We start from the raw sequence: 57,671 nt of genomic DNA, 5'->3' as shown, positions 1-57,671 counted from the left end.
ACTCGGCGTCGCTGTGCGAGACCCCGCTCCGGCGCGAGCCGCGTTCGACGCGGAGGCCGTCCGTCAGTCCCGACACCTGCCAGCCCGACGTGTCGACGGAGACCTCGAGCAGGTCCCTGCCGACGTGCAGCTGTGCGACCGACAGCGGGAGCAGCTCCTCAGGCACCTCGGGATCGAACTGCACATAGCCCTCCGGGAGGTCGACCTCGAGCCCGCAGAGGGAACGTACGAGAAGGAGCGGGGAGGCTGCCGCCCAGGCTTGCGGCGAGCAGGAGGTCGGGTAGGGGACGGGCTGCGCGAACTCGGCCCGGTCGAAGCCGCAGAAGAGCTCGGGGAGGTGGTGCTCGAACCCGGCCGCAGCGTCGAGCAGACCGAGGATCACGCGGTTGGCCTCGGCCACGAAGCCGTAGCGGCGCAGTCCAGCCGCGATGATGGCGTTGTCGTGCGGCCACACCGAGCCGTTGTGGTAGCTCATCGGGTTGTAGGCGCCCGCCGCAGACGACAGCGTGCGGATGCCGAACCCGGTGAACATCTCGGGTGACATCAGCGCCTCGACCACCTGCAGCGCGCGCTCCTCGTCGACGATGCCGGTCCACAGGCAGTGGCCCATGTTGGAGGCGAGTGCGTCGACCGGCTTCTTGTCGGCGTCGAGCGCCATCGCGTAGTAGCCACGGTCGTCCAGCCAGAACTGCTCGTTGAACCGACGTTTCAGCGTCGCGGCCTGCTCCTCGAGCTGCCCTGCGCGCTCCTCGTCGTGGCTTGCCCGGGCCAGTCGCGCCCCGGCAAGCTGGGCGGCATAGACGTACCCCTGGACCTCGGCCAGCGCCAGAGGCGGGGTCGCCACGTCACCGGAGTCATAGGTGATGCCGTCGAAGGAGTCCTTCCAGCCCTGGTTGACCAACCCGCGGTCGGTGGTCCGTTCGTACTCGACGAAACCGTCCCCGTCCGCGTCGCCGTAGCGCTCGATCCAGGACAGGGCCCGCTTGACGTGCGGCACCAAGGAGGCCGTCTCCGACTTCGAGGCGCCCCAGCGGTGGAGCTCACCGGCGAGCATGACGAACAGGGGAGTGGCGTCGACCGTGCCGTAGTAGACGGTCTCCTCGCCCTCGCGCTCCTCGTCCGGCAGCCCGGAGCGGATCTCGTGCAGGATGCGCCCGGGCTCCTCCTCGGTGCGGGGGTCGACCACCCGCCCCTGGGTCTCTGCCAGGGTCTCCAGCGTGCCCCGTGCCACTCTCGCGTCCAGTGGCAGGAGCATCCAGGCGGTCAGCAGGGAGTCCCTGCCGAAGAGCGTCATGAACCAGGGTGCCCCCGCGGCGAGGACGATGCGCTTGGGATGGTGAGGGTCGGAGATCCGGAGCCCCGCCAGGTCGTCGGTGCAGGTGCGGACGAGCTTGTTCAGCCGGGCGTCGGCGGACGAGACGACAGGACTGCGCTCGCGCCAACGGCGGTGCTCCTTCGCGGGGTGGCTCTCCCGGCGCGACACGCCGGTGCGGTACGGCGACGGCAGCGGGACGTCCCGAAAGAGTGGCACGACGCGCACCGTGAACTCCGTCGTCGCCCGAGCCGGGACCGACAGGTGCCACACGAGGCCGTGGGTGAACACGTGACAGCCGCCCGTCGCGCTCAGCTCGACGGCCCGGGAGTCGGCCCGCGCGACGCGGCGACGAAGGGTCGTCTCGTCCATCGTGACCTCGATGGTGTCCTTCCGATCGTCCAGACGCCCTTCCTTGACGTCGAACAGGCCGGCGAAGTCGGTGGTCGCGGTGAGCGTCAGGATGACGTCCGCGTCTCTGCCACTCAGGTTCTCGAGGGTGACGTCCTCGACCATACCGTTGCCGACGTAGCGACGTCGCACCACGAGCAGGGTGCTGTCGGCAAGCCCCGGTCGCGGTCGAGGACGCGTGACGAACGTCGCGGCGTGCGGCCCGATCTGCTCCACGGTCAGCGCCTCCAGCGGCTCGCCGTCGACGCGCAGCTCGAGATGGTCGAGGAAGCGGGTGTCCCTGACGACGAGCCCGTGCCCGCCGGCCGTCCCGATGTCACCGGAGGGGCCCGAGACACAGAAGCACCGGCCCTCGACGAGCGAGACCGTCGCGATGCTGTTCGAGGCGGGGGGGCCACCCGTGAACGCCCAACCCTCTGTCATGGCACCTCAGCCCACGCCGAAACCGTCGCGCTGTCAACCGTCCCCGTCGTCCCGACCACTCCTGTCACGCACCCGCCCGCCTGACCATCTCCGCACCGTGCCCTCACTGTGCCCTCGCCGTGCTCTCACCGTGGCCGCACCGTGACGACGAAGACCGAGTCCGTGCGCCAGTCGGCGACGGCGGCGACGTCAGGTCTCGGTCCCAGGCGACGGGTGCGGGTGCCGCCGAGGACACGCTCGAGGTTGGACCGTGGTGCAGCCGACGCGTCGGCGCTCCTGGTGGTGCCGGCGGGTGGCGCGCTGACGTCGAGCTCCTCCTGCTGGAGCGACCGTGGGTCGAACTCCACCGTGCTCGTGACGACCATGAGCTGGTCGCGGAGCGAGACCGTCCCCGCAGCCCACATCGAGTCCGACACCTGCCCGAGCAGCTCCACGCTCGTCGACTCGCCGACCCCGAGTGCGACCGAGCCGGCGGGAAAGGCGTCGGTGAAGATGCCGTACGTCTCCGTGAGGTCGAGCAGGGCTGCCCACAGGGGGGTGGAGGTGGTGTTCGCGAGACGAACGGCGAACCGGGGGGCGTCGCTCCCGGCATACGTGATCGTCAGGGTGCCCCCGGATCCTACGGCACCACTGCCCGCGTCGACGTCCACCCGCACGGAGTCGGCGGCCAGGCGCGTGGATGGGTTGGTCAGGGCGGAGAGACGCAGCCAGCGCGCGACGCGCTCGAGCGCGAGGACGGTCCGCTCCTCCCGGCCCTCGCCCTCGACGACCGGCACGAGGGGGCGCGTGACGCCCGGCCGGGTGATGACGAAACCGCCCGGGGTCGCCTGCACGAGCAGGTCCGTCGCGGGCGCGCTGTCGCCGTCTGCGAGGTCCACGAGGTCGACCAGCGTCTCGTCGGCGCGACCGGCCGCGTCACGCAGGGCTGCGGTGCCTGCCGCGTCACCGACCACCCCCACCCGTAGCGGCGCGAGCGGGATCGCGGTGACGACGGCCCGGTAGACGTAGGCCGCGTCGAGGTCCGGGGTCAGGTCCACCAGGCTGCGGTCCGGCAGGACCTTCGTGACGAGGGCGGTCGCGAGCGGCGATCCCGACGTCTCACCCGTCAACGGGTAGACGGCCAGCTCGGTCGTGTCGTCGCCGATCGGCTCGGGGACCCCGTGCACGGCGCCAGAGTCGATGGACCACCCCTCCGGCAGCCGGCTCAGGGTGAGCGGCCGTGGCGTGGCCGCGATGGCACCTCCGAGGAAGGGCCGGTCGAGCTCGGTCGCGTCGGCGGTCTCGACCTGCGGGTGCTGGTCGGTGACCCGGCTCGTCACGTCGGCAGTGACGAGCCGCAGCACGTCGCGGTACGTGGGCCGCCCGTCGGTGTCGAGGAGCGCGGCGTCGAGCGCCGCCGACAGCGCACCGTGGCGCCGGCCCCCGACGGTGACCTCCTTGGCCTGCTCCGAGGACCGGCAGGCCGCGAGCAGCACGTGACGACCTGCCGGGGTCCACCGCCCCACCCCGCGGACCCGCCCGTCCGCGACGTCCAGCCCGGCGAAGGAGGACGACGGGCGCGGTCGGGGATCCGGTGGCGCGAGCCGTACCACCTCGTCGGCGTCGCGCGTCCCGTCACCGGAGTGGCAGCAGTCGAGCACGACGAGCGTGTGGCAGCCGGACCGCGTGACGCCGTCCAGCAGGCCCGCGAGCTCCTTGTCGGCCAGGTCCCAGCTGCCGGGCGAGCGGCTGTCGACGCACACGAGCGTCTCGTTGCGGTGGTCCGGCTCGAGGGACCAGAGGTCCTCGGGTGTCTCCTGCTGCGACCCGTGGCCGCTGAAGTAGAAGAGCGCGACGTCCTGCGCCGTGGCTCGACCCAGGTGCTCCGTCAGGTGCGTCGTCACCGCCGTCCGGGTCGCCTCCACGTTGCGCAGCACGACGAGGTCGACGACGTCCGCGCCGACGCGGTCGCGCAGCACGTCGGCGAAGCGGGTGACGTCGTTGACGCAGCCCGAGAGCGACGGGACCGGCGCCGGGTAGGTGTCGATCCCGACGAGGAGGCCGTAGACGCGCCCGGTCATGTCAGGAGGCCGTGTCGGCCAGGGTGATCGTCTGCCAGCCGCGCGGGAAGGCCTGCGTGTCGGCGGTGCGAGCGGCATTGGTGCTCTTCATCGTTCGCAGCGTCCAGGGGGCCGGTGCGCTCGTCGCGTCGCTGATGTTGACGTTCATCGAGAAGACCGAGCCGCGGACCGGTGCCTGCTCCAGCTGCAGGGCCGACCAGGGCACCCGCGCCTCGAGGTCGTAGCCGCTCACGGCGTCAGCCCTCCCGACCGTGATCTCGGGGTGGCGGGTGCCCGCGACGAAGGTGCCGCGTCCCGCCGGGTTGATCGACGCCACGCCGGACGTGGGTGCCTCGCCCGAGAGGCCCACCATGACGTGGACGTCCTGCCCTCGCCGGGTCGTGGCCCTGGGGTCGAGACGGCGGGCGTCCGGACCGAACTCGAACGAGAAACCGTCCCCGTTGAAGTAGGCGCCGGGGTTCGCGACGTCGACGCTCCGCAGGTCCGCGTCGTCGACGTGCACGCGCAGGTAGAGCGCACTGCTGTCCCAGACGGCCTGCCAGTCGCCGCCGAACGCCCGCTGCGGCGTGCCGCGCTGGGCGACGACGCGGGAGATGTGGACCGCCGGCACACCGTCCCAGTCCGCGAAGTCCCCGTCGATGGCGGGGGCCGTCGTGGCGCACCCGGCGACGAACGTCGTCTGCGCGCTGGCTCCGGACGGTGCGACAGACCCGCAGGCCGAGGCGACATCGCCGGTCGCCTTCCTGAACCACGAGGGCACCTGGGTGGTGCCGAACCAGAAGAGCCCGAACAGGACGACGAGCCCGACCACGCTGCGGACGAAGCCGTTGCCGCGGCGACGTTGCCTCCGGTCCGGCTCGGCGTCGTGGAGTGACAGAGGCCGGGTCTGGGGTCGGGACTCCGGCTGGGGCTGGGTCTCGGGCTGGGTCTCGGGCTGGATCTCGGTGTGGGTCTCGGGCTGCGACGGCGTCGGAGGCAGTCGGTCCGGCCGTGGTGGCGGGACGCTGTCGTCCGGGCCGGCCAAGGGACGGATCCGGTCGAGCAGCTGCGTGACGTCCTGGTAGTCGGGGTGCTCGGCCGCGATCTGCTCGAGCAACGGCAGGGCCGTCTCCGGGGCGCTCGCCTGCAGCGCCCCCTGGGCGCCGTCATAGAGGGACTCGAGCCGGCTCTCGGGTCGCTCGGCACCCGCCGTGGCGCCCGCGGTGAACGAGAACGGCTGTTCGGCCCCCGACCGGAGCAGCACCGCGGTGCCCCACTCGGACGCCTCGTCGGAGACCGCCATCGCCTTGCGCACCTCGCAGATCGCGGCGTCGATGCCGAGCCCGCGGGTCAGGAAGTAGTAGAACTCGTGGCTGAACACGAGCGCGGCGCGGTCGGAGATCTCGGTCTGCATCGCGACGACCGCCGGCAGGCCTTGGCGCACCAGGGCCTGGGCGACGCCGGAGAACGCGTCACGCCCCGATGTCCGCGCTCCCTCGCAGGCGTTGAGCACGGCCAGCTGCATGGAGCGGGCGTCGTGGAGCAGCGTCCCGAGGCGGGCGCCCGAGACGCGGTGGGCGGTGGCGTCGTCGCGCTCGAGGACGAGCACGCCCTCCTGCGCCTGCTGGTCGAAGCCGCCGTGGCCGATGAAGTGGAAGACGTGGAAGTCGTCGAGCAGGGCTCGTTGCAGCGCCGTCAGCGTGGCCTCCTCGAGGACCGTGACGGTGAGCCGTCCGCTCGCCACGAGGTCGCCCGTCGTCGCCATGAGCAGCTGGCGCTCGCGCTCGACGGCCAGCTCGGGCATGTCGCTCGGGCTGGAGATCATGACGAGCACGCGCAGCGGCGCCTCGACCTGGACGACGGGAGGTCGTTCGAGCGAGTCGAGCAGTCGCACGACCGGCGTCTCCTGCGAGAGGGTGAGGAAGCGGCCGAGCGTGGCGTCGTAGAGGTACTCCCAGGGGACGGAGTCGAGGTCGGGGACCGCGTCGAGCCGCAGCCTCAGCCGCAGGTCACGACCGTCGGACCGGGCGGTGGCGAGGCTCGACCGGAACGCCGTGCCCACGTCGCCGGAGAGGAGCGCGTCCCCGAGCCGGCGACCGTACTCCTTGACGTCGACGACCCTGGCCTCGGCCGGGACGAGGCGCCGCGAGGAGACCCGGGGCGGGCCCACGGCGATCATGAACTGGGCGAGGTCCGTCGCCGCGAACGGAAGCGTGAAGGGCGCCGACGCCTGCCCGGCGGGGGAGGCGACGACGTGAGCGGCATACCCCTGTCCCTCGGGGGTGACGGCGACGTCGAAGTCGAGATACTCACGGCTCATGGCGATCCTCTGTCCGCAGGAGCGCGCCTGCACCTGACAGTACGCCGGGGGTGGCGGACTGATACGTCGTTCAGACCGAGAGGTGACGCTTGGGTAGACTTGGTCCCGAGCGCGCGAGCCGCGTTCGCGGACGAGGGAGCCGTACCCGCACAGCGACAAGACGGCCAGATCGGATCGCCGTGCACTGGTTCGTCCTTATCCTCTCCGGCGCGCTGGAGGCCGTCTGGGCCACCGCGCTCGCCGCGTCCGGCGGCTTCCGCCGTCCACGACCGACCGCCCTCTTCGGCGTCGCCCTCGTGCTCAGCATGGTCGGCCTCGCCTGGGCGATGACCGCGCTGCCCACTGGGACGGCGTATGCCGTGTGGGTCGGGATCGGCGCCGTCGGCACGGTCCTGCTCGCCGTCGTGCGTCGCGAGGAGCGCCTCGGTGCGGCCCGCGCGGTGCTGCTGCTCGTGCTCGTCGGCTGCGTCGCCGGCCTCAAGGCGGTGGCGTGATGCCGTGGGTGGTCCTGCTCGCCAGCGCCGTCCTCGAGGCGGTCTGGGCATCAGCGCTCGCCGCCTCCGAGGGTCTCTCGCGCCCGGTGCCCGCCGTGGTCTTCCTCGTGGCCGGCGCGCTCAGCATGGTCGGCCTCGCCCACGCGGTGCGCACGATCCCCATCGGGAGCGCGTATGCCGTGTGGACCGGGCTCGGTGCCGCGCTGACCGTGACGTGGGCCATGGTCACCGGCAACGAGGCGTTCTCCGTGGTCAAGGTGCTGCTCCTCGCCGGCATCGTGGGCGCGGTCGTCGGCCTCAAGGTCCTCGGGCACGAGGCTCCCGCGGACTGAGACACGGCGCGCGGTTCGGGTCGGATATGCCGCGTTTGCGGCTCGATGTCACTGGGGCGGTGATGATGGGGCGTCGCCCACGGCATCGGGTCGGGGCAGGACACGAAGGAGCACTCACGTGCGCAGGACCACGACCTGGACGATTGCTCTCGTCACGTCGCTGGCCGTCTCGGGGGCCACCGGAACCGCCGTCGCCGCGGCGGCCACATCACCGCAACTGCAGACCCAGACCCAGGACCGTTCGGCGTTCGTCGCCGCCGACGGCCACACCTACGACTACGCCTCAGGCACGACGTCCGACCCTCGGGCAGCCGGCCAGGTCGCGAAGATCCGCACCCTCCTGCCGGCCGACTGGCGATCCCGGCAGGCGGCTGCGCTCGCCCGGTTCGGTGTCGAGCCGTCGGCGGCACAGGACGCCCTGGGCCGCGCCATCGACCCGACCCACTACCAGTGCGCCCCGACCCGGCTCGACGCCTTCGTCGACGGGGTCCTCGCCGACATCGACCCGTCCAGCCTCTTCGTGCTCTCGATGCTCGGGGGCTTCGACTTCCCGACCTACGACGCGCTCCTGTTCGGGTCCACGGACGACCCCGCCTACGCGCTGACCAAGGACTCGCGCAACGAGCTGACGAGCTCGTTCCGGGCCGCTCAGAAGTTCTGGGACACCGACGGAACCGACATCCAGCTCATGGCCATGCACGGTGACGTGATGCGTGACCCGGCCCGGCTCGCCCGGCTCATCGGGGTGCTCTACGGCGTCGACGACACCCGGGCCGCGCAGCTGGCAGCCCTGGTCGTCGACGTGGTGACCACCGATCCCGGTCTGGCCCGCGGTGACAGCCCGATCTTCACCCTCAACGCGTTCGCGTTCAGCGGCCAGGGTGACCCCGACCCGGTCATCTCCTCGCTGCCCGACAAGCTCGTCTTCGGTGACGGGATGCTCGACGCGCTGGGCGCCATCGGGGTGGGCGATGTCGGTCCGCGTGCCGTTCTCGGCCACGAGTACGGCCACCACGTGCAGTACGACAAGAACCTGTTCGCCTCGCCGCTCACCGGTCCCGAGGCGACGCGCCGCACCGAGCTGATGGCCGACGCCTTCGGCACCTACTTCGTCACGCACAAGCGGGGGCTCGCCCTCAACACGAAGCGGGTCCTCGAGGCCGAGCAGTCGTTCTACCAGGTCGGTGACTGCGCCTTCACCAATGCGGGCCACCACGGCACGCCCAACCAGCGGCTGCGGGCCTCGACGTGGGGAGCCTCGGTCGCGGCCGACGCGCAGAAGCAGGGCCAGGTCATGCCCTCGCTCACCCTCGACTCGCGCTTCGAGTCGGCGCTGCCGCAGTTCGTGGCCCCCGACGCCTGAGCGGTCGTCGACCGCGTGAGGGGCCCCTGCCGATTCCGATCGGCAGGGGCCCCCTCAGCACTAGGGTCGGCCCATGGGTTCGTGGTGGCTCGAGGCGGTCGGCTGGATCGGCTCGGCCGTGCTCGTCTGGTCGCTGCTGCAGACGCAGCTGCGCAGGCTCCGGGTCATCAACCTCGTGGGCTGCGTCGTGCTCATCGTCTACAACGCCCTCAACCACGTCTGGCCGATGGTGGGCCTCAACGTCGTGCTCGCCGGCATCAACATCGTCTACCTGACGCGGATGTCGCGGGAGAAGCACGACGCCGAGGTCTACGAGGTGCTCGAGGTCGCCGGCGACGACACCTACCTTCGCCACGTGCTGCGGGTCCACGAGGGCGACATCCGGCGCTACAACCCCGAGTTCGTGCACGATCCCTTCGCGGGCGACCCGTCCTACCTCGTGCTCTGGGGCGACGAGACGGTCGGTGTCGTCCTCATGCGCGACGCGGGGGAGGGCACGGCCCAGCTGCTGCTCGACTGGGTGACGCCGAGACACCGTGACCTCACCCCCGGTGAGTTCGTCTTCGGGCCGGAGGGCCCGTTCCGCCGGCGCGGGTTCCGGCGGGTGCTGACGCCTCCCGACATGGTCGAGCCCTATTACGAGAGCCTGGGCTTCCGTCGGGACGGCGATGCCTACGTCCTCTAGCTCGACCGGGCGCCCGCACGTGCGGGGCCAGCCGCCTTGTGCGAGAGAGTGATTCGTCGCACGTCTCCCCGTCGCCTCAGGGCGGTCGACCTACACTGGAGGTAGGGAGCCGTGTGGGCCCGCCGCACGGCGGCCCGCGAAGGAGCGGTGAGCACCATGACCGCGAACCAGATCCCGGTCGTACCCCAACCTGATGCGCCCGACCCGACTGTCGACCGCACCGTCCCGGAGGACGAGCTGCGCGGCAGAGCGCTCCGGCGGCTGAAGAAGAAGGCCGACTTCCGCACCCACCTGCTCCTCTACACGCTCATCAACGCCATGTTCGTCCTCATCTGGGCCATGACGGGGTCGGGCTTCTTCTGGCCCGTCTTCATCATCGCCGGCTGGGGCATCGGGCTCGTGGCGAACGCCGTGGACGCCTACGTCGTCGACGAGCCGACCGATGAGCAGATCGAGGAAGAGATCGAGCGCCTGCGGCGTCGGTGAGCCGGCATCACGGTCGCGGGAAGCGTCCTGCCGAGCCGGTGAGGCACCTGGGCCGTCTTCGGCCGGGCCTGCGCCCGGAGGGGTGTGGGCGGGGTGGATGTCGGTCGGTTCGGAGCGGCCGGCCAAGGCGATGCACCCGGCCAGCGTGGCGACGAAGGCGACGGCGGCCAGAGGCGCTCGGCCGGCTGCGACCCGGTCGCCGAGCGCCACCAGCCCGACGGCCGCGGGCACGACCGTCTCGGTGGCGAAGGTGAGCGCAGCGACCGTCGTGACCCGGCCTCGGGCCAGCGCCAGGCCGTAGGCGACGGTGGCGAGCGCCGCGTGCCCGACGAGTGCCCAGGCGAGCCCGCTCGCGGCGAGCTTCCAGACGGGCGAGGGGACCTCGAGCAGACGGGCCGCCACCCCGACGCCACCGAATCCGAGACCGGCGGCGACGCTCAGCAGGACGGCGCCGCGACGACGGTCGGCGTCGACGATCCCGAGGCCGAGGAGCACTGCCACGAGGACAGCGGCTGCGAGCAGCCACCACGACGTGGCCGCCCCCGGCTGGACCGCCGGCCCCTCGGCGGCCGCGAGGGCGAGACCGGTCAGGCCTGCGCCGACTGCGATGAGGGCCACGACCTCGCCGGCTCCGAGCCGGACGTGGAGCACGACGACGGACAGCACCGCGGTCACCGCGACCGATGAAGCGACGGCCGACTCGACGAGGAAGAGGGGCAGGGTGCGCAGCGCAGCGACCGACGCGAGGAAGCCGACTGCGTCGAGCGCGAGCCCCACGGCATACGGCCACCCGGCCCGCACGCGCCCGGACACCGGGGTCCCGGCGGGCAGCGCACCGGCCCGCCGGACGCCGACGGCCTGGAGCACCGTGCCCGCGCCGTAGGCGAGTGCGGCCAGGAGGGCGCCGAGCAGTCCGAGCGTCACGCAGTCATCGTGGCAACCGCGGCTGGGAGGTGGCTCCGAAGGTGGCTCAGAGCACTCGCTGGCACTTGCTCATGAAGCGGTCGGGGTCGACGACCGCACGATGGATCTCGCCCTTGGCGATCTCCTCGCCCTCGGAGTCCTTGACGGTCACGTGGCACACGAGGCGACGTCCGTCGTTGATCGGCTCGGCGCACAGGACGGTGATCTCGGAGCCGACCGCGCTGCCCTTCACGTGCTCGAGCTTCACGGTCGTGCCGACCGTCGTGTGGTCCGCGTCGATCGTCTGCTTGCAGACCTGGAAGGCGGCGTTCTCGCACCACGTGATCAGACGGGGTGTCGCGAGGACGTCGAGGTCGCCGCTGCCGAGACGTGAGGAGGTGTCGTCGGCGGTGACCGTGTGCTGGAACTTGCGCATGGGCATTGGACGAGTCTGGCAGACAACTGGACGTTCGCCGATTCGTCTCGACAGGTGGTGGGCCCGCGCTGCGTGTCTGTGCCGCCGAACTGGGCGCCGGCTGGGAACCTGTCGTCGTGACCACCCATCTGTGGGTTATCAGCGTGGCGCTCGGCGTGACCGTCCTCATCAACTGGCGCTCGGTGCTGCGTGGCGACGACGTCGTCGAACGCCTGACCAAGCCCCTCGTCGTGCTGCTGCTGATGGGGCTCGCCTGGTCCCTCCACTGGGAGGGGTGGGTGCCGGGCTCGCCGCCCCTGCTGCCGGTCATCGTGGCCCTCGCCTGCTGCCTCGTCGGCGACGTCGCACTCCTGCGGGCCACGGAGACGCGGTTCCTCGTCGGGCTCGGCGCCTTCCTCCTCGCCCATGTCGCGTACATCTGGGCGATCCTCGAGACGCCCGGCGTCGACGGCTTTCCCTGGCCGCTGGTCGCCGCCGTGCCGGCCCTCGTGCTCCTCCACGCGAAGGTCGGGCGCGACATCGTGCGCCACGCCGGCGCACAGCGCGTGCCGGTCTTCGTCTACCAGCTCGTCATCAGCGCGCTCGTGCTCGTCGCGGCGTGGAAGGGCGACTGGATGCTGCTGGGCGGATGTGCGGTCTTCGTCGCGTCCGACGCGGTGCTGGGTCACGACCGCTTCGTCCACGAGCGGCGATGGGCGCCGCTGACGGTCATCGTGACCTACCACGTGGCCCAGGTGCTCATCGTCGTGGCCCTGTTCCGCTGACCCTCGAGTGAGCGCCCCGACCCAGTCGAGCGAGCGCTTGTCCACACCCCTCCCTGTTCGAGCCGCGTCCCCCACAGGAACGACGGCATGGCGTCACGCAAATGTGTGCCTGCCCAGAGTGAACGGATGCTGAGACTCCAGATTCCAGGTCCCGTCGCTGACGAAGCGCTCGTCACTCGCTGCCGTGCCGCTTTCGCGGTGCTCCCTCCACTCAGCGCGTTCTCCCACGTGACTGCGGCGCAGCTGTTGGGTCTTCCGTTGTCGTATGCCGTGACGGAGGACGTTCGCCTTCACGCCGTCCGTCCGATCGCGCATGCTCAGACGCGGATCGAGGGCGTGGTGGGCCACCGCTTCCACCGCCCCGCGAGATGGTCGACATCCACGGCCTACGCGTCGTGGGTCCCGCCGACACCTGGGTGGACCTGGGGGGGCTGGTCGGACGGGGGAAGCCGGTCGGACTCGACGATCTCGTGATCCTCGGGGATGCGTGTGCGACGCGGCTCGGCGCCGTTGCGCCACTGCGTATCGCGCTCGGTCGTCGGGTGCGACCGCGTGCCAAACGAACCCTTCACGAAGTGCTCGGGTTGATCCGCTTCGGCTCCGCATCACCCATGGAAACGGTCACACGGATCTTGTTCGTCCGTTCAGGTCTGCCTGAGCCGATGCTGAACCAGCCTGTGCATGCGGCTGACGGATCGGGGCGTCTTCTGGGCTTCGGCGACCTGGTGTGGCGCATCGAGCGACGCGGGGAGCCGCCCATCAAGGTCATCGGCGAGTACCAGGGCGAGAAGTTCCACACGTCGCGCGAGCAACGAGAGCACGACGCGGCCCGACGTCGTGGCTTCGAGGATGACGGCTGGACGGTGCAGGAGATCTGGCGATCGGACGTCACCGGCGATGGCCCGCGACGAGAGCTCGTCGAGAGGATGGCTTGGAGCCTGAGAGTGCCGGTCGACGACCTGCACCTCGAGGAGGTCGGCACGAGGTTCTTCTCCCAGCATGCGATCGACCAGGCGATCCAGAGAGGCTTGGCCCGATGACTGGGGCGGGGCGCTCACTCGGCTGAGGTGGGGCGCTCACTCGACTGGGGTGGGGTCGGGCTGGGGGGACGGCGGGACCACTCGACGGGGGTGTGGGTGGGGGCTGCGCTAACCTTGGGCCATGGCTGGCCTGCTGCTCCTTCCGCAGCCGCGTTGACGAAGGTCGGGACTCCCGACATCAACGCGGCTCCCCCTCCTGTGCGAGGGGTTTTCTTTTGCCCAGACCGAGCAGCGACGAGAGAGACGACATGAGCGAGCAGAGCAACGACACCCCGTTCCGCTACACCGCGGCGATGGCGCAGCAGATCGAGACCGCCTGGCAGGACCGCTGGGAGGAGGAGGGCACCTTCAACGCCCCGAACCCGGCCGGTCCCTGGGCCGAGCCCGAGAAGGTGGCCGCGCGCGGTGACAAGCTCATCGTCCTCGACATGTTCCCCTACCCCTCGGGCGTCGGGCTGCACGTCGGTCACCCCCTGGGCTACATCGCCACCGACGTCTACAGCCGCTTCCACCGGATGCTCGGCAAGAACGTCCTGCACGCCCTGGGCTACGACGCGTTCGGCCTGCCCGCGGAGCAGTTCGCCGTCCAGACCGGGCAGCACCCTCGGAAGACCACCGAGGAGAACATGACGAACATGAAGCGCCAGCTGCGCCGCCTCGGCCTGGGCTTCGACAACCGCCGCACGTTCGCGACGATCGACGACGACTACTACCGCTGGACGCAGTGGGTCTTCCTGCAGATCTGGGACGCCTGGTACGACGCCGACGCGGTGCGCGAGGACGGCGGCCTGGGCAAGGCACGCCCCATCAGCGAGCTGGTGGAGGAGTTCGAGTCCGGCCGGCGCGCGGTCGTCGACGCCGACGGCCGTGGGTGGGCCGACCTGTCCGCGACCGAGCGCGCGAAGGTCCTCGAGGGCCACCGGCTCGCCTACACCTCCGAGGCCCCGGTCAACTGGTGTCCTGGCCTGGGCACGGTGCTCTCCAACGAGGAGGTCACCAACGAGGGCCGCTCAGAGCGCGGCAACTTCCCGGTGTTCCGTCGCAACCTCAGCCAGTGGAAGATGCGCATCACGGCGTACGCCGACCGCCTGGCCGACGACCTCGACGGGGTCGACTGGCCCGAGAAGGTCAAGCTCATGCAGCGCAACTGGATCGGCCGGTCCAAGGGCGCCCGGGTCACCTTCCCCGTCGTCACGGGCACGGGCGAGGAGGACGGCATCGACGTCTTCACGACGCGGCCCGACACCATCTTCGGCGCAACGTTCATGGTCATCGCGCCCGAGCACCCGCTCGTGGAGTCCCTGGTGCCGCAGGGCGACTGGCCCGATGGGACCAAGGACGCCTGGAAGGGTGCGGACGCCGACGCGACGGCGACCCCGAAGGAGGCCGTTGCGGCATACCAGCTGGCGGCGTCGCGCAAGGGTGACGTCGAGCGCCAGACCGAGGGCAAGGACAAGACTGGTGTCTTCACCGGTTCGTGGGCGACGAATCCCCTGACGGGAGAGCGCATCCCGGTCTTCGTGGCCGACTACGTCCTGATGGGCTACGGCACCGGAGCGATCATGGCCGTCCCCGGGCAGGACACTCGCGACTGGGAGTTCGCCGAGAAGTTCGACATCCCGATCGTCCGCACCGTCCAGCCGGCCGAGGGTCACCCGGACGACGAGCCGTTCCTCGGCGACGGCGTCGCCATCAACAGCACCAACGAGCGCATCTCCCTCGACGGCCTGCACGTCGAGGAGGCCAAGGCGAAGATCATCGACTTCCTCGAGGCGGAGGGCATCGGCGAGGGGACGATCAGCTACCGCATCCGCGACTGGCTCTTCAGCCGCCAGCGCTACTGGGGCGAGCCGTTCCCCATCATGTTCGACGAGGACGGGGTCGCGTATGCCGTCCCCGACGACGAGCTGCCGCTGACCCTTCCCGACGTGCCGGACTACAGCCCCAAGACCTTCGACCCGAACGACGCGCAGAGCAGCCCCGAGCCGCCGCTCAGCCGGGTCCCGGAGTGGGTCGAGGTCGAGAAGGACCTCGGAGACGGCCGCGGCCTGCGGAAGTTCCGGCGCGAGACGAACACGATGCCCAACTGGGCTGGTTCGTGCTGGTACTACCTGCGTTACCTCGACCCGGCGAACCACGACGCCTTCGTCGACCCGGCGAACGAGGCGTACTGGCTGGGCCGCCACGACACCCCGGTCGAGGGCTCCCGCGCCGGAACCCTGGACCCCGGCGGCATCGACCTCTACGTCGGCGGCGTCGAGCACGCGGTGCTGCACCTGCTCTATGCACGCTTCTGGCACAAGGTCCTCTTCGACCTCGGGCACGTGAGCAGCGAGGAGCCGTTCCGGAAGTACTTCTCGCAGGGCTACATCCAGGCTTACGCCTACACCGACAGCCGCGGCCAGTACGTCACTGCCTCCGAGGTCGAGGAGCACCCGGGCAGCCACGGCGCCGAGCCGACGTTCACGTGGCGGGGGCAGCCCGTCAACCGTGAGTACGGCAAGATCGGGAAGTCGCTGAAGAACTCGGTCAGCCCGGACGAGATGTACGACGCCTACGGCGCGGACACCTTCCGCGTCTACGAGATGTCGATGGGCCCGCTCGAGCTGAGCAAGCCGTGGGAGATCCGCGCGGTCGTGGGCAGCCAGCGTTTCCTGCAGCGCCTGTGGCGCAACGTCGTCGACGAGACGACCGGGCAGGTGCGGGTCGTCGACGCGCCCCTCGACCAGGCCCTGACGACGCAGCTGCACCAGACGATCGCCGGCGTCCGTGACGACTTCGAGGGCCTGCGCTTCAACACGGCCATCGCCAAGCTCATCGAGCTCAACAACGCCGTGACCAAGCTCGACGCCCCACCGCGTGAGGCCGTCGAGGCGATGGTGCTCATGCTCGCGCCGGTCGCCCCGCACATCGCCGAGGAGATGTGGCAGCGCCTCGGTCACGACGACGGGGTCGCGTATGCCGCGTTCCCCGTGAGCGATCCCGCCAAGATCGTGGAGGAGCAGGTCACCTGCGTCATCCAGATCAAGGGCAAGGTCCGCGACCGGGTCGAGGTGAGCCCGGACATCTCCGAGGACGACCTGCGCGAGCTGGCGCTCGGCCGTGACAAGGTGAGGGCGGCAACCGAGGGCGGCATCCGGACGGTCATCGTGCGGGCACCGAAGCTGGTCAACGTCGTTCCCCTGTGACGCGAGGCTGGGGCCGTGCTGACCGACGACGACGGAAGGATCGGGACGTGACCACGAGGATCGTCACCGACTCGACGGCCTACCTTCCCGGCGGGGTCGTCGAGCAGCACGGCATCGAGGTCGTCCCGCTCCACGTCGTGGTCGGGGGTCGCGACCACGTCGAGGGTCAGGACATCTCGGCAGCCCAGGTCGCTGCGGCCCTGCGCGACTACACCATCGTCACGACGTCGCGGCCGACGCCCCAGGTCTTTGCCGAGACCTACCAGCGTCTGGCCGACGAGGGGGCGACGGCGATCGTCTCGATCCACCTGTCGTCGCAGATGTCGGGGACCTTCGAGGCGGCTCAGCTCGCGGCGGCCGAGGCGCCCGTGCCGGTCGAGGTCGTCGACAGCGAGACCATCGGCATGGCGATGGGGTTCGCGGTGGTCGCCGCCGCCGAGTCGGCCGCCGGGGGAGCGGACGTACCAGCCGTTCTCGAGCTCGTCCGTTCGCGGCTCGGACCATCCGGCGTCCTCTTCTACGTCGACACCCTGGAGCACCTGCGACGCGGTGGGCGCATCGGGGCGGCCTCGGCCCTGCTCGGCTCGGCACTGGCGATCAAGCCGATCCTTGCCGTCCGCGGCGGACGCATCGTGCCCGTCGAGAAGGTCCGCACGTCGTCGCGCGCCGTGGCGCGCATCGAGGCGATGGTCGTCGAGCAGGTCGCCAAGGGCGGGCACGTCGTCGACATCGCGGTCCACCACCTCGACGCCCAGGATCGGGCGGAGCAGATCGCGGGTCAGCTGCGGACCATGGTGCCGGGCTCGCCCGAGGTCCTCGTCGTCGAGCTGGGGGCGGTCGTCGGCGCGCACGTCGGCCCAGGCACGGTCGCCATCGCCGTGTCGCCGCACCCCGACGAGCCGTTGCCCGAGACCCCGGCGCTGGGTGAGGCCTCCGGGTCGTGAACGCCGGTAGCGTCCTCGCCTGGGCCGGAGGGTTGCTCGCGGCCTTCCTCATCGGTTCGCTCAACCCGGCGACGATGATCGCGCGCCTGCTCGGCAAGGACCTCGCGTCGTCAGGGTCGGGCAACCCCGGTGCGACCAACGCAGGTCGCGTCCTGGGTCGCAAGTGGGGGGTCGTCGTCGGCGTGCTCGACGTCCTCAAGGGACTCGTCCCGACGTTCGTCGCAGGTCATCTCTTCGGTGCGCACGCGGCATACGCCGTCGGGATCGCCGCCGTGCTCGGGCACATCTGGTCGCCCTTCCTGAAGGGGCGTGGTGGCAAGGGTGTCGCGACGACACTGGGAGCCATCCTCGGGGTGCACCCCTGGGTCGCGCTCGTGGTGGTCGTCGTCTTCGCGGTCGCCGTCCTGCTCACCCGCTGGGTCGCTGCGGGATCCATCTTCGGGGCGCTGGCCATGATCGTCGTCGCTGTCCTCATCTGGACCGGCCACGCACCAGGCGACGTCTGGACCGGCCTGTGGCTCATGGGAATCGGGCTGCTCATTCTCGGCCGCCACAAGAACAACGTGGTCGGGTGGTGGCGTCAGCGGCACCTGCCCTGAGCCGTCATTCAGGCACGCGCAGGGCGGCGAGGGCCGCGCGGGTCGTCTCTGCCCGCGGCTCGCCGAGCTCCTGACGAATCACGAGGCACGCCTCGAAGCACGAGACCGCCTCGGCGGTGCGGCCGGTGTCGACGAGGAACCTGCCCAGGTGGTGCAACGTGTAGTGCTCGAGGACCCGGTCGCCCGACAGGCGCGCGAGACCGAGCGCCTCGCGGAAGTGGGGCTCGGCGTCGGCAACCCGGTCGGCGTAGTGCTCCGCCGTCGCAAGCACGAGAAGGGACCAGCGGAGGGTCTCGTCGCGGCGGGTCTCCCGGGCGAGGCGAACCGCTGGAGCGACGAGCGCGATGGCCTCGTTCTCGCGCCCCGCGACGGTGAGGGCCTCGGCGAGGTCGACGGCGGCGTCGAGCACGGCGCCGCCCGCGTCGTCGCCGGGGACCGCCTCGACAGCGGACGTGAGCCGGGCACGTGCGGCCGCGACTGCCGCGTCGTTCTCCTCCGGTGCCCGGGTGAACCGCCCGAAGTGCGGGTCCCCGAGGACGAACCGCGACTCGGCCATGTCAGCACGCTACCGATCGCGCGCCGCCACCAGGTTGGTCGGTCGGCCACCCGACGACCGGTGCACGGTCAGCGCCCCGCGGCACACGGCATACGGCCAGAGGTCGGCGCATCAGAAGACGATGGTGCGACGCCCCGAGAGGAAGATGCGGGACTCGGCGTGGTCGCGCACCGCGCGGGACAGCACGCGCCGCTCGACGTCACGCCCGATGGCGACAAGCCGTTCGGGCGACTCGGCATGGGTGACGCGCACGACGTCCTGTTCGATGATCGGCCCCTCGTCGAGGTCGGCCGTGACGTAATGTGCCGATGCCCCAATGAGCTTCACGCCTCGGTCATGCGCCTGGTGGTAGGGCTTCGCGCCCTTGAAACCCGGCAGGAACGAGTGGTGGATGTTGATGGCACGTCCCTCGAGGGCGCGACACAGGTCGTCACTGAGGATCTGCATGTAGCGGGCGAGGACCACCAGCCCGACGTCCTCTGCGTCGACGAGGCGGAGCAGCTCGGCCTCCGCGTCGGCCTTGGTGTCGCGGGTCACCGGGATGACGGTGAAGGGGAGACCGTAGTACTCGACGAGGCTGCGGCAGTCCTCGTGGTTGCTGACGACGCCGACGATGTCGATGGGCAGGTCCCCGGACTTCCACCGGTAGAGCAGGTCGAGGAGGCAGTGGTCGAACTTGCTGACGAGAATGAGCGTGCGGCAGTGCTCGTCCTCGGGTCGTGCCGCGAGGTGGTGGTGCGCGATGGCGGGGCTGTCGCGCACCGCGGTCAGGACCTGCTCGACCTCGTGCGGCTCCGCGTCGAAGACGGTGCGCATGAAGAAGAGATCGGTGTCCTCGTCGGAGTACTGCTGGTTCTCGACGATGTTGGCCGAGACCGCGAGCAGCGCAGCGGACACCGCGGCCACGATTCCGGGTCGGTCGTCGCAGGTGAGGGTCATGATGTGCCGGGCCATTGGAGCAGTCTGGACCAGCCGGGGGCGGGGGAGTGAATCGACGCGCGGCGCGTCTCGGGCAGTGACCGTCCACATCCCCGCGGCGAGGTCGGACGTTGTCCCCAGCGGGCGCGCGGCCGCGGTCTCCTGGGTGCGCGGCTTCCTACCGTCGGGGTATGCCGTTCCGACCTTCCCAGAGACCTCCTGACCTCGAGCGGGTGGCCCGGGTCCTCGGGGCTCGCGCGGATCGGAGCGGGTCGAGACGGCCCTCGGCCGGGGAGGACCCGCTCCCGGGGGTCGAGACCGAGAGAGGTGGTTGGGTGCCTCGCGCTCCGGCGGAGGACGGGGGCCACACGAGGACTGACACGGGCGTCGGCGCGAGCCCGGGCCCGGCCGAGGTGGTGGGGTCGGTCACCTCGGCCGTGCGGCGGCTGACGCAGCGGGCAACCGGGGACGACGAGGTGGCGCGCCTCGATGCCGACCTGCGCCGAGCCCGCCGGCCGGGAGTGCTGACCGTCCCCGACGAGCTGCGCACCGGACGACGCGCCGTGAGCAGCGCGGCGGTCGTGTCGCTGCTCGCCCTCGTCGTCGCGGTCGGGTGTGCGTTCGTGCTGCGCGTGCTGTGGGCCGAGCGGTCGGCGTCGGTTCCCGTCGTGGCGCCCGGCCCGGCGAGATCCGTCCAGCTCGTCGGTGGTGCTGCGGCCACCGATGCGGCGCCGGCTCGCTCGGGCGCTCCCACCGGCTCGAGAACGAGCACCGGCACCGCTTCGGGAGGTGCACCGGGCTCGGGAGCGGCGGCGCCGACGGCCGGTGGCGAGGTGGTCGTGCACGTCGTCGGGCAGGTGCTGAGACCGGGCCTCGTCCGGCTGCGGCAAGGAGCCCGGGTGGCCGACGCGATCTCTGCAGCCGGAGGCACACGTCCCGGTGCCGACCTCGCCGCCGTCAACCTCGCGCGGCTCGTCGTCGACGGTGAGCAGATCCGCGTGACGAAGCCGGGTGAGGCTCCGGGGCCCGGCGCGGGCCCAGCCGCGGGTGGCGCGCCAGGTGCCGCAGGCGGGGCCGGTGTATCCGGCTCCTCCGCCGCCCCGGGGGCTCCGGTGAGCCTCAACGCCGCCGACGCGGCGGCGCTCGACTCGCTTCCCGGCGTGGGGCCGGTGCTCGCGCAGCGCATCATCGACTGGCGCACCGAGCACGGCCGGTTCACCTCGGTGGACGAGCTCGGGGAGGTCAGCGGCATCGGTGACAAGCTCATGACGCAGCTGCGGCCGAAGGTGACGCTGTGACAGCATCGACGTCGCCGCCGCGCAGGGAGCGTGAGCAGAGGCCGCGCGGCCCCTCTCTCGTGGTGCTGACCGGCCGCGAGACCGTGCGCCGGGTCCGGCCGCGGTCCTCCCTCCGCCTCGACCTGCGCCTGCTGTTGCCCGTGGTGCTGGCGTGGCCGGTCGTCGCGTTCTGGGGCCTCGTCGCGCCGGTCTGGCTCGTGGCCACGGCGGCGCTCGCGGCGCTGGCGTCGGGCGTGCTGACGGGCGTCGCCGGCGCGCGCGGGACCCGGTGGTCTGCGGCCGGCCGGCTGGCCCGGTGGGCCCGGTGGGCCCGAGGAGCCGGACGTCACGACCCCCGGGCCGGACATCCGGGCCTGCGTGCCGTCGCCGCCGGCTGTGCGGTGCTGGGCCTGCTGCTCGGTGCGGCGGCCGGTCACCGCGCAGCGCGGACGGCAGGCCCGGTGGGCGACCTCGCGTCCGAGCGAGCCGTGGTCTCGCTCGATGCCACGGTCGCGGCGGAACCGCGGCCGGTGCACCGCTCCGGCCCTGCAACCGGTGAACGTCCCGCGGCTGCCCCGGTCACGGTGGTCCGACTCGACGTGACGCAAGTGTCCGGCCGCGGCCGCACGACGAGTGTCAGCACACCGGTGCTCGTCATCGGACGCGGGCCAGCCTGGTCGGCGTTGCACTGGCACGACCACGTGCAGCTGGTCGTGAGGCTGGGTCCCGCCGAGCCCGGCGACGACGTCGTGGCAGTGGCGACGCCTAAGGGTCCGGTACGTGTCGTCGCTGGGCCGGGCGGGATCTTCGAGGCTGCAGACGTCGTGCGTGACCGCTTCCGGGCCGCGACCTCCTCGCTGTGGCCCGACGCCCGGGGCCTGGTCCCGGCGCTCGTCGTGGGCGACACGTCGCAGACTCCACCCGACCTGACCGCGGTCATGCTCGCGACGGGGCTCAGCCACCTCAGTGCCGTGTCGGGCAGCAACGTGACCTTCGTGCTGGCGGCCGTCCTCTGGCTCTGCGGGGTCGTCGGCGTCCCACGACGGTGGCGGCCACCGTTGGCGGCGTTGGGGCTGGTCGGCTTCGTGGTGCTGGCCCGGCCCGAGCCCAGCGTCGTGAGAGCAGCCGTCATGGGACTCGTGGGACTGCTGGCCCTGTCGACCTCGCGACGTCGGGCGGGTGTGCCTGCTCTCGCCGCTGCGGTCGCGGTGCTGCTCGTGTGGGATCCGTGGCTGGCTCGCTCCTACGGCTTCGCGCTGTCGACCGTGGCCACTCTCGGACTGCTGGTGCTGGCCCAGCCGTGGGGTCGCACCATGTCGCGGCGGTTGCCGGGACCGCTGAAGCCGTTCGGCCCGGTCCTCGCCATCCCGATCGCCGCGCAGGCGGTCTGTGCCCCGCTGGTGGTGCCTCTCCAGGGCAGCGTGTCGCTGGTCGCGGTCCTGGCCAACCTGCTGGCTGCGCCCTTCGTCGCACCGACGACCGTCGTCGGTGTGGTCGTCGCGCTCGTCTCCGTCGTCTGGGTCCCCGGGGCGGGATGGCTCGCGTGGGTCGCCGCGTTCCCGGCCATGGCCATCGCGGCAGTGGCCCGATGGTCCGCAGGCATGCCCTTCGGCAGCATCGGCTGGGGCGACTCCGCCGGCGCCGCCGTCCTGCTCGCGGTCCTCACCGCCGGTGTCATCGCCACTGCACCCTGGGCCTGGCACCGGAGCCGGCACCGGCCCACGGTGGCCGCGGCCGTCGTCGTGCTCACTGCCGGCCTGGGACTGCCGACAGCCCCGATCGCCTGGCCCCCACCGGGCTGGGCCCTGGTTGCGTGCGACGTCGGTCAGGGAGACGGCCTGGTGGCCGACAACGGTGACGGGCACGTCGTCGTCATCGACGCCGGACCTGACCCTGAGCCCATGCGCGACTGCCTCGACCGGCTCGGGGTGACCGCCGTCGACCTCGTCGTACTGACGCACTACCACGCCGACCACGTCGGCGGTCTGGCCGCAGTCCTCGAGAGACCGGTCGCCGAGATCCGTGCGTCGCCCGTGCTCGACCCGCCCGCCGAGGCGAACCGCGTCGCGACGTTGGCCGCCGCCGCGAGGGTGCCGATGGGCGAGCTACGCGCCGGTCAGCGCCTCACGGTGGGTTCGGTCAGTGCCGACGTGTGGTGGCCGGCGCGTCGAATCGAGGCAGGGTCCGTGCCCAACAACGGATCCGTGGTCCTGACCATGCACGTGCGCGGGGTGACCGTCCTGCTCGCGGGCGACATCGAGCGGGAGGCCGCCGGGCAGGTGCTGCAGGAGTCCGAGCGCGACCCGGAGCGCTGGGGACGTGTCGACGTGCTCAAGGTGGCGCACCACGGGTCGAGCAACCGGGACGACCGCCTCCTCGACCATGTCGACGGACGGCTCGCGCTGATCAGCGTCGGCGAGGACAACGACTACGGCCACCCGGCGCCGGCGACGATGAAGGCCTTGCAGGACAGGGGGTTCGAGGTTCACCGCACTGACCTCGAGGGTGACGTCGCCGTGGTCACCGACGGTGAGGAGGTGCGGGCCGTGGGCCGGTGAGGGGGTGCCGCCGGCGGGAGCCTCAGGCAGGGTTGACCGGCTCCGACGGGTCGACCGGCAGGTCCTCGGGGCCGGCCGGCGCGCGCTGGACCTCGTCCTCGCCGCCGTCCTCGGCACCGCCCTCGCCACCGCCCTGGACGCCCTTCTCACCGCCGCTCGCGCCGACGAGCTGGAAGTCCTCGAAGTCGAATCCCGGCGAGACCAGACAGCTGACGAGGGCGTCGGCCGGTCCCGGCACGGTGCGTTGCCAGACGTGGGCCGGCACGACGGCCTGGGCCACCTGACCCGCCGCGAGGTCGAGGCCGAGCAGCACGGGCTCGGCCATCCCTTCCGCCGCAGGCTGCGCACCGTCGCCGCCGAGCTCGAGCGTGACCGTGCCGGTGTGCGCGAGCCAGACCTCGTCCGAGGCGACGCGGTGCCAGGCGGAGGACGCTCCGGCGGGCAGCAGGAAGTGGATGAGGGTCGCAGTGGCCCGCACCCGACCGTCCGTGAGGGACACGGTCGCAGGGGAGACCCACGTCTGTCGGTACCAGCCACCCTCGGGGTGCGGCTGGAGGTCGAGGAGGTCGGCGAGAGCGGGGCGCATGGGGCCCATCATCCCCGACCTCTCCGGCGACCGGCCGGCGTCGTCAGTCCCGCTTCGCGGACGGGTCGGCAGGCTTCGGCGGCCACGGGAAGAAGCCGCTCGTGCGTCGCACGTAGTCGGCGTAGTCCGGTCGACGGTCACCGATGTCCTTCTCGAGCAGCTTCTTGCCGGTGCCTCCGTAGAGGTTCCACACCATGACGGCGGGCGACAGGATCGTCAGCACTCCCGGCCAGGCGCTCGCCGCGACGAGGAAGAGCCCCGTCCAGACGGCGGCGTCTCCGAAGTAGTTCGGGTGCCGGGTGTAGCGCCACAGACCCGTGTCGAGCACCGTCCCCTTGTTCAACGGGTCGTTGCGGAAGCGGGTCAGCTGCAGGTCGCCCACGGACTCGAAGAAGAAGCCGACAGCCCAGACGACCACGCCGAGCCACAGGACCCAGCCGAGGCCGCCCTCGACGAACATCGCGATCTGCACGGGGAGCGAGACGAACCACATGATGACGCCCTGTGGGAGGTAGATGTGCAGCAGCGCGTAGACGTTCGGGTTGCCGTCGGCCCGCTTGAGCATCGCCTCGTAGCGCGGGTCCTCGCCCTTGCCACGCGACCGGCTGAAGATGTGGGCGGCGAGCCGCAGACCCCACACGGCCGTGAGGACGAGCGCGACCCAGCGTCGGAGCGCGTCACCGTGGCCGCCGCTCGTGGCGAACGCCGTGATGGCGATGGCGACGAAGCCCAGGCCCCACGTCACGTCGATGACGGCCTGCTTGCCGACGCGCACGGCCACGGCGAAGGTGATGCCGAGGACGACGACCACGGCGAGGGCCGTGAGCGCCAGCGTGCGCCCGAAGGCGGCGCCGTCGAAGCCCACGGCGTCGGCAGTCGGCAGCACGGCGGGGGCGACGGTCGTCCAGACCGATGACACGTCGCTCACCAGGCCCGGACGGGCGGCATACCGCTTCGTCCGTCGGTCGTGGGCTTGACGGCAAGGATCTGGTCCACGCCCATGCGTCCCTCCTCGAAGGCGAGCGCGCCCCCCACGAGGTAGAGCCTCCAGACGCGCCCGACCTCCTCGCCGACCATGGCGACGACGCGGTCCCAGTTGGCCTCGAACGTGTCGTACCAGGCGTTCACGGTCCACACGTAGTGCTCGCGCATCGCGTGGACGTCGCGGACCTCGAGTCCTGCCTGCTCGATGAGGTCGACATTCTCGCCGACGGGACGCATGTGCATGTCGGGCGCGATGAAGGCCTCGATGAACGGGCCGCCGCCGGGGCGCGTCGTCCGTGACATCTGCTGGATGAGCGCTCGACCGCCCGGCCGGAGCAGCCGGTGGATCTGGCCGGTGAAGGTCGGGTAGTTCCTCTGACCGACATGCTCACCCATCTCGATCGAGGAGATCGTGTCGAACGGCCCGTCGGGCACCTCGCGATAGTCCTGCAGCCGGATCTCGACCCGGTCCTGCAGGCCTCGCTCCCGGATGCGGTCGTCGATGAACGCCTTCTGCTCGCTCGAGATCGTCACGCCGACGACCTGCGCCCCGAACTTCTCGGCTGCGTGCAGTGAGAGCGAGCCCCAGCCGCAGCCGATGTCGAGGTGACGTCCGCCGGGCTCGATGCCGAGCTTGCGGCAGACGAGGTCGAGCTTGTCGCGCTGCGCGTCCTCGACGGTGTAGCCGGGCTCGGTGCTCGTCCAGTAGCCGCAGGAGTAGGCCATGTGCGGGTCGAGGATGAGGGAGTAGAAGTCGTTGGAGAGGTTGTAGTGGTGCTCGATGGCGCTGCGGTCGCGGGTCTTGGTGTGCAGGCGACCGCGCAGCCGGGCCTGCGACGCGGGCGGCTCGGGGGGCAGCTTGACGACACCGAGGTCGAAGGCCGTCCGGATTCCGTTCTTCGCCACCGCCGCGACGGTGCCGGCCGACGGGCGCCCACCGGAGAGGTCACGCGCCGTCGACCACACGCGGCGGAACCCGTCGAGCAGGTCACCCTCGACGTCGAGCTCGCCGGTGACGTAGGCCTGGGCCAGCCCCAGCTCGCCGGGATGGCGCACGAGCCGGCGGAGGGCGGCAGGGTCGCGCAGGACGACGGTCGGCGCGTCGGTGGGGCCGGCGACCGAGCCGTCCCACGCCTTGAGGCGCACGGGCAGCCGGCCACCGAAGAGGGGTTCGACGACGGCCGCCAGCCGAGCGGCGATGCCGTTCGGACGGGAGGACGCCGCGGAGGGGGCGGGAGCGTCGGGGCGGTCGTCGGTCATGGTCATCGGGGTGGCCTCTCGTTGGGGGTCGACGCGAGATGGTTCGGTGCCACGCGCGCGCCGGATGGGGCGCCGCCGTGCACCTCCTATGGAGATACCCCCACGGCGGCCTCGCGTCGCGCGTCCCCCGCGGCCACGAGCCCGTCCGGACCGAGCACCGCCGCTCCGACCCCACCGAAGTACATGTGCGGTCCGGGGAAGCGGTGCGCCGGCAGGCCGCTGGCGTCTATCGCGGCTGCGATGTCGTCCGACGGCTCGTGCTCGACGCGTGGGGAGCCGTCGTCCATGAACCGGACGTGCAAGCGTGGTGCGTCGATCGAGTGCTGGAGGTCGTCGCCTCGCAGGAGTCCGCGACCGAGCACCTGCATGAGGGCGGTGGTGATGCGGTCGGCGCCGGGCGATCCGACGGCGAGCGCGGTGCCGGAGGCGCTCCGTCCGGTCGTCGGCGCCATGTTGGACGCGAGGCGCGTGCCGGGCGCCACGGCGTGGACGCCGAGCCGGTTGAGCTCGGGCTCACCCAGCGCGTTGTTGAGCAGGATGCCGGTGCCGGGGATCACCATGCCGGCGCCGTATCCGCAGGACATCGTGATGGCGCAGGAGTTCCCGTGCTCGTCGACGGCAGAGACGTGAGCAGTGGACGCCGAGGTCGGCAGGCCCGCGAGTCCGTGTCGCTCCACCGCCTCGAGGAGGGCGTGGCCATCGGCGTCGAGGTCGCGGGACTGGTCGTGAACGGACAGCCGGTAGGCGAGGACTCGGCGTTGGATCTCGATGACCTCGGCCCACGTCCAGGCCTCGTGGCGTGCGAGCTGGCCCAGCATCGCCGCGAGCATCGGGCCGCCCACGGATGGCGGTGGGTTGAGGGCGATCTCCCATGACCCCACGGTCCGCATCGTCGGCGCGCGCACGATCGCCTGGTATGCCGTGAGGTCGGCCTGCGTCACGAGGCCCCCGTTCGCCGCCATGTCCTCGACGAGCACACGACCCACGGCGCCGGTCGTGAAGAGTGAGACCCCTTGTGCTGCCAACAGGTCCAGGATGTCGGCGAGGTCGAGGTTGAGGGACGTCTCGCCCGGCTCGAGAGGGCCGCCGTCGGCCCCCGTCACCAGGGCGTGAGCCTCGGCGTCGCCGCCGAAGAGGGTGTCGCGGACGAGACCGAGGTAGAGGGCGGCGGGCGCACCGATCCGGTAGCCCTCGCGGCAGGCCCGGGCAGACGGCTCGACGAGGCGCCGCCAGGGCACCAGTCCGAAGCGGTCCCTGGCGACCGAGAGTGCCTGCACGGCACCGGAGTTCGCGACCGCGGCGTGTCCAGCGCCGATCGTCACCCCGCCGCCGTAGTCGGTGGGGACCTGCCGCACGCCACGGCCGAAGGCGGACGGGTCGAGCCCGCGCCCGGGCATCTCGACGTTGCCGTCGATGATGACCGGGTCGGCGCCGGCGAGCCACACGTTGACGAAGGCGCCGCCCATCAGGCTGACGACGCCGGGCTCCGTGCTCATGGCGGACAGGGACGCCGTGATGGCCGCGTCGACCGCGTTCCCGCCCTCGGCGGCCACCTCGAGCCCGGCCTGCAGGGCTGACGGCCCCGGGGCGGACAGTGCGACCCGGCTCATGAGGTCGCTCGGCCGCTGGAGTGGTACTCCGGGTTCGGGACGAGACCGAGCGCTGTCGACACGCGGTTGGTGAGGTTGAACATCCCCACGACCTGCACGAGCTCGACGACCTGGTGGTCGTCGAGCCCGACGGCGCGGAGCGGCTCGAGGTCGGTCTCGGTGACCTCGGCGGGATGGAGCGTCAGCCTCTCGGCGTACGAGGCCATCGCGTGCTCCCGCTCACCGAGCCCGGCCTGGCGCCAGTTCGAGGCGACGAGGTCGGCGGTCACAGGATCACCGGAGTACTCCCGGAGGGCGGCGCCGTGGCTCACCTCGCAGTACGTGCACCGGTTGACGCTGCTGACGACGACGGCCAGCAGCTCCCGGTCCGCGTTGCTCAGGTGGCCCTCCTTGTTGACGAGGAGGTTGAAGTAGCCCCACCACGCGAGGAACTGGTCCCCGTTGACCGCTTGGGCACGGAAGACGTTGGGCACGAAGCCGAAGGCCTCCTGCGCCTTGTCCCACAGGCGGCTCACGCCCTCGGGGACGTCGCCGCGCTCGGGAACGGGCAGGTAGGAGATGCGCTCACGGTCACCCATGAGGCCACCGTATGCCGGGTGGCGGCCGCGCGCCCGTACGCGCCGGTACGCGCCGGTACGCGCCGGTACGCGTCGGTACGCGCCGGGGCCGTCAGCCCTTCGCGGCGACGAGCTGGGCGGGGGAGACCTTGGGGTCGGCACCGGCGGCCTCGCAGAGCGCGTCCAGCGCCGCGGCGACGGCGGGGACCCGCAGGAGGTCGGGGGTGGTGACGGCGAGGATCTGGCGCCGCGACGCCGGAGAGAGCGGCAGCGTCGCGACCTCGTCGTGCTTGGCGGCGTTGAGGATGAGGTCAGGAACGAGGGCGACCCCGAGCCCGGCCGTGACGAGCCCGAGCTGGGCGACGTAGTCCTCGGTCTCGAAGGCGACGTTGGGCCGGAAGCCCGCGGTGTCGGCGAGCGAGAGCAGATGGCCGCGGCAGCGGGGACAGCCGGCGATCCACTCCTCGCCCGAGAAGTCGCCGAGCGTCGCGGCCTTGTCACCGGCGTGGGGGTGACCGGCAGGCACGACGAGCCGCACCTCGTCGTCCATGAGGCGGCGGGTGACGAGCAGGGAGAGGTCCTCCTCGAGCTCCCCGAGATCGCCGCCCTCGTAGGCGAAGGCGACGGCGACGTCGCAGTCGCCGTTGCGCAGGGCCGCGAGCGACTCCGGCGGCTCGGCCTCGGTGAAGGTGACGGTGATGTCGGGATGGCGGGCCTTGAGGATGGCGAGCGTCCTCGGCACGAGTGTCGCCGACGAGCTGGGGAAGGCCTGCAGACGGACGCGCCCGGCGCGCAGCCCGGCGATGGCGGTGATCTCCTCCTCGGCCGCGTCGAGCGCGGCGAGGACTCCGACGGCGTGACGGGCCAGTACCTGGCCGGCCTCCGTGAGGCGGACCTGCCGGCCGTAGCGCTCGACGAGAACGGTCCCCGTGCGCTGCTCCAGGCGTCGGACCATCTGGGAGATGGCCGGCTGGGTGAAGCCCAGCGCGTTGGCGGCGCTCGTGAAGCTTCCCTCGTCGGCAATGGCCTTCATGACCCGCAGGCCCGCAGCATCGATCATGGGTCGATCATAACCGGTGATTATGGAAGTGGCGCGATCCTGAATGTCGCGTCGACCCCAGGATGGCGCGGGGACCGCCGCGGAGCTGGGGCTAGACCGACTCCAGGACGCTGACGTAGTTGGCGACCGCCAGTCCACCCATGTTGTGCACGGCGGCTCTTCTCGCGGCGGGCAGCTGCATGTCACCGGCGGTGCCCGACAGCTGCATCGCGGCCAGCACGTGCTGCGAGACCCCTGTCGCGCCGACGGGGTGGCCCTTGGCCTTGAGGCCGCCGGAGACGTTGACCGGCAGTCGGCCTTCGCGGTGCACGGTGCCGTCCTCGAGGAGCCGGTGCCCCTCGCCGCGCGGCGCGAGGCCGATCGCCTCGTAGACGACGAGCTCCGCGATGGTGAAGCAGTCGTGGAGCTCGACGAGGTCGAGGTCGGAGGTGTCGACCTGGGCCATGCCGAGCGCCCGCTGCCAGGCCGCCGCGGTCCCCACGAAGGTGAGCGGGTCGCGCTTGGCCGCGGGCAGGAAGTCGTTGGCGTGACCGAAACCGGCAAGCCGCACCGGGTCGGTGCGGCCCCCGGTGCGGCGCGTCGAGAGCACGAGGGCCGCGGCGCCGTCGGACACGGGGGAGCAGTCGGTGCGGCGCAGCGGCTCGGCGACCATGGGGTTGCGATCGGAGACCGTGCGGCAGAAGTCCACACCGAGGTCCTTGCGCAGCTGTGCGTAGGGGTTGAGGACACCGTTGCGGTGGTTCTTCGCGGCGATGGAGCCGAGCGTGTCGCCCACGGGGCCATGGTGCTTCTCGTAGTGCCGGGCGACGTCGGCGAACAGCCCGGCGAAGCCCGTCGTCGACGAGCGTCCCGCCAGCTCGTAGTCCGCGCCGAGCAGCGCGGCGCCCACGACGTCGGCAGGGGCGTGCGTCATCTTCTCGGCGCCGATGACGAGGACGGTCCGCGCCGTCCCGGCAAGGAGCGACTTGACGCCCTGCTGCACGGCCGCGGAGCCGGAGGCGCAGGCGTTCTCGACGCGTGTCGCCGGCACGTTCGCGAGGTCGTCGCTGAGCTGGAGGGCGAGCGACGACGCGAAGCCGAGCGGCCACATCCCCGAGTTGAACGTGCCGAGCACGATCTCGTCGACGTGGCCGGGCTCGATCCCGGCGCACTCCAGGGCCTCGCCCGCGGCGCTGACGACGAGGCTCTCCAGGGTCTCGTCGTCGAGGCGGCCGAACTGGGTGTGCCCCCAGCCGGTGACGAGGACGTCGGTGCCGAAGGTGTCACGCAGGCTCATGCGGCCCACGCTAGTCCGCGGGACAGGCCCTGCCGTGGGTGCAGCGGCCACATGACGACGCACGCGGTGTCGTCCCGACACACCGGGATCGTTGGATGAAAGTGTTTGTCTGGCAAGCATGTTCGATGACGACGTGACCCGCTGGGTGCTCCCTCTCGTGCTCGAGGAGCAGGCCGACTCCCTCGGTGGTCGCGAGCTGGTCCACGTCGTCGGAGAAGGCTCGCTGTCGTATGCCGCAGCGGCCGGTGATGCCCGTCGGGTGGCCTCGCGACTGGCGTCCGCCGGGGTGCGGCGCGGCGACGCCGTGGCCGTGCTGCTGGCCAGCGGGCTCGACTTCGTCCGGGTGTGGCTGGGACTCGGCCGCCTCGGCGCCGTCATCGTGCCCGTCAACACCGCCCTCGAGGGTGCGTTCCTCGCCCATCAGCTGGACGACTGCGGCGCAAGGTTCGTCGTGGCCGATGCCGGAGGAGCGCGTGCCGTGCGCGCAGCCCTCGGGTCCCCCGCCGGGCGGGAGATCGTCGACCTCACGGGTTGGCAGTCGGAGCCGGAATGGGAGGGACCGTTGCCGCGCGCCGCCGACACGGCCTGCGTCATGTACACGTCGGGGACGACCGGCCCGTCGAAGGGCGTCGTCATGCCGCACGCCCACTGCGTCCTCTTCGGCGTGGGCACCATCGAGGGGCTGGGCCTGACGGCGGAAGACCGCTACTACGTGACGATGCCCCTGTTCCACGCCAACGGGCTCTTCATGCAGCTCGGGGCCACGATCCTGGCCGGCGCGAGTGCGGTCCTGCGCCCTCGCTTCAGCGCGAGCGCCTGGACCCGTGAGGTGCGCGAGCACCGCTGCACGGTGTCCAACCTGCTCGGCTCGATGTCCGAGTTCGTCATGGCCCAGCCCCCACGGCCCGACGACGGCGAGCTCGGCCTCCGCGTCGTGTGCCCCGTGCCGAACCCACCCGCGCACGAGGCCGCGTGGCGGGAACGCTTCGGCGTGCCCGAGGTCGTGACGGCATACGGCATGACGGAGGTCAACATCCCGCTCTACGGCCGGCTGGGACAGTCGCGGCCCGGCACCGCCGGCCTCGTCCTGGACCGCTGGTTCGAGGTGGAGGTGTGCGACCCCGACACGGACGTGCCGGTGCCGCGGGGCACGGTCGGGGAGATCATGGTCCGCCCGCGGGTGCCGTTCGGGTTCATGGCCGGCTACCACGGCTTGCCCGAGGTGACGGTCGCGGCGTGGCGCAGCCTGTGGTTCCACACCGGAGACTCCGGGGTGATGGACGAGCAGGGCTGGGTGACCTTCGTGGACCGCACCAAGGACTGCATCCGGCGGCGCGGGGAGAACATCTCCTCGTTCGAGGTCGAGAGCGCGGTCGCGGCGCTGGCGGGGGTGGCCGAGGTGGCCGCCTACGCCGTGCCCTCGGTCCCTGCCGGCACCGAGGACGAGGTGATGCTCGCGGTGGTCCCCGTTGCCGGCGCGAGCCTCGACTGCGCGGAGCTCGTCCAGCGCGTCGACTCCGTCCTGCCGCGCTTCGCCCGTCCGCGCTACGTCGAGATCGTCGACGAGCTGCCGCGCACCCCCACGGCCAAGGTGCGCAAGGCGGAGCTGCGACGCCGTGCGGTCACACCCACGACGTGGGACCGGGAGGCGGGGGCAGGCGACGTAGGCTGACCGGGTGCAGCAGCCGAACGGCATACCTCCGCAGGGGACGGCCGCGTCGACAGTCATGTCGGCGGCCACGACCCGGCTCGCCACCACGCGCACCCTGCCGCTCGAGACGCACGACCTCGGCACGTTCGACGACCTCGTGGACCTCGTCAGCGGTGGCGGAGTCGTCGTGCTCTCCGGCGCCGGGCTCTCCACCGAGTCGGGCATCCCGGACTACCGCGGGCCCGACGGGACCCGTCGCGTGGAGCCGATGACCTACGGCGAGTTCGCAGGGTCGAGCGAGGCGCGCCGGCGCTACTGGGCGCGCAGCTACATCGGGTGGCAGCGCTTCAACGCCGCCGAGCCCAACGAGGGCCATCGCGTCGTCACCGACCTTCAGCGCGCGGGCTACGTGGGCCCGATCATCACCCAGAACGTGGACGGGCTGCACCAGGCCTCGGGCGCCACCGACGTCATCGAGCTCCACGGGTCGCTCGACCGGGCCGTCTGCCTCACCTGCGGCGAGTACACCACGCGAATCGGCTTGCACGAGAGGATGACCGAGGCCAACCCCGGCTTCATGGAGCGGTTCGCCGAGGCGGCGCAGACGGTGGGTTCGCAGTGGGGCGAGCAGGTCCGGCCCGATGGTGACATCGTGCTCGCCGACTCGCTCGTCGAGTCCTTCCACGCGCCGCGCTGTCTCGTCTGCGGACACGACACCGTCAAGCCCGACGTCGTCTTCTTCGGCGAGTCGGTGCCCAAAGCGCTTGTCGAGCAGTGCTTCTCGCTCGTCGAGGGCGCTGGGGCGGTGCTCGTGCTGGGTTCGTCGCTGTCGGTGATGAGCGGCTACCGCTTCGTCCGGCGGGCCCACCAGCGCGACGTGCCGGTCGCGATCGTCACGCGTTCGGCCACCCGCGGTGACGCCGAGGCGAGCCTACGTCTGCACGCGCCCCTCGGCCCGACCCTGGAGGACCTGCGTCAAGCGCTCGGTCACTGAGCGGGGTCACTGAGCGGGGTCACTGTCCGGTCGAGTCGGCGGCCCCTGTCCTGCAGGGCTACTCGGCCACGGAGTGGGTCTGCCGCGCCTCGGTGCCGTCGGCGCCGTCGCTCGCGCGCAGGTCCCACAGCTCCTTGGTCTGCACGCCCCAGTAGGCGGCGAACAGCACGATGATGATCACCTCGGCGATGAGGACGAGGTGGTCGAACCCCTTGACGGTGAGGGCGGCGAGGACCGTCACTCCGAGCGCCGCGGCGAGCGCCACCGCGATCGCGATGTAGGTGCGCTTGTAGACAGCCCCGCCGTCGGCGCCCCGGTGGCGCTCCTCGGCGCGCAGTGCGCTGAAGGCCATGACGGCGATGACCCCGGCCACCATGGTGCCCGCGGCGACGCCGTGGCTGAGCGCGATGAAGCGGTCGCGCAGCGCGAGGAAGAGGGTCAGCTCACCGAGCAGCACCGCGCCGCAGACGACGGAGACGACCACGGAACGCACCGTGGGTCGTTCGGACGGGTCGCGCGTCATCGCGCCCCGCTTGAGCCAGGCGGCCACCAGCGCGGCGACGGCGGCGACGACGACGAGCGACCAGATGTTGTTGCGCACGGCCGCGGCGATCTCGCCCGGGGTCTGGGTGTAGGCGTTCGGCCCGCACCGGGCGTCCGGCACGGTGGGGACCATGGCGACGACGAAGGCCATGAAGCCCGAGAAGTTGAGCAGCACGTCCTCCTCGGGCGAGTGGCCCTTGTAGGCGATGAGGCTGGCCCCGAGCGCGCACAGCGAGCCGACGAAGACCGATCGTGCCGGTGTGTAGTAGTACGCGCTGATCGAGCCGAGCCAGCACGAGTGGCCGGTCTCCCACCACCACTGGTAGCCGACCGAGAGCAGCAGCATGAGGAGCAGGGCGATCATCGCGCCCCGCAGGTAGCGGTACGTGAACACGACGTCCCGGGTGCGGCCTGGTGCCATGGCGGTCTCCTTCGCAGGGCTCACGGTTCAGAGTCTCTCGCCGTCTCGTCGGATACGCCTCCCGGGACACGGCGATGCCGTCGGCGCGGAGGGCGCCGACGGCATACGTCGTCGATGGGGAGCCGAAGGGCTCAGATGCGGCGCAGCACCGCCGTGACCTTGCCGAGGATCGTGGCGTGGTCGCCGTCGATGGGGGAGAAGTCGTCGTTGTGCGGCATGAGCCACACGTGGCCGTCCTTGCGCTTGAACGTCTTGACCGTCGCCTCGTTGTCGAGCATCGCCGCGACCACGTCGCCGTTGTCGGCATGCTGCTGCTGGCGCACGACGACCCAGTCGCCGTCGCAGATCGCGGCGCCGATCATCGAGTCGCCGGTGACCTTGAGCAGGAAGAGGTCGCCCTCGCCGACGAGCTGCTTGGGCAGCGGGAACACGTCCTCGACGACCTCCTCGGCGGTGATGGGTACGCCGGCCGCGATCTGTCCGAGCACGGGAACGTAGGAGGCCTCGGGGCGGGCATCGCCGGAGTCGGTCTCGGTGTCGTACTGGTCGCCCCGCGGGCGCAGCGGCGTCGCGTCGCCCGCGCGGTAGCCGACCTCCTCCGCCTTCGCGTCGGGCGAGACGACCTCGAGCGCGCGCGGACGGTTGGGGTCACGCCGGAGGTAGCCCTTGGCGACGAGCGCGTTGAGCTGGTGGGAGACGCTGGACGGGCTGGCCAGGCCGACCGCGTCGCCGATCTCACGCATGCTCGGCGGGTAGCCACGGCGGTCCACGGAGTTGCGGATGACCTCGAGAACCCGCCGCTGGCGGACGGTCAGACCGTCGCCGGTGTCGCGATCGGGAAGCTCGGTCACGCCCATGGTGTCCCCTTCGTCGGCTCTTCAGACCGCGTCGTGACGCTGGATGTGAGGCCAGTGTCAGTGGTGGCTGGTGAGGTCTGTGGTGTGAGGAAAGACTACGCAGGTCGAACACAGTTGCCAAACACCTGTTCGATGCGTGTCTCGACTTCATCGAACATACGTGCTACAACTCGTACAGACGTTCTATCGAACATGTGTTCGCAAGTTCAGGAGCAAGGGGAGGTCACCATGAGCGCCATCGTCCTCGAGGCCGTTCGCCAGCCGCACACCGAGGAGTCCGAGCGGCCGCTGTCGGCCGGACGGCCCCGTCTCGTTCTCGTGCCGACCGGGCCTGAGGCGGCAGGGGTGGCCCGGGCAGCGCGCGCCACCCAGCCGCCCCTGCGTCTGACCCGGTTCGGTCGGGTGGTCCTGGCCCTGCTCGTCGCGGCAGTCGTCGCCGTCCTCGGTGTCGGGTTGGCCGGCCAGCTGGCCTCGGCCACGGGGGAGCCGCGCACGGTCACGGTGCAGTCCGGGCAGACGCTCTCGGGGGTCGCCGCTCGCGAGCTGCCCGAGCTGACGACGGCCGAGGGCGTCGTCGAGCTCCAGGTCGCCAACAGTCTCAGCACCACCGCGGTCCACGCCGGTCAGCAGCTCGTCATCCCGGCGCGCTGACCCCACAGCTCTCTGCGAGCTCTCGGGGACCTGGTCGATCGCGTAGGCCGTCTCCCGGCTGTCGCACCGACCGTCCCATCCCGATCTGCCGCGTTGGCTCCACCTTCAGCGGCTGGCGGTAGCGGCGCTTCGACCCCGTCGCTCCTGCCCCGGACGCCGTACCCCTGATCCGGGGTGCGGCGTCCTGCTGTCCCCGGCGTCCTTGCAGCGCAGGTGGTCCAGCGGGCGCCGACACAGCACGCAGCCCTCATGCGCCTGGGGCCAGGTCCTGTGGATGACGCCGGTGAGCCGCCCGGTGAGCGGCCTAGCGTGACAGTCCTCGGGAAGGGAGCACACCATGCGCTACGCAGTGGACACGGCAGCACTCCGCGAGGACGTCACGTCCATCACCGAGGTCCTCGCGCGGGTGCGCACGATTGCGATCGCGGACGAGCTGCAGCCGATCGCCGCCGCTCTCCCGGGGAGCCGGAGCGCCGCGGGCCTGCGCCAGGTCTCGGCCGTCTGGGCGGCGCGACTGGCCGCGACCCGGTGGGAGCTGCAGGAGCTGGGCCAGTGCCTGACCGTCGCGGCCGACACCTACGACGCCGTCGAGCAGGCGGCTCGGCAGAGCGTCCGACCGGCGTCGGGAGGCTCTCGATGACGGTCGCCACCACCGCGTCGACGCTGTCCGTGCGCGACATCCGCTCGAGCCGGCCCCAGTCCCTGACCGCCGTCGGCCGGGGACTGGAGGAGCGTCGCCGCCGGGTGCTGGTGCTCGCCGAGCTGGTGCTGTGGCGTCGCTCGGCCGCGCCGCGGTGGTCCGGTGCTGCATCCTCCGCCGCGGCGGACCGCTACGGCGTCGTGGTTGCCGGACTCGGAGGGCTCGCGGCGAGCCTGGCCGCGACGGTAAGCGCGGTCGGACGAGCGGCGATCCGCCTGCAGGCGGCGATCGACCTCGTGGGCCGGGCCGACCGGCGGGCGGCCGACGAGGGGGCATGGGTCGACGACGACGGTCGCCTCTTCCTACCTGTGCGGGCCTCGCTCGGTGACCCGGCCCTGGAGGCGCACCGCGCTCGGCTCGATGAGCTCCTGCGTGCCGAGGTGCAGGCGTGCCTGGCCCGGGCGCGTCAGTCCGCCGCCGAGACGGACGAGGAGCTGCTGCGGGACCTGCTGTCATCGGCGCGCGGAGCGCCGACGTCGGCGGGTACGTCCGGGGCGCCGGCTCTGGCGTCAATGCCGGCCCCGCCGGTTCCCTCGAGTGCGGGTGGCGTCAGCGCGCACGTGTTCGCGTCGGCAGCCTGGTGGCGGTCACTGACCGACGAGGAGCGTCGGACGGTCATCCGGGAACGGCCGGAGTGGGTCGGCTCGCGTGACGGTGTGCCGGCGCAGGCGCGCCACGAGGCCAACCTGGCCCTCCTCGCCCGGGCCGAGGCGGCGGCGCGGGAGCGGTTCAGCGCAGCACAGCGATCGACCGGCATCGGCTACGCCACGGCGCGCAGACGGGCCGACGAGCACGTCGCCGCGCTCGAGGCCGTTCGAGACGTGCTCGGGCGTCGCGACGGCGGCGAGCGACGGCTGCTGCTCATCGACACCAGCGGGCTCGACGTCAAGGCCGTCGTCGCGGTCGGGGACGTCGACCGCGCAGAACACGTCGTGACGTTCGTCGGGGGCCTGTCCACGATGGTCGGCACAGACCTGCGTCGCTACGACGACACCTTCGTGCGCATGCGGTCCGAGTCCCGGGCTCTCGCAGCCGGGCAGGACGTCGCGATCGTCACGTGGATGGGCTACGACGCACCCCAGGTCCGAGAGATCGTGACCTCCATCGACCGAAACGTCGTCAACGCCAAGCTCGCCCGCGACAACGCGGCCGCACTGGCCGACTTCGCCACCGGTGTCGAGGCCGCACGGGACCGTCCGGCGCACCAGACGGTGTGGGCCCACTCCTACGGAGCCGTGCTCGCCGGCTTCGCCTCGTTGCGCACGAGCGCTGTCGATGACGTGGCGGTCTTCGGCGCCCCGGGCCTGCCGTTCTCCGACGTGTCGCGCACCTCGCTCAAGCCGGGCTCCCTCAACGTGCTGGGAGCCGTGGGTGACGACGTCTTCGACTACGGGTGGGCCGTGCACGGCACGCCTTCGGCTCAGGTCGCGGGTGCCACCCGGCTGTCGACCTTCGCGCTGAAGCAGACCGGTTCGGGCTGCAACCACTGGTTGCACTCCCGGTCGGAGTTCGTCGACGCCGGCCGCACGTCGTCCGGCCACTCCGACTACCTGCGACAGGGCACGGACAGTGCGCGCAACCTCACCGCCATCGCAGCGGGACGACCCGACCTCCGGGTCGTCCAAGGAACCGACGAGCGGGCCTGCACGACGATCGGCCCGAGTGTCGGTGTCGACCCCATGAACCTGCCGAGGCTCATCCCCTGAGCGCCGAGGTCTCTGCGGGGAGCTCGAACCACACGATGGTCCCCGGGCCCTCGGCCGAGCTGACCCCGATGGCGCCGCCGTGCGCCTCGACGATCCGCCTGGCGGTGGCCAGGCCGATCCCGCTTCCCTCGACCGAGGTCTCGACCCGGCTGAACAAGCCGAACACGCGGTCGCGGTCCGCCGCCGAGATCCCGATCCCGTTGTCCTGCACCGCGCACCGCCAGCGCTCACCCCTGCGCTCGGCGGACACCTCGATGACGGGCGCGACGCCGGGGCGCGCGTACTTCACCGCATTGGAGACGAGGTTGAGCAACACCGAGTAGAGCTGCTGCTCGTCGGCCGGCAGCGTCGGCAGCTCGCCTGCCACGACGCTGGCGGACCGCGCCTCGAGCGTCGGGGCGAGGTCCTCCAGCACCGAGGCGAGCACGACGCGGAGATCCGTGTCCGTCCGGTGCAGCTCGGCGCCGACCTTGGCGTGGGACAGGATCTGCTCGATCATCCCGGCCATGCGGGTCGCCGAGCGGTGGGCCGTCGCGACGAGACGTTCCGACCACTCGTCACCAGCCACAGCGGGTCGCTGGCCGAGCATCTCGGTGCTGGCCATGATCGCGGTGAGCGGCGTGCGCAGGTCGTGGCTGACCTGACCGGCGAAGACCGACAGGGCCTCGTTGGACCGGTGCAGCTCGTCCCTGGCCTGTGTCAGGGCGGCCAGCGAGTCCTCGAGCTCACGGGTCCGCAGTCGCAGCTCGAGCACGTCGACGACGCGCTCGGCGATCGCGACCAAGGCGTCCTCCTGGGCCTCGACGAGCTCCCGGGGTGCCGAGTCGAAGACGCAGAGGCGGCCGATGATGACGCCGTCCGGCGTGGTCAGGGGTGCTGAGGCGTAGAAGCGGACGGTGCCGAGGACCCCCGTCACGAAGGGGTTGCCGTGGAAGCGTGCGTCGAGGCTGGCGTCCGGCACGACGACCCGGTCGGTGTGGTCGAGCACAGCGGCGCACATCGAGTCCTCGCGGGCGCAGATCGAGGGTGCGAAGCCGGTCGTGGCGATCTGCTGCTGCTGTGTCGAGGTGATGATGTTGATGGCGGCGCGCGGGACGGCGCACACCTGGGCAGCGATGTCGACGAGGGCCTGGAGCTCGCGCTGTGGCGCCCGGCCGAGCACGTCGTAGCCGGCCACCGCGTCCTCACGTCGCCGGGTCGGGTCGAGGACCTCCTGCACTGATGTCCGAGTCGTCACAGTCGGCAGCCTCGGTCATGGACGAGCCATGGGCAAGCACCCCACCCGCCACGTCGTCCGGGGTCGGCGCCGAAAGTCATACAAGAGGTCTTGTGGAAGTCGACCGAGCCGCACGAGGCTGTCCGACATGTCTCGACGCACCGCCTCCGAGCGGCACCTCCACACGAGTCCGGTCTCGGGCGAGCTGCTCGGCACCGAGACCGGCAGCGCCCTGTTGGACGTGCTGACCGCCTTCCACCATCCGACGCGCCGGTGGCTCTGCGAGCTGCTCTCCGTCGAGGGCCCGGCCCCCGTGGGCCGGCTGGCGAGCCGGACCGGTCTCGCGGTCGGGTCCGTGAGCCATCACCTCGGGACGCTGCACCGCTACGGTTTCGTCGAGCCGGCGCCGGACCTGGCTCGAGACACCCGTGAGAGGTGGTGGCGCAGTCGCCCGCGGCAGGTCTCGTGGGATGCCACCGACTACGGCGAGGGGACCGTGGCGCGCCGGATCGCCTCGAGCGCCGAGGCCGAGAACTTCCGACACCACGTGCGCGCCGTGCAGCGATGGCTCACCGAGGGGGAGGCATCGCCCCCGGAGGTGCGGAGGGCGGCCGTGGCGACCGACTCGCTCGTCGGAGCCACCGTCGACCAGATGGGCGAGCTCAGCCGCCGGCTCACCGATCTCGTCGTCGAATGGAGCGAGGAGTGTCGCGCCGACGCCCTGGCGCGCCCGGACGTGCCGCGGCTGCCCGTCCGGGTCTCGGCTCGCGTCTTTCCGAGTCCGCCGGTGCGACCGTGAGCCCCGCCGCTGATGTCCCGACCGACGTCCCGCCGACGGACACCGCTCCAACCACTCCCGCCGCTCCCGCCGAACCGACGCTGCTCGGCGCGGCACCCCCGCCCCTGCCTCGTGACCGGATGGTGCAGGCGTGGGTGGCGTCGATGGCGCTGTCGTGGTTCGGCGACGCCGTGTGGACGGTGGCACTCGCGTGGACGGCGGTGCACACGCTCCCGCCGGCCACGGCGGGTCTGGTCCTCGGTGCCGAGACCCTTCCGCAAGCCGTCTTCGTGCTGGTCGGCGGGGTCATCGCCGACCGGTGGGACACGAGACGGGTCCTCGTCACCGGCCGCCTCGTCCAGGCGATCGTCCTGCTCGGCGGCGCCCTCGCCTGGTCGACAGGCGTACGAGGGGCACCGCTCCTCGTGGCGATGGGCATCCTGCTCGGTACGGCGACGGGCCTCACGCTCCCGGCCGGGGCCACGCTCTCGCGCCAGCTCGTGCGCTCCGCCGACCTCGCGACCGTGAGTGGCTGGAACCAGATCGGCAACCGTCTGGCACGCCTGCTCGGCGCCCCCGTGGGTGGTGTGGCTGTCGCCGTCGTCGGCCCCGCCGGGGCCATGCTGGCGAATGCCGTCACGTTCGTCGCAGTCGCGGCCGTCCTCGCGGTCGTCGTGCGTCCGCGCTACCGCATGCCGCGGACTCCACACGCATCGTGGGCGGCCAGCCTGCGGGACGGGGCGGCATACCTTCGTCGAGACGCCTCGGCCCGTCTGCTGGTGCTGGGGCTCGCCGCCCTCAACGTCTTCGTCTCGCCCGTCATCGCGCTCGGGGTCGCCCTGCGTGTCAGCGGCTCGGGGTGGGGACCGGCATGGCTGGGGGCGGCGGAGGCGGCGTTCGCCACCGGGGCCATCATCGGGAGCATCGTCGGGATCCGTTGGCAGGTCGCGAGGCCGGCGCAGGCCGGCTTCTCCGTGCTGGTGGTGCAGGGCGCCTGCATCGCAGCCACCGGGATCGGCTCCAGGGTGGTTCTGCTCGCAGCCATGGCGCTCATCGGGATCGCGGCCGGCACGGCGTCGGTGTGGCTCTCGGGGACCTACCAGCGCACCATCGCGCCGAGCCACCTCGGGCGAGTCTCGTCGGTCTCGAGCCTCGGTGACATGGCGCTGGTGCCGCTCGCGATCCCGGCGTTCGGCGCGCTCGCGGCCGGCGCCTCGGTGCTGACCGCGGCGTGCGTCTACGGCGGGGCGATGGCGGCCCTCTGCCTCTGGTTCGCGACCCGCCCGCGAATCGCACGACTGCGCTGACACGGCCGGTGTCGAGGTGGGCGCCGCCTCGGGTCCACGCCGCCAGGCGGCGACCCGAGATGAGGGACGGGTGGGCGCCCCGCACCCCAAGATGTGGGGGCTGCCCGCTGCGACACGCCCGGTGCGGATGTGACTGACGTGGCGTTTGTGCAGGTCAGCGACACGCCGCGCCGGAGGTTCGCGATTCGCTTGCGATCGGGGTCACGGCATGCCTACAGTTACCCCTACATCTAGTAGTTACACAGATGTAAGACGTCCACATGTAGTCCCCAGGCAAACGGGGGTTACACACAGGTCATCCCCACGTCGTCCCCAGCTCCATCCCCAGACCCGGTCGGTCCCACGAACACCGATCGGTCCGGCGAAGCATGGCGGACGGCATACGGGACGGCCGCAGCTCGTTGGAACGACTGGGTCTCGGGGAAGGGAAGGTGACCAGACGTGCACTGTCCGTTCTGTCGCCACACCGACTCGCGGGTCATCGACTCGCGCACGACCGACGACGGCGCCTGCATCAGGCGACGGCGTCAGTGCCCCGAGTGCAACCGCCGCTTCACCACGCTCGAGACCTCGAGCCTCAACGTGATCAAGCGGTCGGGCGCCTCCGAGCCGTTCAGTCGGGCCAAGGTCCTCACCGGTGTGCGCAAGTCATGCCAGGGGCGGCCCGTCAGCGAGGACGACCTGGCCCTTCTCGCCCAGAAGGTCGAGGAGGCGATCAGGTCGCAGGGAAACGCCGAGATCGAGGCGCACGAGGTCGGCATGGCCGTCCTCGAACCGCTCCGCGAGCTCGACGAGGTCGCATACCTCAGGTTCGCCAGCGTCTACCAGGCGTGGGAGAGCCTCGAGGACTTCGAGGGAGCCATCGCGCTCCTTCGAGCCGAGCGCGACGCGCTGGGGGAGGAGCCTACGGCTCCGGCCCGGCTCGACGCCCAGCGGTAACCACCCTCCACGCACCACCGGAGCACCCGCCCCACTGTCGGTGCCCCACGCAAGACTCATTCCCAGCAGCAGATTCGGTCAGGGAGGCCGCACGAAATGACGGAGATCGGTAACCGCAGCTCACGCTCGAAGGCAGGCGCCAAGGGCGTCAAGATCGAGCGCATCTACACCACGCCCGGCGTCCACCCCTATGACGAGGTGACGTGGGAGAAGCGCGACGTCGTCCAGCAGAACTGGAAGACCGGCGAGACGATCTTCGAGCAGCGCGGCGTCGAGTTCCCCGACTTCTGGTCGGTCAACGCCAGCACCATCGTCACCACGAAGTACTTCCGCGGCGCCGTCGGCACGGCCGCCCGCGAGGTCTCGCTCAAGCAGCTCATCGACCGCGTCGTGCTGACCTACGCCGCCGCAGGCAAGAGCAACGGCTACTTCGCGTCGCCCGACGACGCCGAGATCTTCGAGCACGAGCTGACGCACGCCCTCCTGCACCAGGTCTTCTCGTTCAACTCGCCCGTCTGGTTCAACGTCGGCACCAAGAGCCCGCAGCAGGTCTCCGCGTGCTTCATCCTCTCCGTCGACGACTCCATGGACTCGATCCTCAACTGGTACAAGGAGGAGGGGAAGATCTTCCAGGGCGGCTCCGGCGCCGGCCTCAACCTCTCCCGCATCCGCTCCTCTAAGGAGCTGCTCTCCTCCGGCGGCACGGCCTCCGGCCCCGTCTCCTTCATGCGCGGCGCCGACGCGTCCGCCGGCACCATCAAGTCCGGCGGCGCCACGCGTCGTGCCGCCAAGATGGTCGTGCTCGACGTCGACCACCCCGACATCGAGGAGTTCGTCGAGACGAAGGCGCGCGAGGAGGACAAGATCCGCGCCCTGCGCGACGCCGGCTTCGACATGGACCTCGGCGGCAAGGACATCGTCTCCGTCCAGTACCAGAACGCCAACAACTCGGTCCGCGTCAACGACGAGTTCATGAAGGCCGTCGAGGACGGCACGGAGTTCGGGCTGCGCTCACGCAGTGACGGCTCGGTCATCGACACCGTCGACGCCCGTGAGCTCTTCGGCAAGATCGCCAAGGCCGCGTGGGAGTGCGCCGACCCGGGCATCCAGTACGACGACACGATCAACGCGTGGCACACCAACCCCGAGACCGGCCGCATCACCGCGTCCAACCCGTGCTCGGAGTACATGTCGCTCGACAACTCCTCGTGCAACCTCGCCTCGCTCAACCTGCTGAAGTTCCTGCGCGACGACGACACGTTCGACGCCGTCACCTTCCAGAAGGTCGTCGAGCTCGTCATCACCGCGATGGACATCTCGATCTGCTTCGCGGACTTCCCGACCGAGCCCATCGGTGAGACGACCCGCAACTACCGCCAGCTCGGCATCGGCTACGCCAACCTCGGCGCGCTCCTCATGGCGACGGGCCACGGCTACGACTCCGAGGGTGGCCGCGCGCTCGCCGCCTCGATCACCTCGCTGCTCACGGGTGCGGCCTACAAGCGCTCCGCCGAGATGGCGTCGGTCGTCGGTGCCTACGCCGGCTACGCCCGCAACGCGGACGCCCACAAGCGGGTCATGCGCAAGCACCAGGCCGCCAACGACAACATCAAGACGCTCGACGCGATGGACTCCGACATCCACCAGCTCGCCACGAAGGCGTGGGACGACGTCGTCAAGCTCGGCGAGAAGCACGGCTACCGCAACGCCCAGGCGTCGGTGCTGGCCCCGACCGGCACCATCGGCTTCATGATGGACTGCGACACGACCGGCATCGAGCCGGACTTCTCGCTGGTCAAGTTCAAGAAGCTCGTCGGTGGTGGCTCGATGCAGATCGTCAACCTCACGATCCCGCGTGCGCTGCGCAAGATGGGCTACACCGGCGAGACCGTCGAGGCGATCGTCGAGTACATCGCCGACAAGGGTCACGTCATCGACGCCCCCGGCCTCAAGCCCGAGCACTACGAGGTCTTCGACACGGCCATGGGTGCGCGCTCGATCTCGGCCATGGGCCACGTGCGCATGATGGCCGCGACGCAGCCGTTCCTCTCGGGTGCCATCTCCAAGACGGTCAACCTCCCCGAGACGGCCACGGTCGAGGAGATCCAGGACGTCTACATGCAGGGCTGGAAGCTCGGCATCAAGGCGCTCGCGATCTACCGCGACAACTGCAAGGTCGGTCAGCCGCTGTCCGACGGTGGCTCGACGGCCAAGGACAACAAGGCCGCGGCCGACGCTGCTGCTGCCGAGGTCAAGGTCGAGAAGGTCATCGAGTACCGCCCGGTCCGCCGCCGCCTGCCCAAGCGCCGCAGCTCCCAGACGACGTCGTTCGCCGTCGGTGGCGCCGAGGGTTACCTCACGGCCGGCACCTACGACGACCAGCAGCTCGGCGAGATCTTCCTCAAGTTCGGCAAGCAGGGCTCGACCCTGGCCGGCGTGATGGACGCCTTCTCGATCGCGGTCTCCATCGGTCTGCAGTACGGCGTCCCGCTCGAGACGTTCGTGGAGAAGTTCACCAACCTCCGTTTCGAGCCGGCCGGTCTCACCGACGACCCCGACGTGCGCATGGCGCAGTCGATCATGGACTACGTCTTCCGTCGTCTGGCGCTCGACTACCTCGACTTCGACACCCGCTCCTTCATGGGCATCCACACGGCGTCGGAGCGTGCTCGCCAGGTCGAGACGGGCTCCTACGAGGCCATCGAGTCCGACGAGTCCGACGAGGACCTCGAGGACGAGCTCGAGTCGCTCCAGCAGTCGGCCCCGGTCTCGAAGAAGGCCGAGCCGAAGGCCGAGGAGCTGACCAAGGAGGATCTCAAGGCCTCCGAGGTCAAGTCCGGTGCCGGTGCGGCCTCCGCTCGTGAGGCGTCCTCGGACGTCCACAGCTCGGCAGAGCTGCTCGAGAAGTTCGGCGGCATCACGGCCGACGCGCCGATCTGCATGACCTGCGGCACGAAGATGCGCCCCGCCGGCTCCTGCTACGTCTGCGAGGGCTGCGGAAGCACCAGCGGCTGCAGCTGATGCCGACGGTCAGCAAAAGTCACGAATCGGCTTGAGCACGACTGACATTCGGTTGGTCAGCAGTGTCACGGATCTGGTCACAGTGAGATAGCGATCCCAATGGGGCGGCACCGATGGTGCCGCCCCATTGCTCTGTCCGAAGGGGGCCTGCGGACCTGAAAGGTGGCAGCCGAGGCGCCGGCAGCTCCTCCCCGCCAAGGCAGGACGCAGCGCCACAAACCTGGGCGACCAGAGCGCGACCCGTAGGACCAGAACCCTTGGGTAGGGACCTTCGACTCTGTTGACGTCCGACGCCGCCGCGGTCCAGTGGTCACAGGCTTGCAGGTTCAGTGGCCGACTACCGGAGGGGTCCGATCATGTCCAACACGCAGATGCTTCTTGTGGCCGGCTACCCCGATGTCGAGGTCGCTGAGGCGGAGTTCCGCGCACTGGCCGACAAGGTCGGAGCCAAGAAGCTGTCGAGCCAAGGCATGATCCTCGTCGGCAAGGACGCCGACGGGAAGCCGCGGCTCATGGACACCGGCAACCACCTCGGTCGTCGTGGTGCGGGCTGGGGCGGGGGAGCTGGTGTCCTGGTGGGACTGTTCGCCCCACCCATGCTCGGCGCCGTGACGGTGGGCGCCGCAGCCGGTGCGGTGGTCGGGCACTTCGCCGGCCACAAGCTCACCGCCGCCATCCAGGAGCAGGTGGGTGCCGCCCTGAAGGCGGGGACGGCCGTGATCATCGGCGTGTTCCCCGCCGAGTCCCGCCTCGACGTCGAGCGCGCCCTTCCGGGTTCACCCATCAAGTCCGTGGTCGAGAGCGACGAGCGCGGCATCGACGAGCTGAAGGCGAAGCTGGCCGAGGCGATGGGCAAGTTCAACCCCGACCGCAGCGTCCTGCCCGTCCCCGACCGCAGCTTCGGCGGCGTCGGCGGTCGCACCATCGACGAGTCCGTTGGCGACTGGAGCATCGTGGCGCCGACGAAGGCGCCCGACGGCGCGCCCAACGTCCTCGTCGTCCTCATCGACGACGCGGGCTTCGGCGCCCCCGACACCTTCGGCGGCGGCATCCGGACCCCGAACCTCACCCGCGTGCAGCAGCAGGGCATCACCTACAACCGGTTCCACGTGACCGCGGTCTGCTCCCCGACACGTGCGGCGATGCTGACCGGTCGCAACCACCACCGGGTGGGGATGGGTGGGATCGCGGAGTTCCCCGCGCCGTTCCCCGGCTACACCGGTATCCGCCCACGGTCGTGCACCGCCCTGCCTCGGATCCTCAAGGAGAACGGGTACATCACCGGCGGGTTCGGCAAGTGGCACATGACCCCCGGCCGCGACATGGGCGCGGCGGGCTCGTTCGACCACTGGCCCACGGGGTGGGGCTTCGACCACTGGTGGGGCTTCCTGACCGGGGCCGCGGGTCAGTACGACCCGATCATCACCCAGGACAACTCGACGCTCGGCGTTCCAGAGGGTGCGGACGGGAAGCTGTACTACTTCCCGGACGACATCACCGACAAGGCGGTCGAGTGGCTGCACGCGGTCCGCGCCCAGGACGCCGAGAAGCCGTGGTTCGTCTACTACTCGACCGGCGCCACCCACGCGCCCCACCACGTGGCCAAGCAGTGGGCGGACCGGTACAAGGGCCAGTTCGACGAGGGCTGGGACGTGTACCGCGAGAAGACCCTTGAACGGCAGAAGAAGCTCGGCATCGTCCCGGCCGACACAGAGCTCACCGAACGTCCGGCGGCATACCCGGCCTGGGACAGTCTGAGCGACGCAGAGCGCAGGCTGTACGCCCGCCAGATGGAGGTGTTCGCCGGGTACTCGGAGAACGCCGACTGGAACGTCGGCCGGATGCTCGACGCGGTCGAGGAGATGGGAGAGCTCGACGACACCCTGGTCATCTACGTCTGGGGCGACAACGGTGCGTCGATGGAGGGCACCGTGACCGGCTCCTTCAACGAGACCACGTTCTTCAACGGCGTGGTGCTCGACGCCGAGGAGCAGTTCACGATGATCGACAAGTACGGCGGGCTCGAGGAGCTCGGCGGCTTCCACACCGCCCCGCACTTCTCGGCCGCCTGGGCACACGCGAACAACGCGCCGTTCCAGTGGGGCAAGCAGATGGCCAGCCACCTCGGTGGGACACGTGACCCCATGGTCATCTCGTGGCCGAGGCGGATCGCCGGCGGTGGCAGCATGCGGACGCAGTTCACCCACTGCATCGACGTCGTCCCCACGGTCCTGGAGGTCATCGGGCTTCCCGAGCCCACCGTCGTCGACGGCATCGAGCAGGAGCCGATGGACGGCACCAGCTTCGCCTACACCTTCGACGCAGCCGAGGCGGACGACCAGCACACGGTGCAGTACTTCGAGATGTACGGCAGCCGAGCGATCTACAAGGACGGCTGGTGGGCCTGTGCCAAGCTCGACAAGCTGCCCTGGGACTTCTCCCCGGCCACCCTGTCGAGGTTCGGGCCCGGTAGCGGCTGGGACGCCAGCCAGGAACCCTGGGAGCTGTACTACCTGCCCGACGACTTCTCCCAGGCCCACGACCTCGCGGCCGAGCACCCCGACAAGGTCGCGGAGCTGGTCGAGCTCTTCTGGGCCGAGGCCGAACGCAACCGGGTCCTTCCCCTCCTCGGCGGGTTCGCGGTGTTTTTCGGGATCCTGCCGCCGCTGCCGACCCAGACACGGTTCACGTTCTCGGGAGACGTCCAGAACATCCAGACCACCCAGATCCCCAGGATCATCGGTCGGTCGTATGCCATCGAGGCGCACGTGCACGTGCCCGACGGCGGGGCGGAGGGCGTGCTCGTGGCGTTCGCCGACTTCATCGGAGGCTTCGCCCTCTGGGTCGACGAGAACGGGCTGCTGAACCACACCTACCAGTACCTCGGCATCGAAACCTACCGGCAGACCTCGGCCGAGCCGGTCCCCACCGGTGACGTCACCCTCAAGATGCTGTTCGACGCCGACGAGACGAAGCCCGGCACCGGCGGCCACGTCACGCTGTGGGCAGATGACCAGCAGATCGGCGAGGGAGACATCCCGCACACCATCTCGCTCATCTTCACCACCTACGCGGGCATGGACATCTCCCGGGACAACGGCGGCGTCGTCGACCTCGACTACGAGGACCGGGCGCCGTACGCCTTCACCGGCACCGTCCGCAACGTGGTCTTCGATCTTGCACCCCACGCCCACGACGAAGAGCTCACCCTCCACGAGTCCTCCGCCCAGGCCGCACTGGCCCATGGAGCGGCCGGCTGAGCCCCGCGCCGGACCGGCCGGTACCCGCGCACCAACAGCACGAGAGGAGTCATGCATGAGCATCAACGTCGATGAGCTCGGCCCGGTCGACTGGATCGTGGTCGAGTTCCCTGAACCGAAGCTCACCGGCGAGGTCGCCCCGATCCTCAAGGACCTGGTCGACCGCGAGCTGATCCGCGTCCTGGACCTGATCTTCCTGACCAGGGACCGGGACGGCGGGTTCGAGGTCTTCGAGTCCACCGACATGGACGACAGCGAGATCGGTGAGCTGCGTGCCTATGAGACCGAGCTGGCGATGCTGCTGAGCGAGCAGGACGTCATCGACCTGGTCGAGACCATCCAGCCGGGCAGTTTCGCTGCCGTTCTGGTGTGGGAGAACCTGTGGGCCGCTCCGTTCGGATCCGCCGTCCGTCGTGCCGGCGGTCAGCTCGCCGCCAGCGGACGCATCCCGATCCAGGCGGTGATCGCGGCCGCCGAGGCCGACGCTGCAGAGGCTGACGAGGAAGGAGACTGACATGCCCATGGCAGCCCGGCGCCGGAGAAGGACCGTAGCCGCGGTGGGAGGCGCCATCGTGGTAGCGCATGGCATCAACCGTCGAGGCGACCGTCGAGAAGACCGACGAGAGGACCGCCGCGACCGCCGGGACGAGCGCCGCTGACCGTCCTGACCGTTCGCGGGCGGACCCGGGGGAGTAGGCCCGCTGTCTTCGCCCCATCGCAGGCACCGTGACTGACGCTGCCCGTGGCCCATCGAGCAAGGAGAGCCCACCATGGACGTCACCGGCATCGTGGTGGTCACCGCGGCGTTGTTCGTCTGGGGGTTGATCTCGAATCGCCTGGAGCGGGCCGACGTGACGGCGCCGATAGCGTTCGTCATCGTCGGCCTCGCCCTGTCCGGGTTGAACCTGGTCCACGGTCCGCAGGGACCCGAGTCGCTGACGCCGCTGGTCGAGCTCACGCTGGTGTGGGTGCTGTTCAGCGACGCCGCGCGGCTGCCTGTGCGGGAGCTGCGTCGAGACGCGGGCCGCTACCTGCGCCTGCTGGCGATCGGCCTGCCGCTGACCATCCTGCTCGGCTGGGGGTTGGCAGCCTGGGTCTTTCCGGGGCTCGGCGTGTGGCTGGCCCTGTTCGTCGGCGCGGCACTCGCACCCACCGACGCCGCCCTCGGTGTGCCGGTCGTCACGAACCCGGTCATCCCCTCACGCATCCGGCAGCTCATCACCGTGGAGAGCGGCCTCAACGACGGCATCGCCACGCCGGTGGTGATGCTGGCCATCGCCGGGGCCGCCGCCGCTGCGGGACTGGAGCACGCCGAGAGCGTCGGGCCCGCCCTCCTTGAGCTGCTCATCGGTGCGCTGGTGGGCGTCGGGGTCGGTGGGGTGGGCGGTCTGGCACTGCGCACCGCCCGTCGCCGGGGGACCGCCGCGGAGTCGTTCGCCGGGATCGCCGTCCTGGCGCTGGCGCTCGCGGCGTACGCGTCGGCCCTGGTGCTGCAGGGCAACGGCTTCGTCGCAGCCTTCTGCGGGGGTCTGGCGTTCGGTGCGTGCGCCGGTCGCCGGGCACCCGCCGAGCTGGAGTTCCTCGAGCAGACGGGCACTCTGCTGGCGTCGCTGGTGTGGATGGCCTTCGGTGCCGTCAGCGTGCCGATCATGCTGGACCGCATCGACGCCAGGAGCATCATCTATGCGGTCCTGAGCCTCACGGTGGTCCGCATGCTGCCCGTGGCGCTGGTCTCGATCGGCTCGGGGCTGGACCGCGTCACGATCTTGTTCGTCGGCTGGTTCGGCCCCCGCGGCCTGGCCTCGCTGGTGTTCGCACTTCTGGCCCTGGAGGCGCTCGGGACGCACGCCGACCAGGCCGTGACCATCCTCACGACCACCGTCCTGCTCAGCGTCATCGCCCACGGACTCACTGCGGCACCCCTCGCCCGGCGCTATGGCGAGTTCGCAGCCGCGGCCGGTCCTGAGCCCGGTGGACCGGTCGAGGTCACCCCGTTGCGTAGGCGGGTGGGTCGATGAAGGAGACGACGGCCACCACGGTTCCGACCCCCAACATGCCGCGGGCGGGACGCCTCTTCCACGTGATGGTCAAGCCGACAGGTGCCGTGTGCAACCTGGACTGCGAGTACTGCTTCTTCCTGTCCAAGGAGATGTTGTATCCCGGCAGCAGGTTCCGGATGGCCGAAGACCTGCAGGAGACCTACATCCGGCAGATGCTGGAAGCTCACCCGGACGCGTCCGAGGTCGTGATGGCCTGGCAGGGGGGCGAACCGACCCTCATGGGTCTTGGCTTCTTCCGGCGGGCGATGGACCTGCAGGAGCAGTTCAAGCGTCCGGGCCAGGTGGTTCTGAACACGCTGCAGACCAACGGGACCCTGCTGGACGACGAGTGGGGCGTCTTCTTGAAGGAGAACGACTTCCTGGTCGGGATCTCGATCGACGGCCCGCCCGCGATGCACGACACGTATCGGGTCGACAAGGGCGGCAAGCCCACGTCGCACCGGGTGCTGAAAGGCCTCGACGTGTTGAAGAGGCACGGCGTCGAGTGGAACGTGCTGACCACCATCCACGCCGGCAACGGCGATCACGGCGTCGACGTCTACCGTTATCTGCGCGACGAGCTCGGGGCCTCGTTCATCCAGCTCATCCCGATCATCGAGCGGGCGACGCCGGAGACTCTGCCGATCGCGGACGCGGGTTGGGGGAGCGGGGTGCGCGGCCGACCCCTCTACGTCCAGAACGGCTCGCTGGTGACCCATCGATCGGTCTCACCCGAGCAGTACGGCCGCTTCGTGATCGAGGTGTTCGAGGAATGGGTCCGCCACGACATCGGGTCGGTGTACGTCCAGGTCTTCGACACCGCGCTGGCTTCCTGGTACGGCGAGGGCGGGGGCATGTGTATCCACGCGGAGACCTGTGGGTCCCAGCTGGCGCTGGAGCACAACGGCGACCTCTATTCGTGTGACCACTTCGTCGAACCGGGCTACCTTCTGGGCAACATCGGCGACCGGACCATGCTCGAGCTGGTCGACCTGCCGCAGCAACGGAAGTTCGGGCAGGACAAGCGCGACACGTTGACCCAGTTCTGCCGCGACTGCGACGTACGTTTCGCCTGCAACGGTGGATGCCCCAAGGACCGGTTCGCGACGGCTCCGAACGGTGAGTCCGGTCAGCACTACCTCTGCCCGGGATACCTGTCGTTCTTCCACCATGTCCGAGAGCCGATGGCGGCGATGGTCCAGCTCCTTCGGCAGGGCCGCGCCCCGTCAGAGCTTATGGCCGTCTACGCCCGCGACGACGGACTCCGCGGCCCTGACGAGCCCTGCACCTGTGGGTCGGGCAAGGAGTGGAAGAACTGCCACGGATCGGTGCGCGATGACAGACTCCAAGCAGACCGCTGACACCAGCACGAGCCGCCGCCTGCTCACCGGTGTCCAGGCTTGGGGGCGGTCGATCAAGCCGGATCGCAAGGACTTCGGCAAGGACTTCGTTGCCGGGTTGCCGGGCGCGATCAGCAGCGTCCCCGACGGCATGGCCTCCGCGGTGCTGATCGGGGTCAACCCGGTGTACGGCCTGTACGCCAGCTTTGCGGGCCCGATCGCCGGCGGCCTGACCTCCAGCACGCGGCTGATGGTGATCACCACCACCACGGCCGCAGCCATCGCGTCGGGTTCAGCCGTGTCAGGGTTCGACCCCGAGCAACGACCGCAGGCGCTGTTCCTCCTGACACTCCTCGCCGGCCTCGTGATGGTCGTGGCCGCACTGTTCAAGCTGGGCCGCTACACCAGGTTCGTCTCCCACTCGGTCATGACAGGCTTCCTGACCGGCGTCGCCGTCAACATCATCTGCGGCCAGCTGGGCGACCTGACGGGGGTCTCCGCGGAGGGCGCCAACTCGCTGGCCAAGGCAGTCGACGTCATCACCCATCCGGCCGGCATCGACCTGGCGTCCCTGCTGGCGGGCCTCGGCGCGCTGGCCATCCTCTTCGGCCTGTCGCGGACGCCCCTGAACACGGTGAGTGCCCTCGTCTCGCTCATCCTGCCCACCCTGGCGGTCGCTCTTGCCGGCGCCACTTCCGTCACCCGGGTGAACGACATCGGGCAGATCCCGCAGTCGTTGCCCAGGCCGAGCCTGCCCGACCTGAGCCTCATCTCAGTCAATCTCGGTCTCAACGCGTGCGCCATCGCGGTGATCATCCTGGTGCAGGGCGCCGGTGTGAGCGAGTCGGCGCCCAACGCTGACGGACGACCCTCGAACATGAACCAGGACTTCGCTGCCCAGGGGATCGGCAATCTCGCCTCGGGACTGTTCCTCGGCCAACCCGTCGGTGGCTCCGTGGGGCAGACCGCGCTCAACGTCTCGGTAGGAGCCCGGACGCGATGGGCGGCCATCTGGTCCGGTCTGTGGATGGTGGTCATCCTCGTGCTCTTCGCCGGACTCGTCGGGAAGGTCGCCATGCCCACCCTGGCCGCAGTGCTCATCTTCGCGGCAGTGGGGTCGGTCCGGACGGGTGCCCTCGTCACGATCTGGCGCACCGGGCGTCTGTCCCAGATCGCTTTGGGCGCCACGTTCGTGGCCACGCTGTTCCTGCCTGTCGCGGTGGCCGTCGGCGTCGGCGTCGCCCTCTCCCTGCTCCTGCAGCTGAACCGCGAGGCAATGGACCTCAAGGTTGTCGAGCTCGTACCGCGAGATGACGGGCGCTTCGAGGAGCGGCCGGCGCCAGAGTCTCTGCCCAGCGACCGGGTGACGGTCCTCGACGTCTACGGAAGCCTGTTCTTCGCCGGCGCCCGTACCCTGCAATCCCGACTGCCAGAAGTCGGGCAGGCCCAGAGGCCGGCAGTCGTCCTCCGCCTGCGCGGCCGGGCCTCCCTCGGCGCGACCTTCTTCCGCATCCTCGCCACGTACGCCGAAGAGATCGGCGCCGCAGGCGGTCGCCTCTACGTGTCCGGCCTCGACCCGGACATGGCCGCGCTGCTGGCCCGAACCGTTCCGGTGACAGCTCAGCCGCCGGACCGGGTGTTCGGAGCCACCCCCGTTCTCGGCGAAGCCACGTGGGCCGCCCTCCACGAGGCGCGAGCCTGGGTCGTCCAGTCGAAGAACTGACGCGACGTCGTCGGGCTAGACCATCGACCTGTCATCGCCTCGAGGTTGACGACGCGACGTCGTGGACGAGCCGGTCGAGGCCGAACCCGGGTCTCGGGACTCACCAGGTGGTCTGCGCGCAGGCACTGGAGCCGGCGGGCTCGATCTGCAGCGTGGCGTGCTCGATGCCGAAGCGCTCGCGCATGACCTCTGCTGCCTGCGCCAGGATCGTGCCCGTGTCGGCCGATGCGTGGCCGGCCCGAGCCGGGGCGGTCACGAGATGCGCGGTGGCGACGTTCATCCCGGACGTCAGGGTCCACACGTGCAGGTCGTGGACCTCGACGACGCCGGAGATCTCGGAGAGTGCCTGCTCCGCCTCGTCCGGATGCATCCCGGCCGGTGCGTGCTGGCCGAGGACAGCCAGGACCTCGCGACCCAGCAGGACGGCCCGGACCGCGACGAACAAGGCGATGGCCAGGGCCACGACGGTGTCCCACCACTGCTGGCCCGTGGAGCTGACGAGGATCGCGGCGGCGATGACGCCGACCGAGCCGAGAGTGTCGGCGAGGACCTCGAGGTAGGCGCCCTTGACGTTGAGGCTCTCGCTGGCTCCGGCACGCAGCAGGGCGATGCTGATGAGGTTGACGACCAGGCCGAGAGCGCCGACGACGAGCATCGGGCCGGAGGCGACCTCGGTCTCGGAGCCGATCCGCCCGATGGCCTCGATGCAGATGTACACGGCGACACCGAGCATGAGCAGGACGGCGAGGCCGGAGGCGAAGACCTCGGCGCGGTAGGAGCCGAAGGTGCGTCGCCCCGTCACGTCCTTTCGGGTGGCGATGCGCGTGGCGACTAGGGCAGCACCGAGGGCGACGACGTCGGCGGCCATGTGTCCGGCGTCGCTGATGAGGGCCAGCGAACCGGAGGTCAGCCCGACGACGAGCTCGACGACGAAGAACATCGCCACCATGCCGAAGGCCAGCTGCAGCCGCCAGCGGAGTGCCCCCGCCGCAGAGCGACTCACGCCGCGGCCGCCGTGGCCGTGTCCGTGGCTCATCGCTTCGCACCCGATCGCTTCGCACCCGATCGCTTCGCACCCGATCGCTTCGGACCCGATCGCTCCGCCCCGCCGCTTCGGACCCGTTCGAGGGGTTCCACCGGTGCCGAGGGCGCAGGCTCCCGGCCGTGGGTCATGTGCTCCCGGGTCAGGTCCAGCAGCATTCGCACATGGGCGTCGGCGAGGCGGTAGTACATGAGACGACCGTCTCGCCGGGCCGTGACGACCCGGGAGGCGCGCAGCAGGCGCAGCGACTGCGAGACGGTCGTCTCCGCGACCCCGGTCGAGGCGGCCAGGTCGCACACGCACAGCTCACCCGCCTCGAGCATGGCGTAGAGGAGCTTGGCGCGCGTCGGGTCCCCGAGGAGCTTGAACACCGCGGAGACCTGGACGAGGTCGTTCGCCGGCAGGGCGCGGGCGCGTACGTGGCGCACCGTCTCCGGATGGACGCAGTGGTCGACGCAGTCATCGATGGCGATGACACTCTCATCTGAACGCATGCTCAGATGTTACGGCCTTCAGAGGGTCAGTCGGACTCCTCGATCCGCGCGATCGGCGACCCCTGGGCGACGACCGCCTCCTCGGCGACGAGCAGGCGGATCACCCCCGCCACGGGCGCGACCACGTCGGCAGAGACCTTGTCGACCTGGACCTCGGCGATGAGCTGGTCGGCCGAGACCGCGGCGCCGTCGCTGACGAACCACGTGGCGAGGATGCCCTCGGCGCGCGGGCTCTCCTTCGACAAGGGCGGAAACGGGACCTCGGTCACAGGCTCAACGACCTGCGGATCGCAGCCTCGATGCGCTCCGGCCGGGGCAGGACGGCATACTCCAGGCCGTGGGCGTAGGGGATCGGGACGTCGGGCACGGCGACCCTCTGGACCGGAGCCTTGAGCATGGTCGGGTCCTGGTCGGCGACGGTCGCGACGATCTCGCCCGACAAGCCGAACGACAGGTAGTCCTCGTCGACGACGACGAGGTGCCCGGTCTTGGCCACGGAGCCCAGGATGGTCTCGCGGTCGAGGGGCACGACGCTGCGCAGGTCGATGACCTCGACCTCGACACCGTCGGCCGACAGCGTGTCGGCGACGTCGAGCGCGTGGTGGACCGAGAGTGACAGCGTCACGACGGTGACGTCCGTGCCGGTCCGCGCGACCGCCGCCTTGCCGATCGGCACGAGGTGCTCGCCGTCCGGGACGTCGCCCACCGACCTCGCGTTCTTCGCCATCCAGGCCAGCCCCATCACGCCCTTGTGGAACATGTAGACGACCGGGTTGTCGTCGCGGATCGCCGAGGTCATGAGGCCCTTGGCGTCGGCCGGGTTGCTCGGCACGACGACCTTCATGCCCGGCAGGTGTGCGAAGGTGCCCCAGAGGCACTGCGAGTGCTGCGCCCCGTCGGAGTAGCCGCCGCCGACCGCTGTCGTCAGCACCATGGGCACCGTGACGTTGCCGCCGGACTCGAAGTGGATCTTGGCCATGTGGTTGTAGATCTGGTCGAGGCACACCCCCATGAAGTCCGCGAACATCAGCTCGACGATCGGGCGCATGCCCTCGACCGCCGCCCCGATGCCGAGCCCGATGAAGGCGGTCTCCGAGATCGGGGTGTCGATGACCCTCTTCGGGCCGAAGCGCGCGAGCAGGTCGGTGGTCGAGCTGAAGATGCCACCGTAGGCACCGACGTCCTCGCCGAGGTAGACGACGCCCGGGTCGCGCTCCATCTCCTGGGCGATGGCCTCGACCATGGCCTTGGAGGTGGTGAGCCTCCGACCGGCCTGGGGGGCAGGAGCACTGGGGGATTCAGTGATGGTCATCGTCGTCTCCTCAGGCGAACACGTAGGAGGTCGCCGACGCGGGGTCGGGCAGCGGGCTGGACTTCGCATAGGCGATCGCGTCCTCGACGCGGTCTGCGGCCGTGGAACGGATGCGGTGAACGGCGTCGTCGTCCAGCACGCCAGACTCTCGAAGTTCCTTCTCGTAGCGAGGGATCGGATCGTGGGAGGGCACCTCGGCGAGCTCTGGACGGTAGCCCTGGGCGTCGCCCTCGAAGTGGCCCCACAGGCGCAGCGTGTGCACCTCGATGAGCGACGGGCCGCCACCGGAGCGTGCGCGGCCGACGGCTCGCTGCGCGGCGGCATACACTGCCTCCACCTCGTTGTCCTCGATCCGTTCGCCTGGAATGCCATACGCCGCAGCACGATCCGCGTTCGATGGGATCGCCGTGGCCGCGTCACGCGGCACGGAGATCGCCCAGTCGTTGTCCTCGACGACGAAGACGACGGGGAGCGACCAGCGGGCTGCCAGGTTGAGCGACTCGTGGAAACCGCCCTGGTTGGCGGCGCCCTCTCCGGTCACCGCCACAGCGATCCGGTCGGTCTGCGCCCGCTGGAAGGCGAAGGCCTGACCCAGCGCCGGTGGGTAGCCCTCGGCGATGATGCCTGAGCACGAGAAGTGGGTGGCCGGGTCGAACAGGTGCATGTGGCCCCCGCGTCCTCGACCGAGTCCGGTCTCGCGGCCGAAGATCTCGGCCGTCATCGCGCGCAGGTCCATGCCGTGGGCGATGGCTAGGTGGTGGGGCCGGTGCGTCGCCGTCAGGGCGTCGTCGGTGGTGAGGTGTGCGCACACTCCCGCGGCGACGGGTTCCTGACCCGCCGAGAGGTGCATCTCGCCGGGGACGAGTCCCTTGCCGATGTCGAAGCCGGGCCCCTTGTCGGCGTGGTACTCGCGGAGGATGGCCTCCTCGTACGTCCGGCAGAGGACCATGGTCTCGAAGAGCGCGGTGCGGGTGCCGGCATCGAGCCCGTTCGGAGCGGAACGGGCACCGGTCGAGGGTTCGAGGTGGGTCGTCATGACGGTCTCCAGATCCCCGGGGCGGGGAGCTGGGGAGCGTCGCCGGCTGATCGAGGGGAGCGCCGCTCGTCCACAGCCAGCACGGCCGCCCCGGTGGCCGACTGGCCACCTTCCACAGTAGGCACGCCCGATCGCGGGGTCCACGAAACGCCGGAGGCCGTCACCTTTGAGCCGTATGCCGTATGCCGCGCCGCTGGGGAACGTCGGGGCTCAGGGCGCCGGACCGATGACGGCCGCGAGTGTCGTGAAGGTGTAGCCGC

48 protein-coding genes and 1 riboswitch (2 of these 49 cut by a window edge) are annotated in these 57,671 nt (G+C 70.8%); of the genes, 25 read left to right on the top strand and 23 right to left on the bottom strand.

The window, feature by feature from the left end:
• The 3 genes from ABD831_RS18135 to ABD831_RS18125 all read right to left on the bottom strand — a co-directional run.
• Positions 1-2,146 carry the 5' portion of an amylo-alpha-1,6-glucosidase gene (locus ABD831_RS18135; RefSeq protein WP_344949951.1) on the bottom strand. It extends 2 nt beyond the left edge of the window, so only the first 2,146 of its 2,148 coding nucleotides appear in the window; the start codon lies at positions 2,144-2,146; its stop codon straddles the left edge of the window (only 1 of its three bases is visible, at position 1).
• 125 nt (positions 2,147-2,271) lie between these two features.
• A complete protein-coding gene (locus ABD831_RS18130; protein ID WP_344949948.1) occupies positions 2,272-4,206 on the bottom strand; it encodes a caspase family protein in 1,935 nt (644 codons plus the stop codon).
• Between the two features lies 1 nt (position 4,207).
• Positions 4,208-6,505, bottom strand: coding sequence for a CHAT domain-containing protein (locus tag ABD831_RS18125; RefSeq protein WP_344949945.1), 2,298 nt, complete (start codon positions 6,503-6,505; stop codon positions 4,208-4,210).
• Positions 6,506-6,609: 104 nt separating this feature from the next.
• Positions 6,610-6,675, top strand: a riboswitch (guanidine-III (ykkC-III) riboswitch).
• Positions 6,676-6,684: 9 nt separating this feature from the next.
• Here ABD831_RS18125 and ABD831_RS18120 point away from each other — a divergent pair.
• The 4 genes from ABD831_RS18120 to ABD831_RS18105 all read left to right on the top strand — a co-directional run bounded on the left by ABD831_RS18120 (position 6,685) and on the right by ABD831_RS18105 (position 9,379).
• The gene (locus tag ABD831_RS18120; RefSeq protein ID WP_344949942.1) at positions 6,685-6,999 is read left to right on the top strand and encodes a DMT family transporter; all 315 of its coding nucleotides are present in this window, start codon (positions 6,685-6,687) and stop codon (positions 6,997-6,999) included.
• Positions 6,999-7,331, top strand: coding sequence for a DMT family transporter (locus ABD831_RS18115; RefSeq protein ID WP_344949939.1), 333 nt, complete (start codon positions 6,999-7,001; stop codon positions 7,329-7,331). Before ABD831_RS18120 ends, ABD831_RS18115 begins: the two co-directional genes overlap by 1 nt.
• A 118-nt stretch (positions 7,332-7,449) precedes the next feature.
• Positions 7,450-8,694 carry a neutral zinc metallopeptidase gene (locus ABD831_RS18110; RefSeq protein WP_344949936.1) on the top strand — a complete coding sequence of 415 codons (1,245 nt, stop codon included), beginning with the start codon at positions 7,450-7,452 and terminating at the stop codon, positions 8,692-8,694.
• Positions 8,695-8,767: 73 nt separating this feature from the next.
• The gene (locus ABD831_RS18105) at positions 8,768-9,379 is read left to right on the top strand and encodes a hypothetical protein (RefSeq protein ID WP_344949933.1); all 612 of its coding nucleotides are present in this window, start codon (positions 8,768-8,770) and stop codon (positions 9,377-9,379) included.
• A 90-nt stretch (positions 9,380-9,469) separates the two neighbouring features.
• On the opposite strand, the gene ABD831_RS22285 is transcribed toward ABD831_RS18105, so the two are convergent.
• Together ABD831_RS22285 and ABD831_RS18090 are read right to left on the bottom strand one after the other, a co-directional pair.
• Positions 9,470-10,789, bottom strand: a complete 1,320-nt coding sequence (locus tag ABD831_RS22285; protein ID WP_425582850.1) for a hypothetical protein — start codon at positions 10,787-10,789, stop codon at positions 9,470-9,472.
• A 46-nt stretch (positions 10,790-10,835) separates the two neighbouring features.
• The gene (locus ABD831_RS18090) at positions 10,836-11,210 is read right to left on the bottom strand and encodes a thioesterase, FlK family (protein WP_142180069.1); all 375 of its coding nucleotides are present in this window, start codon (positions 11,208-11,210) and stop codon (positions 10,836-10,838) included.
• A gap of 110 nt (positions 11,211-11,320) precedes the next feature.
• Between ABD831_RS18090 and ABD831_RS18085 the strand changes: the two genes are divergently transcribed.
• The 5 genes from ABD831_RS18085 (at position 11,321) to plsY (ending at position 17,739) form a co-directional block, all read left to right on the top strand.
• Positions 11,321-11,968 (top strand): lysoplasmalogenase, encoded by a 648-nt coding sequence (locus tag ABD831_RS18085; RefSeq protein ID WP_344949922.1) that lies wholly within the window; start codon positions 11,321-11,323, stop codon positions 11,966-11,968.
• A gap of 368 nt (positions 11,969-12,336) precedes the next feature.
• A complete protein-coding gene (locus ABD831_RS18080) occupies positions 12,337-13,008 on the top strand; it encodes a hypothetical protein (RefSeq protein WP_344949919.1) in 672 nt (223 codons plus the stop codon).
• Between the two features lie 248 nt (positions 13,009-13,256).
• Positions 13,257-16,196: a leucine--tRNA ligase gene (leuS, locus tag ABD831_RS18075; protein ID WP_344949916.1), complete on the top strand. Its 2,940-nt coding sequence runs from the start codon at positions 13,257-13,259 to the stop codon at positions 16,194-16,196.
• 47 nt (positions 16,197-16,243) lie between these two features.
• Positions 16,244-17,140, top strand: a complete 897-nt coding sequence (locus ABD831_RS18070) for a DegV family protein (RefSeq protein ID WP_344949913.1) — start codon at positions 16,244-16,246, stop codon at positions 17,138-17,140.
• Entirely contained in the window at positions 17,137-17,739 is a 603-nt protein-coding gene (gene plsY / locus ABD831_RS18065) for a glycerol-3-phosphate 1-O-acyltransferase PlsY (RefSeq protein WP_344949910.1), read from the top strand. The genes ABD831_RS18070 and plsY overlap by 4 nt, the downstream gene beginning before the upstream one ends.
• A 4-nt stretch (positions 17,740-17,743) precedes the next feature.
• On the opposite strand, the gene ABD831_RS18060 is transcribed toward plsY, so the two are convergent.
• The gene (locus ABD831_RS18060; protein ID WP_344949907.1) at positions 17,744-18,295 is read right to left on the bottom strand and encodes a tetratricopeptide repeat protein; all 552 of its coding nucleotides are present in this window, start codon (positions 18,293-18,295) and stop codon (positions 17,744-17,746) included.
• Positions 18,296-18,406: 111 nt separating this feature from the next.
• Complete coding sequence (purU, locus tag ABD831_RS18055; protein ID WP_142180076.1) at positions 18,407-19,249, bottom strand: formyltetrahydrofolate deformylase; 843 nt, start codon at positions 19,247-19,249, stop codon at positions 18,407-18,409.
• A gap of 299 nt (positions 19,250-19,548) precedes the next feature.
• On the opposite strand from purU, the gene ABD831_RS18050 reads away from it, so the two are divergent.
• A complete protein-coding gene (locus ABD831_RS18050) occupies positions 19,549-20,511 on the top strand; it encodes a ComEA family DNA-binding protein (protein ID WP_344949900.1) in 963 nt (320 codons plus the stop codon).
• Entirely contained in the window at positions 20,508-23,048 is a 2,541-nt protein-coding gene (locus ABD831_RS18045; protein ID WP_344949897.1) for a ComEC/Rec2 family competence protein, read from the top strand. Before ABD831_RS18050 ends, ABD831_RS18045 begins: the two co-directional genes overlap by 4 nt.
• Before the next feature lie 22 nt (positions 23,049-23,070).
• On the opposite strand, the gene ABD831_RS18040 is transcribed toward ABD831_RS18045, so the two are convergent.
• The 7 genes from ABD831_RS18040 to ABD831_RS18010 form a co-directional block, all read right to left on the bottom strand.
• Entirely contained in the window at positions 23,071-23,634 is a 564-nt protein-coding gene (locus ABD831_RS18040) for a cupin domain-containing protein (RefSeq protein ID WP_344949894.1), read from the bottom strand.
• A 43-nt stretch (positions 23,635-23,677) separates the two neighbouring features.
• Complete coding sequence (locus ABD831_RS18035) at positions 23,678-24,553, bottom strand: DUF1295 domain-containing protein (protein WP_344949891.1); 876 nt, start codon at positions 24,551-24,553, stop codon at positions 23,678-23,680.
• 5 nt (positions 24,554-24,558) lie between these two features.
• On the bottom strand, positions 24,559-25,884 hold the full coding sequence (locus ABD831_RS18030) for a class I SAM-dependent methyltransferase (protein ID WP_425582849.1): 1,326 nt from the start codon (positions 25,882-25,884) through the stop codon (positions 24,559-24,561).
• Between the two features lie 80 nt (positions 25,885-25,964).
• On the bottom strand, positions 25,965-27,488 hold the full coding sequence (locus ABD831_RS18025) for a gamma-glutamyltransferase (protein ID WP_344949887.1): 1,524 nt from the start codon (positions 27,486-27,488) through the stop codon (positions 25,965-25,967).
• Positions 27,485-28,066, bottom strand: a complete 582-nt coding sequence (locus tag ABD831_RS18020) for a peroxidase-related enzyme (protein WP_344949884.1) — start codon at positions 28,064-28,066, stop codon at positions 27,485-27,487. The genes ABD831_RS18025 and ABD831_RS18020 overlap by 4 nt, the downstream gene beginning before the upstream one ends.
• 91 nt (positions 28,067-28,157) lie before the next feature.
• Positions 28,158-29,105 (bottom strand): LysR substrate-binding domain-containing protein, encoded by a 948-nt coding sequence (locus tag ABD831_RS18015; protein WP_142180081.1) that lies wholly within the window; start codon positions 29,103-29,105, stop codon positions 28,158-28,160.
• Between the two features lie 91 nt (positions 29,106-29,196).
• Positions 29,197-30,381, bottom strand: coding sequence for an acetyl-CoA acetyltransferase (locus tag ABD831_RS18010; RefSeq protein WP_344949881.1), 1,185 nt, complete (start codon positions 30,379-30,381; stop codon positions 29,197-29,199).
• 118 nt (positions 30,382-30,499) lie between these two features.
• Between ABD831_RS18010 and ABD831_RS18005 the strand changes: the two genes are divergently transcribed.
• Both ABD831_RS18005 and ABD831_RS18000 read left to right on the top strand, forming a co-directional pair.
• Positions 30,500-32,053 carry an AMP-binding protein gene (locus tag ABD831_RS18005; protein ID WP_344949879.1) on the top strand — a complete coding sequence of 518 codons (1,554 nt, stop codon included), beginning with the start codon at positions 30,500-30,502 and terminating at the stop codon, positions 32,051-32,053.
• A gap of 4 nt (positions 32,054-32,057) precedes the next feature.
• Entirely contained in the window at positions 32,058-33,026 is a 969-nt protein-coding gene (locus ABD831_RS18000) for a Sir2 family NAD-dependent protein deacetylase (protein ID WP_142180084.1), read from the top strand.
• Between the two features lie 58 nt (positions 33,027-33,084).
• Here the strand turns inward: ABD831_RS18000 and ABD831_RS17995 are convergent, their stop codons facing one another.
• Together ABD831_RS17995 and lexA are read right to left on the bottom strand one after the other, a co-directional pair.
• A complete protein-coding gene (locus ABD831_RS17995; protein ID WP_344949874.1) occupies positions 33,085-34,014 on the bottom strand; it encodes a hypothetical protein in 930 nt (309 codons plus the stop codon).
• Between the two features lie 107 nt (positions 34,015-34,121).
• Entirely contained in the window at positions 34,122-34,847 is a 726-nt protein-coding gene (lexA, locus tag ABD831_RS17990) for a transcriptional repressor LexA (protein WP_344949871.1), read from the bottom strand.
• Positions 34,848-35,075: 228 nt separating this feature from the next.
• Here lexA and ABD831_RS17985 point away from each other — a divergent pair, with 228 nt between their 5' ends.
• From ABD831_RS17985 to ABD831_RS17975, 3 genes are all read left to right on the top strand, one after another.
• The gene (locus ABD831_RS17985) at positions 35,076-35,498 is read left to right on the top strand and encodes a LysM peptidoglycan-binding domain-containing protein (RefSeq protein WP_344949868.1); all 423 of its coding nucleotides are present in this window, start codon (positions 35,076-35,078) and stop codon (positions 35,496-35,498) included.
• Between the two features lie 337 nt (positions 35,499-35,835).
• Positions 35,836-36,138 carry a hypothetical protein gene (locus tag ABD831_RS17980; protein WP_344949865.1) on the top strand — a complete coding sequence of 101 codons (303 nt, stop codon included), beginning with the start codon at positions 35,836-35,838 and terminating at the stop codon, positions 36,136-36,138.
• Positions 36,135-37,904, top strand: a complete 1,770-nt coding sequence (locus ABD831_RS17975; RefSeq protein ID WP_344949862.1) for an alpha/beta hydrolase — start codon at positions 36,135-36,137, stop codon at positions 37,902-37,904. The genes ABD831_RS17980 and ABD831_RS17975 overlap by 4 nt, the downstream gene beginning before the upstream one ends.
• Here the strand turns inward: ABD831_RS17975 and ABD831_RS17970 are convergent.
• Positions 37,894-39,141: a sensor histidine kinase gene (locus ABD831_RS17970; protein WP_344949859.1), complete on the bottom strand. Its 1,248-nt coding sequence runs from the start codon at positions 39,139-39,141 to the stop codon at positions 37,894-37,896. The two genes, ABD831_RS17975 and ABD831_RS17970, sit on opposite strands and share 11 nt — an antisense overlap.
• Before the next feature lie 127 nt (positions 39,142-39,268).
• On the opposite strand from ABD831_RS17970, the gene ABD831_RS17965 reads away from it, so the two are divergent.
• The 9 genes from ABD831_RS17965 (at position 39,269) to ABD831_RS17925 (ending at position 53,527) form a co-directional block, all read left to right on the top strand.
• Entirely contained in the window at positions 39,269-39,919 is a 651-nt protein-coding gene (locus ABD831_RS17965) for an ArsR/SmtB family transcription factor (RefSeq protein ID WP_344949856.1), read from the top strand.
• Entirely contained in the window at positions 39,916-41,205 is a 1,290-nt protein-coding gene (locus tag ABD831_RS17960) for an MFS transporter (protein WP_344949853.1), read from the top strand. The genes ABD831_RS17965 and ABD831_RS17960 overlap by 4 nt, the downstream gene beginning before the upstream one ends.
• A gap of 441 nt (positions 41,206-41,646) precedes the next feature.
• Complete coding sequence (gene nrdR / locus ABD831_RS17955) at positions 41,647-42,144, top strand: transcriptional regulator NrdR (RefSeq protein WP_142180093.1); 498 nt, start codon at positions 41,647-41,649, stop codon at positions 42,142-42,144.
• Between the two features lie 96 nt (positions 42,145-42,240).
• Positions 42,241-45,165: a vitamin B12-dependent ribonucleotide reductase gene (locus ABD831_RS17950; protein WP_142180094.1), complete on the top strand. Its 2,925-nt coding sequence runs from the start codon at positions 42,241-42,243 to the stop codon at positions 45,163-45,165.
• Positions 45,166-45,521: 356 nt separating this feature from the next.
• Positions 45,522-48,425 (top strand): arylsulfatase, encoded by a 2,904-nt coding sequence (locus ABD831_RS17945; protein WP_344949847.1) that lies wholly within the window; start codon positions 45,522-45,524, stop codon positions 48,423-48,425.
• A 55-nt stretch (positions 48,426-48,480) separates the two neighbouring features.
• Positions 48,481-48,939, top strand: a complete 459-nt coding sequence (locus ABD831_RS17940) for a DUF6325 family protein (protein WP_344949844.1) — start codon at positions 48,481-48,483, stop codon at positions 48,937-48,939.
• Between the two features lie 256 nt (positions 48,940-49,195).
• Positions 49,196-50,443, top strand: a complete 1,248-nt coding sequence (locus ABD831_RS17935) for a cation:proton antiporter (RefSeq protein WP_344949841.1) — start codon at positions 49,196-49,198, stop codon at positions 50,441-50,443.
• A complete protein-coding gene (locus tag ABD831_RS17930; protein ID WP_344949838.1) occupies positions 50,440-51,825 on the top strand; it encodes an anaerobic sulfatase maturase in 1,386 nt (461 codons plus the stop codon). The genes ABD831_RS17935 and ABD831_RS17930 overlap by 4 nt, the downstream gene beginning before the upstream one ends.
• A complete protein-coding gene (locus ABD831_RS17925) occupies positions 51,800-53,527 on the top strand; it encodes a SulP family inorganic anion transporter (RefSeq protein ID WP_344949835.1) in 1,728 nt (575 codons plus the stop codon). The genes ABD831_RS17930 and ABD831_RS17925 overlap by 26 nt, the downstream gene beginning before the upstream one ends.
• Before the next feature lie 100 nt (positions 53,528-53,627).
• On the opposite strand, the gene ABD831_RS17920 is transcribed toward ABD831_RS17925, so the two are convergent.
• From ABD831_RS17920 to ABD831_RS17895, 6 genes are all read right to left on the bottom strand, one after another.
• On the bottom strand, positions 53,628-54,563 hold the full coding sequence (locus tag ABD831_RS17920) for a cation diffusion facilitator family transporter (RefSeq protein ID WP_344949832.1): 936 nt from the start codon (positions 54,561-54,563) through the stop codon (positions 53,628-53,630).
• Positions 54,560-55,063, bottom strand: a complete 504-nt coding sequence (locus tag ABD831_RS17915) for an ArsR/SmtB family transcription factor (protein ID WP_425582848.1) — start codon at positions 55,061-55,063, stop codon at positions 54,560-54,562. Before ABD831_RS17915 ends, ABD831_RS17920 begins: the two co-directional genes overlap by 4 nt.
• Positions 55,064-55,089: 26 nt before the next feature.
• Positions 55,090-55,308: a lipoyl domain-containing protein gene (locus tag ABD831_RS17910; RefSeq protein ID WP_344949829.1), complete on the bottom strand. Its 219-nt coding sequence runs from the start codon at positions 55,306-55,308 to the stop codon at positions 55,090-55,092.
• A 20-nt stretch (positions 55,309-55,328) separates the two neighbouring features.
• Entirely contained in the window at positions 55,329-56,375 is a 1,047-nt protein-coding gene (locus ABD831_RS17905; protein ID WP_344949826.1) for an alpha-ketoacid dehydrogenase subunit beta, read from the bottom strand.
• Between the two features lie 10 nt (positions 56,376-56,385).
• Positions 56,386-57,411 carry a thiamine pyrophosphate-dependent dehydrogenase E1 component subunit alpha gene (locus ABD831_RS17900; protein ID WP_344949823.1) on the bottom strand — a complete coding sequence of 342 codons (1,026 nt, stop codon included), beginning with the start codon at positions 57,409-57,411 and terminating at the stop codon, positions 56,386-56,388.
• A gap of 210 nt (positions 57,412-57,621) precedes the next feature.
• A protein-coding gene (locus ABD831_RS17895; RefSeq protein WP_344949820.1) for a polysaccharide deacetylase family protein crosses the window boundary here: on the bottom strand, positions 57,622-57,671 show its end. Its footprint extends 760 nt past the window's final position; only the last 50 of its 810 coding nucleotides appear in the window; its start codon lies off the right edge, out of view — the gene reads right to left on this strand; its stop codon occupies positions 57,622-57,624.

This window comes from Terrabacter ginsenosidimutans (genome assembly GCF_039539425.1).
In the GTDB taxonomy this organism is placed as follows: domain Bacteria; phylum Actinomycetota; class Actinomycetes; order Actinomycetales; family Dermatophilaceae; genus Terrabacter; species Terrabacter ginsenosidimutans.
The sequence above is the reverse complement of the archived record's forward strand: the minus strand, read 5'-3'. Positions and strand labels throughout refer to the sequence as shown.

Bases quoted from the DNA above. Each gene is read 5' to 3' on its own strand.
- ABD831_RS17925 (WP_344949835.1), top strand. From the start codon at position 51,800: ATGACAGACTCCAAGCAGACCGCTGACACCAGCACGAGCCGCCGCCTG.
- ABD831_RS17985 (WP_344949868.1), top strand. From the start codon at position 35,076: ATGAGCGCCATCGTCCTCGAGGCCGTTCGCCAGCCGCACACCGAGGAG.
- ABD831_RS17940 (WP_344949844.1), top strand. From the start codon at position 48,481: ATGAGCATCAACGTCGATGAGCTCGGCCCGGTCGACTGGATCGTGGTC.
- ABD831_RS18130 (WP_344949948.1), bottom strand. From the start codon at position 4,206: ATGACCGGGCGCGTCTACGGCCTCCTCGTCGGGATCGACACCTACCCG.
- ABD831_RS18025 (WP_344949887.1), bottom strand. From the start codon at position 27,488: ATGAGCCGGGTCGCACTGTCCGCCCCGGGGCCGTCAGCCCTGCAGGCC.
- ABD831_RS18010 (WP_344949881.1), bottom strand. From the start codon at position 30,381: ATGAGCCTGCGTGACACCTTCGGCACCGACGTCCTCGTCACCGGCTGG.
- ABD831_RS18030 (WP_425582849.1), bottom strand. From the start codon at position 25,884: ATGACCATGACCGACGACCGCCCCGACGCTCCCGCCCCCTCCGCGGCG.
- ABD831_RS17905 (WP_344949826.1), bottom strand. From the start codon at position 56,375: ATGACCATCACTGAATCCCCCAGTGCTCCTGCCCCCCAGGCCGGTCGG.
- ABD831_RS18015 (WP_142180081.1), bottom strand. From the start codon at position 29,105: ATGATCGATGCTGCGGGCCTGCGGGTCATGAAGGCCATTGCCGACGAG.
- ABD831_RS17975 (WP_344949862.1), top strand. From the start codon at position 36,135: ATGACGGTCGCCACCACCGCGTCGACGCTGTCCGTGCGCGACATCCGC.
- ABD831_RS18040 (WP_344949894.1), bottom strand. From the start codon at position 23,634: ATGCGCCCCGCTCTCGCCGACCTCCTCGACCTCCAGCCGCACCCCGAG.
- ABD831_RS18125 (WP_344949945.1), bottom strand. From the start codon at position 6,505: ATGAGCCGTGAGTATCTCGACTTCGACGTCGCCGTCACCCCCGAGGGA.
- ABD831_RS18005 (WP_344949879.1), top strand. From the start codon at position 30,500: ATGTTCGATGACGACGTGACCCGCTGGGTGCTCCCTCTCGTGCTCGAG.
- ABD831_RS18115 (WP_344949939.1), top strand. From the start codon at position 6,999: ATGCCGTGGGTGGTCCTGCTCGCCAGCGCCGTCCTCGAGGCGGTCTGG.
- ABD831_RS17915 (WP_425582848.1), bottom strand. From the start codon at position 55,063: ATGCGTTCAGATGAGAGTGTCATCGCCATCGATGACTGCGTCGACCAC.
- ABD831_RS18020 (WP_344949884.1), bottom strand. From the start codon at position 28,066: ATGGGTGACCGTGAGCGCATCTCCTACCTGCCCGTTCCCGAGCGCGGC.
- ABD831_RS17945 (WP_344949847.1), top strand. From the start codon at position 45,522: ATGTCCAACACGCAGATGCTTCTTGTGGCCGGCTACCCCGATGTCGAG.
- leuS (WP_344949916.1), top strand. From the start codon at position 13,257: ATGAGCGAGCAGAGCAACGACACCCCGTTCCGCTACACCGCGGCGATG.
- lexA (WP_344949871.1), bottom strand. From the start codon at position 34,847: ATGGGCGTGACCGAGCTTCCCGATCGCGACACCGGCGACGGTCTGACC.
- ABD831_RS17980 (WP_344949865.1), top strand. From the start codon at position 35,836: ATGCGCTACGCAGTGGACACGGCAGCACTCCGCGAGGACGTCACGTCC.
- ABD831_RS17920 (WP_344949832.1), bottom strand. From the start codon at position 54,563: ATGAGCCACGGACACGGCCACGGCGGCCGCGGCGTGAGTCGCTCTGCG.
- ABD831_RS17900 (WP_344949823.1), bottom strand. From the start codon at position 57,411: ATGACGACCCACCTCGAACCCTCGACCGGTGCCCGTTCCGCTCCGAAC.
- ABD831_RS18090 (WP_142180069.1), bottom strand. From the start codon at position 11,210: ATGCCCATGCGCAAGTTCCAGCACACGGTCACCGCCGACGACACCTCC.
- ABD831_RS18060 (WP_344949907.1), bottom strand. From the start codon at position 18,295: ATGGCCGAGTCGCGGTTCGTCCTCGGGGACCCGCACTTCGGGCGGTTC.
- purU (WP_142180076.1), bottom strand. From the start codon at position 19,249: ATGGCCCGGCACATCATGACCCTCACCTGCGACGACCGACCCGGAATC.
- ABD831_RS17965 (WP_344949856.1), top strand. From the start codon at position 39,269: ATGTCTCGACGCACCGCCTCCGAGCGGCACCTCCACACGAGTCCGGTC.
- ABD831_RS18080 (WP_344949919.1), top strand. From the start codon at position 12,337: ATGGTCGACATCCACGGCCTACGCGTCGTGGGTCCCGCCGACACCTGG.
- ABD831_RS17950 (WP_142180094.1), top strand. From the start codon at position 42,241: ATGACGGAGATCGGTAACCGCAGCTCACGCTCGAAGGCAGGCGCCAAG.
- ABD831_RS17930 (WP_344949838.1), top strand. From the start codon at position 50,440: ATGAAGGAGACGACGGCCACCACGGTTCCGACCCCCAACATGCCGCGG.
- ABD831_RS18105 (WP_344949933.1), top strand. From the start codon at position 8,768: ATGGGTTCGTGGTGGCTCGAGGCGGTCGGCTGGATCGGCTCGGCCGTG.
- ABD831_RS17935 (WP_344949841.1), top strand. From the start codon at position 49,196: ATGGACGTCACCGGCATCGTGGTGGTCACCGCGGCGTTGTTCGTCTGG.